Here is a 54854-nt window from a genome sequence, read left to right as displayed (position 1 = left end):
CCACGGTTGCGTCGTCCACTGGCGATGATGCGGACCACTACTGGGCCAGCCACTTGAAGGAGGATGCGAAATGAACGCCACGCCCGTGATCGAGCTCAAGGACGTCAAGGTCTACCACCACGCCCGGACCGGCGGACTCTTCCGTCCAAACATCGTCAAAGCCGTGGACGGTGTGGACTTCAGCATCAGCCGCGGCGAAACCGTGGGCATCGTTGGTGAGTCCGGCTGTGGCAAGTCCACCCTCGCTTCAGTGCTTGTGGGACTGCAACCGCCGACGTCGGGCCAGGTCTTGTTCCACGGAAAGCCAGCTATCAAGCGCAACGCTGGCATGCGCAAGCAGTTTGGCCGCTCGGTCTCCGTGGTCTTCCAGGACCCGGCTACGGCGCTCAACCCGCGTATGACCATTCAGGACATCCTCACCGATCCCCTGCAGATCCACGGCATCGGCAATGCGACAACGCGCGCCGCCAAGGTCAAGGAACTGTTGGCCCTGGTTGGTCTGCCGCAATCGGCGGCCGAGGTGACGCCGTCGCAGGTTTCCGGCGGCCAGCGCCAGCGTGTGGCGATCGCCCGCGCACTGGCCCTGGACCCGGACATCATCGTGGCGGACGAGCCGACGTCGGCCTTGGACGTTTCGGTCCGCGCGCAGGTCCTGAACCTGCTGTCGGACCTGAAGACCCAGCTGAACTTGGGCATGGTGTTCATTTCGCACGACATCCAAACCGTTCGCTACGTCTCGGACCGGATCTGCGTCATGTACTTCGGCAAGATCGTCGAACAAGGCACCGCCGCACAGGTCTTCGACAACCCGAGCAACGACTACACCAAGAAGCTGCTGGGCGCCGCGCCGAGCCTGCTTCACATCTAGTTTTTCCCTTCACAAGTTACAAACAACGGAGATTTCTGTGTCCACTCAGTTCCAGGGCGTCATTCCCCCGGTCATCACCCCCCGCCACGCCGACGGCAGCGTCGACACCGCGTCGCTGAAGAACGTCACCAAGCACCTGATCGACGGCGGTGTGTCCGGCCTTTTCGTCCTAGGCTCCTCCGGCGAAGTCCCCTACCTCACCAATGACGAGCGTGAACTGGTGGTCTCCACCATCGCGGACGCCAACGCAGGAGCGGTCCCGCTCATCGTGGGCGCCAACGAGCAGACCACCAACCGGGTGATCGAGGAAGCCCGAAAAGTGGTGGACCTGGGCGCTGACGCGATCGTGGTGACCTCCATGTACTACGCCATCGGCAACGCCGCAGAGACCGAAACGCATTTCCGCAGCATCCACGAGGCGATCGGCAAGCCGATCTTCGCTTACGACGTCCCCGTCCGCACCCACTTCAAGCTGCCCACGGACCTCTTGGTCCGGCTTGGCCGCGATGGCGTGATTGCCGGCGTCAAGGACTCCTCCGGCGACGACGTTTCCTTCCGCCAGCTGCTGCTCGCGGCCAAAGACATCCCCAACTTCGACATCTTCACCGGCCACGAAGTAGTGGTGGACGGCGCACTTCTCGGTGGCGCCCAAGGTGTCGTGCCGGGTCTTGGCAACGTTGATCCGGCCGGCTACCGCCGTCTGTTCGACGCCGCACAGGCTGGCGACTGGGCCCTGGCCGCGCTGGAACAGGACCGCCTGGCCGACGTGTTCGAAATCGTCTACACCCCCAGCGGCCGTGTCTCCGGGGGCGCTGCAGGCCTGGGCGCTTTCAAGACCGCCCTGCAGGTGATGGGCGTCATTGAGTCCAACACGATGAGCGAGCCCATGCTGTCCCTGAACTCCGAAGAGACGGCGCTGATCCGCGAAATCCTGGAGCGGAACGGGCTGGTCTAGTCTTCGATGACCGTTTCCCTGACCCATGTGATCGGCGTCGACCTTGGCGGCACCAAGACCGCCGCCGGGGTTGTTTCCTCTTCCGGCGAGGTAATGGTGTCGGAGACCATTCCGACGTTGAACCGGGCTGGTGGCGAGGCAATCCTTGATGCCACTGCAGCGCTGATCTCGGGCTTGGTGGAGCGCGCCGCCGACGCCGGAGTTACAGTTTCCGGCGTCGGCGTGGGCTCTGCGGGGGTCATCGACGCTGCTGCCGGGACCGTTGTTTCGGCGACGGATGCGATTCTGGGCTGGGCTGGAACGAACCTGGCCGCAGGGCTTTCCGCCCGTGTGGGTCTTCCCGTCCGGACCGTCAACGACGTCCACGCACACGCCATCGGCGAAGCGTGGCTCGGTGCTGCCGCGGGGTCCTCAGGTTCACTCATGGTTGCGTTTGGGACCGGCGTGGGCGGCAGCTTTGTCCTTGGCTGCGCTCCAGTTTTGGGGCACCGCTTTGTTGGCGGGCACGTGGGTCACTTCGCATCGCCATACGCCACATTTGAGGGAGTTCCGTTGCCCTGCGTCTGTGGTTCGGCCGGGCATGTTGAGGCGATTGCTTCCGGGCCCGCCATCCACGAGTCGTACCTGCGATTTGGTGGTTCGGCCGTGGATGCTGTGGACACGCGCGGCGTGTTTGCGCTCGCCTCTTCTTCCACTCCCGACGGCGGTGCTGCCGCCACTGCCAGCCGAGCCGCTGCCTTGCGTGCCATTGATCTCGGCGCGGGCGCCGCAGGTCAAGCCGTGGGCGGGCTCATCAACATTCTTGACCCTGAAACCGTAGTGATTTCAGGTGGACTAGCCGACGCCGGCGGGCTCTGGTGGGAGCCCATGGAAGCCGCCCTCCGCCAAGAACTGCTGGCGCCTCTCGCCCAGGTCCCCGTGGCGCGGGCAACCCTCGGCAACACCGCTGCCATTGTTGGTGCCGCGAAACTCGTCCTTTAAGAAGAGAGACATCATGATCGTCACCCCCGAAGGCCTCGAAGCCCTCCGTTCCCAGCTGATCGTCTCCTGCCAGGCCTACCCCGGCGAACCCATGCGCGATCCTCGCACCACAGCTCAGGTGGCGGCCTCGGCTGTCATCGGCGGTGCCGCGGCGATCCGCGTCCAAGGGTTAGCCGACATACAGTTCACGCGTGCCGCCGTCGAAGTTCCCGTCATCGGCCTCTGGAAGGACGGTCACGATGGCGTCTTCATCACACCCACGCTCCGGCACGCGCTTGCCGTGGCGAACGCAGGCGCACATGTGGTGGCGATTGACGGAACGCGTCGTCCACGGCCAGATGGTTTGTCGTTCGCGGAGACCGTGGCCGGAATCCACGCCGAATCGCACGCACTGGTCATGGCCGACTGTGGCTCCTTCGACGACGCTCTGGCAGCCGTTGATGCCGGAGCGGACCTGGTCGGAACCACTCTGTCCGGCTATACCGGCGAGCGCCACAAGACCGACGGCCCGGATCTGGAGCTTTTGGAGCAGATCGCTGCCGGCGGATTGGGTAAGCCACTGATCGCGGAGGGCCGCATCCATACCGCTGCCCAGGCCCGTCAAGCACTCGATGCAGGGGCATTTGCCGTAGTGGTCGGCACGGCTATCACCCACCCGGCGTCCATCACGAGCTGGTTCAAGGGTGCGATGCACGCCTAGCCCTAAGTTGCGGGGCCCACTCTGGGCCCCAAAACCCACGCCAACCATGCAGACCGGGCCTCACAACGCAGACGTAGCAGTTGTAGGCTTCTCCCATGAATGCCGAGAGCTCCCGTGAATTCGACGTAATCGTGATCGGCGCGGGTGCCGTCGGGGAAAACGTAGCGGACAGGGTGGTTCGTGGCGGACTGACGGCAGTGATCGTGGAAAGCGAACTGGTTGGCGGTGAATGCTCGTATTGGGCGTGCATTCCCTCTAAAGCACTCCTCCGGCCAGGCAGCGTGCTCCACGCGGCGCAGGGAATCCCCGGGGCTTCAGAAGCAGTCACCGGAGTCATTGACGCAGAATCGGCCCTGAAGCACCGGGACTGGTTCACGAACAATTGGCAGGACGGGGGGCAGGTCGAATGGCTGGACAGTGCCGGCATCGAGCTGATCCGTGGGCGGGGGCGCATCACAGGACCACGCGAGGTCCAGGTGGACGGGCTCGATGGCAACAGCTACGCGCTCAAAGCGCACCATGCCGTGGTTGTGGCCACAGGCTCTACTCCTACCATCCCGGATATTGAGGGCCTCAAGGACGTACCATTCTGGACTACCCGTGGCGCCACTGCGGCAAAAGTCATCCCACAGCGATTGGCCGTGCTCGGAGGTGGAGTGGCCGGCGTCGAATTGGCCCAGGCTTTTGCCCGCCTTGGTTCGGTGGTGACAATCATTGCTCGTGGTCGCCTTCTGAGCAGCTATCCCGAAGAGGCAGCCAATCTGGTCCTGTCCGGGCTGCGCGCCGATGGGGTGACGGTCCATCTCCACACGGATGTGGACAAAGCAGAAAAGAACGACGACGGCTCGGTGACAGTTACGTTCAACGGCCAGGCCGTCACGGCAGACACACTCCTGGTCGCGTCCGGCAGGCATCCAGCATTGGCCAATTTGGGCCTGGAGAATGTGGGCGTTGAGCCGCAGAACGGAAAACCCCTCCGGCTCACCACGGACGCCAGTGGCCTGGTGGAAGGCCCGGCAAGCGATGGCACCAGTGGACTGTGGCTGTACGCGGCAGGCGATGCCGCGGGCAAAGTATTGCTCACACACCAGGGAAAGTACGAAGCCCGTGCTACCGGCGATGCCATCGTTGCCCGGGCCAACGGTAAGCTCCAGGGCACGCCCCGGCCCTGGACCGCGTATGCTCACACGGCCAATGAGCACGCCATTCCAAGTGTCGTCTTCACGGACCCGGAAGTTGCCTCAGTGGGTCCCAGCTTGGAGCAGGCCCTTCTTCAAGGCAAGCACGTCACAGGCGTTGAGTTGCCCATCGATGTTTCCGGCTCCCAGCTCTATTCCCCCGACTACAAAGGGTGGGCGCAGATTGTGGTGGACGAGGACCGGAAAGTCATTCTTGGTGCTACGTTCGTCGGCCCCGGGGTAGCTGAACTGCTGCATTCGGCCACGATCGCGATCGTCGGGGAAGTCCCTTTGGACAGGCTGTGGCATGCCGTTCCGTCGTATCCCACCATCAGCGAGGTCTGGTTGCGCCTCTTGGAGAAGTACGGACTCTAAAACCCTATTTGAACTGACTGGTCAGTTCAGTTAGACTTTCAGCAGACACCATTTCTGCGAAAGGCTCATTGTGCTGTCCGTACAGCAACTCCAGATCAACGGCCGCCGGGACGATCTCCTTCCGGCAACGTCACTCCAGGCCCGTCGTGGCGAACTCTTGCTCGTGGCTGGCGAAGGCCAGGATCAGCGGACCGCCTTGGCCTTGGCACTCAGTGGCCGCATGAAACCCAGCAACGGCATCCTCAGTTGGGACAACAACAGCAAGACCAAGAAGATCCGGCTGGCGAGCGCCTTGGTGGATTCGCCCGGCGTCAATGAGCCTGAACAGCACCTAAGCGTTCGCGACCTCGTCACAGAGGACCTCTCCCTCATCCCCCGCCGTTACCGTGGTGCGCTGCTCAGCAAGCCGTGGCTGAAGATCAACAGCTTCGAGGACATCGCCGGCCTGTGGGTTGAACAGCTTCCCGCCGCCCGCCGGCTCGAGCTTCTGACCGCCCTCGCTTTGGCAGATCCAGCTACCGACCTCCTGGTGATCGATTCGCCCGATCGCCACAGTGCCGATCCCGCGGCGTGGTTGCCCCGGCTTGAGGCTTTGGCGTCCGACGCCGGGCGGCCGCTCGCCGTCGTCGCCGTCGTCGGTGCACTCCCGGACAACTGGGCTGGCCCCGCTGCGGTAATTGGCAACTCCGTCGCCCACCCCCCGGAACCGGAAACCGTTGAAGTGGCCGAGCCTGCACCGGCGACGGACGAGCAAGCGACAACGAGCCCAATGCCGGCCCGTGAGATTCCAGACGAAGCATCCGCACCTGAATTCCAAGACCTCCAAAGGACTGCAAAGTGACTGTTCTGCGGCTCGCCCGCTCCGAACTCAAGCGCATGACCGGCGGGCTCCTGCCCAAGCTGACCATCCTGGCCCTGACCATGGTGCCGCTGCTCTACGGCGCGGTATATCTCTACGCCAACTGGGATCCGTACGGCAACCTGAACCAGATCGACGCCGCACTGGTGGTTGAAGACACGGGGGCAACCTCCAAGGATGGCACCGAGCTCCAGGCCGGCAAGAAAGTTGCCGACAGCTTGGTGGATGGTCACGTCTTCAACTGGAAGCAGGTTTCCAGTCCGGAAGCTGCGGATGCCGGCGTCCGTTCAGGCGAATACGCCTTCGCGCTGCGCATCCCCAAGGATTTCTCCGCCAACCTGGTCTCCCCCGGCAGTTTCGATGCCGCCAATCAGGCAATGCTCCATGTCACTACGAACGACGCCAACAACTACCTCCTGAGCACCATCGTGGACAAGCTCACCACAGCCGTGCATTCAACGGTCGCAAAGGAGGTAGGCGAGGAAACGGCCAACCAGCTCCTCACCGGGTTCGGAACCATCCACGCCTCCATCGTGAAGGCTGCGGACGGCGCGTCCGAACTCGCCACGGGAGTGGGTCAGCTCAGTGATGGCGCTGCAACCCTGCATGACGGGACCAGGCAGCTGGTCACCGGCGCCGATCAGCTCGTCGCTGGGCAAACGCAACTCCGCGATGGAGCTGTGCAACTCAATGACGGCGCGGGCCAGCTGAGCTCGGGCCTCACTGAGCTGAAGAACAAAACTGCCACCTTGCCTGCCGATTCCAAGAAACTCGCCGACGGTGCGGCGCAAGTAGCCGCCGGGAACGCCGAGCTGAATGCGAAAGTCCAGGACGTCGTCGGGCAGCTGGATGCGGCAGACAAGGGCCTGCGCAATCGTGTTATCGAGTCCAATGCACGGCTGGTTAGCGCTGGCGTGCTCACCCAGGAGCAGGCTGACAAGGTACTGGCCGATTTCGACTCCACTGCAACCTCCGGCCCGGTTACCGACGCAAAGGCCAAGATCGCGGGCGACGCCGCCAAAATCCAGCAGCTTTCGGACGGCTCAGCTGCCGTGAGCGCAGGGGCATCGAAGCTTGCGGCAGCCACACCAACGTTGACCGACGCGATTTCGCAGGCAGCGGCCGGAGCGGGGCAGTTGAAAACCGGGGCGTCCGCGCTGGCCGCTGGCCAACAGAGCGCACTGGACGGTGCCATAAAGCTCGACGACGGCGCCCACCAACTCAACGACGGCGCCGGACAGCTCGCCACTGGCGCATCGAAGGCCTCCGATGGCTCACACACCCTGGCCACAGAACTTGCCAAGGGTGCCGGAGAAATCCCGAACCCGAACGATCAACAGAAGAGCAGCGTGTCCAAGGTGATCGCCGATCCCGTCGCGGTGGACAACGTATCGCAGGCCAAGGCAGGTTCTTATGGCGCCGGATTGGCGCCCTTCTTCCTGACGCTGGCCTTGTGGATCGGAGTATTCATGCTGGTGCAGGCGATGCGCCCCATCACCCAGCGCGCGCTGGCATCCAACGCACGCTCTTGGAAAATCGCCGTCGGTGGCTGGCTTCCGTTCTTCGTCGTCTCGGTCCTGCAGGCCACTATCCTGACCCTCGTGGTGAATCTGGGCCTCGGCTTGAACGCCGCCCACCCCGTGGGCATGTGGTTGTTCATGCTTGCCGCCGTGATGGCGTTCAGTGCGATCATCCAGGGCATCGTGGCGCTCATGGGGACGCCGGGCAAGTTCGTGGTGCTGATCCTGCTGGTCCTGCAGCTTGTGTCCTCGGGCGGTACCTTCCCTTGGCAGACCACTCCCATGCCACTTCATGTGGTGCACGAAGTCCTACCCATGGGCTACGTGGTTACGGGAATGCGGCACCTGATCTACGGCGGGGAACTCAGCATGATCTGGCCAACAGTTCTGGGCTTGCTTGGATACACTTTGCTGGGAGCGGCACTGTCCACTCTCGCCGTCCGCAAACACAAGATGTGGACACTCAAGACGCTGAAGCCGGAGATTGCCGTATGAGTACCACCCAGCCGGCGGCCCCTTCAGAGCCGGGGACCGCCGGAACCGCGGAAAAGAAGCTGCGTCCCGGGCGCACCAATGCCACCAAGCAGCGCCTCTTCGAAGCGTCGATGGAACTGATTGGCGAACGTGGCGCTGCCGGCGTCACCGTGGATGAGATCGCAGCCGCGGCTGGCGTGTCCAAGGGGACGGTCTACTACAACTTCGGCAGCAAATCGGACCTGATCGCGCAGCTGCTTCGGCACGGAGTGGACATCATGCTGGTCCGTCTGCAGGCAATCGAAGGCCAAACCAGCGATCCCCTCGAGTCCATGAAGAACATGGTGGGGCAAGCCATGGAATTCATGGACGAATACCCGTCCTTCGCCCGCCTTTGGGTGAGTGAAAACTGGCGGATGCCGGGCGAGTGGAGTGCCGTGTTCGCCGAACTCAGGGCAGAACTGCTCGCCGTCATCGGCTCTGCGGTGGAACGCGTGGCCGCCGGATACAAGGTGGACGAGTCCGTCGTCCGCGGCAGCCTGGAGGCGGCCATCTTCGGGGCCATCTTCGTGGTGGGTCTCGACCGGCAAACCTACAACCCGGAGCGCACCCGCGAACAAAGCGTCGCCGCGGTCATGACCATCATGCACGGATACGTCATCAAGTAGGTTCACCCTCACAACGGTATCCAACTGCAATCTACGACGGCGTGGCGTGGCCCGCTGGTCGGCGATGATTAGACTCATGCGTCACATGGGGAACAGCGGAAAGCTTGCGGTGGTAGCCGCCTTTATGTCCCTCGGGCTTTTGGTGCTCGCGGCCGTGGTCCTCGAAGAACTGGTCCTCTACCTGTTTCTGGGAGCGGTCCTGACCTGCTATTTGGCTTCGATAGTGCAGGTCTTCAACCGGCGTCGATACCTCGTGGTTCTCCTTGGTGCTGCCGGTACCAGCCTTTTCATCGGCTTCAGCATTGCATTCCTGCGCATGTGGGGCCTCGCGTTCAACCAGGACGCCAACGCCATGGGAAGTGCCGTGAGCACTGAGGACTCAGACATCTACTTCTACCTGGCCGCAGTTGCTGGCGTGGGGACGCTGGCTGTGCTGTTCCTCGGGGCGGTCTGGCCATCGTTTGGTTCCAGCTGGTCCAAGCAACCCACGCCGGCAGCCAAACGAAGCACAACAGCAACTAAGCGAGCTGCCAGCTCACGTCCAGCCGCGCCTGCCAAACGCCCAACTACATCGACGGCACGTCCTTCGGGCGCCGCCAAGGCCTCTCCGGCGAAGCGTCCCGCAGCACCCCGCACGCCAACAGCGGCAGCCAAACGTCCGGCGTCGGGCGTTTCCACACAGCGCAAACCCGCCTCCAAGCGCTAACGCCCCCAAAGCCCTGCTTGTGAGGCCCGCTCTGTGTGCTTCAGGCGCGATTAGAGGCGCACAGCGGGCCTCTCAACGGGAGTTTGCGTGCGTTTTCGCGAGGCGCCGAGCACAGCAGTCGCGACTCCGACCAGCAGGATCAGCCCTCCCATAATTTCGGGCGGCGTCGGGATTTCGTTCAGGACCAGCCAGGCAGCCGTCATACCCACCACCGGAACCAGCAGCGTGAAAGGCACGACGTCGGAACTCGGGTAGAGCGTCAGCAGGCGGTTCCAGATGCCATACCCAACAAGCGAGGCGAAAACCGCAGTGTAGATGGCGCTCAGGATGGTAGGCATTTGGAGGTCCGTGATGGTCGCCCACACGGTGCCCGGGCCGTCCACCACAAGTGACAATCCCGCCAAAGGGAGCGGCACCACGGCCCCGGACCACACCACCAGGCCAAGGCCCGACGCCGCTTTCGAGTGCCGCGCGACCACGTTTCCGATCGCCCAGGACAACGCCGCGGCCAGCACGATCATCAGAGGCAGGATAGGAGCCACGGCGCTGCGCCCCACAGCGACCACGCCAAGACCCGCGAGGCCGAGTCCAACCCCGAGCATCTGCCTGCGGCTGGGCCTCTCGCCAAGGAACCGCGCCGCAATCAGCACGGTGAATAGCACCTGCGCCTGCAAGACGAGGGAGGCCAGCCCCGCCGGCATCCCCAGAGCCATGCCCAAGTACAGCAGTCCAAACTGACCAGCGCTCATGAAAAGCCCGACGCCGATGATCGCCTTCCAGCTCACGTCGGGTTTGCGGATGAACAGAATGAACGGAAATACGACCAGCAGGAATCGGAAGGCGACGAAAAGCAACGGCGGGACATCGCGACCGTTGGCGTGCAGGCCAAGGTCTATGGCGACAAAGTTCACGCCCCAGAGGACAGCGACGAGGACGGCGAGCGCGGAGTGGCGGAGGTTCACAAGAATCACTCTGGCACTGGAATGGTTTAAGCACCAGCGTTGAATTCAGCATGAAACCAAGTAGATTTACTTCATGATCGACATTTCAGCCCTGCGTGCCCTGGTAGCCGTGGAACAGCACGGATCGGTGGTGGCCGCCTCGGACGTGATGGGTTACAGTCCGTCAGCGGTTTCCCAGCAGATCAAGAAGCTGGAGAAGCAAACCGGGGTGGCCGTCCTGGAGCGCAACGGCCGCGGTGTACTCCTTACGGAACGGGGCCTTGCCCTCGCTGGCTATGGGCGGCGAATCATGGGCGAACTCGAGGAACTGCAGGCAACACTCCTCGCCGATCCCGCGAAGCCTTCCGGGCTACTGCGGCTCGTGGCGTTCTCCACTGCCTGCCGCGGCCTGGTGGGGCCAATGCTGGGACGCATCGGCACCACCGATTCTGCACTTGAAATCAGCGTGCTGGCGGAGGACCCACGTGAAGCCGTCCAACGAGTCGCATCGGGCGAGGCTGAACTGGCCGTGGTGCACAACTGGAACTCCGTGCCGCTGGTCATTCCCGAGAACCTGGTGCATGAGGACCTTTGCCTGGACCAGGCCGACGTCCTGCTTAACAGCACCCACGCTCTTGCTGGACGGGCCGTCGTCGAGCGCGAAGACTTACTGGACGAAATCTGGGTCAGTACGCCGGCCGGCGCTATCTGCAACGAAGCCCTCCTGCAGATCTTCGCCGGGCTTGGGCGGGTCCCCGATATCCGGGTCTACGATCCCGATTTCTCCACCCATATCGCCATGGTGGAGCAGGCTGTGGCCGTAGCGCTCGTGCCGCGTTTGGGCAGGCCATCCCTGCCACCCGGCGTCGTTGCCGTGCCGGTCGTCAACCCCGTTCAGCAGCGAGACGTTGGAATCGTGTACCGAAAGACCATGACTGCCAGCCCCAATATCCGGCATGCCGTCCGGCTCCTGCGCGAGGTGGCGGCCGAGCATGAGCTACCTGTACGCCCTGAACCCAAGTAGCTAGCAATAGGGGTTGTTTTGAGCCCTCGAAACAACCACTAAATGCCAGTCAGTTGGACTAGGTGCGCGGCGACGGCGACGGAGCACCCCGCCTCCGCCGCCGCTCCATTCCAACAGGACTTATAGTGCCGCCAAGCTCTGGTTGTCCGCAGTTTGGCGGTGCCAATCCAGAATCTGCTCCCCGGTCATGAACACAGATCTGGCATCGGCCCGGATATGCGCCAGCGCCTGCTTGAAGTAGGTCAGGCGGTGCGGCGCGGCCATGATGTAGGGGTGGATGACCAGCGCCATAACCCTGGCCGACTCCGCCGAGTCCTCGGCAAGCTGGTCAAACTGGTCCTTTGCACGCTGGAGATATTCACGGGCGGGATGGTGCTGGATGAGCATCATTGCCACGTCATTGCACTCCTGCGTGTAGGGGATGCTGGTGATGGGCTTTGTCCGCGTGCGGAGTTCAACAGGCTGGTCATCCAATACCCAGTCACAGACGTACTCGTAGCCCTCCTCGACCAGAATGTCCGGCGTTTCCCAGGTTTCCGTCAGGCCCGGCCCCAGCCAGCCACGCGGGGCCTTGCCGGTGGCTTGGCGGATGGCGTTGGTGGTCAGCCGGATATCTTCGCGCTCGTCCGGCACTTTCTGCATGTTTTTCTGGCCATAGCCGTGGCCAATGAACTCCCAGCCGCGTTCCTTTGCAGCCGCAGTTATCGCCGGGTAGGACGCGACGGCCTTGCCATTGACGGCCAATGCCACCGGGATGCCGAACTCATCGAGGGCCTTCAAGAGCCTCCAGAAACCCACCCTGTTTCCATATTCATGCCAGCACCAGTTGGGCACGTCCGGTGTGGGGACGCCGCCGGCCGGAGGACTCAGGACAGTGCGCGGCATCGCCTCATCGTCATTCCACTCCTCAATGTTGACTATCACCCAGACCGCTACCTTCTTGCCGTCCGGCAGAAGTCGCACTGGACGATCAACAATCGCCTCATAGTCGATCCGTTCGCTGGGTTTCATGATTCCTCCTGTTCGGTCACTGCGATGCTTAGTTGGGGAAGGCCCGTAATCTCCACGGAGACCTGGTCGCCGGGAACAATGGCCGAAACGCCCGCTGGGGTACCCGTGTAAATCAAGTCACCCGGTTCCAGGGTGTACAGGGAACTAAGCCGGGAAAGGATTTCCGGAACGGACCAGATCATCAGGCCCAGGCTCGTTCGCTGACGCTCTTTTCCATTGACAGTGAGAACCAAGGTTGCGTTTTCCAGGTCCTGCACCGATGCCGCTGGAAGGATCGGGCCGCAGGGAGCCGAACTGTCAAATGATTTTCCTGGCTCCCAAGGACGCGCTTGGGACACTGAATTTCTTTGCAAGTCCCTGCGGGTCAGATCGATTCCGGCAGCGTAGCCAAACACAGCATCGGAAGTATCCTGTGGCTGGCTGTTGCGAAGCCGCTTGCCCACTGCCACTACGAGTTCACCCTCGAACTGGAAGTCATCGGTTGATTGCGGGTAGGCGATGGCCGCGCCGTCCAGTTCGACGCAATCACTTGGCTTCTGGAAGAAGAACGGATCGTCGCGTTCGTCGCCTTCACGCATCTCGCGAATGTGGTCCACATAGTTCCTCCCCACGCAGTAGATGCGGCGGACGGGGAATCCGTGCTCGGAACCGGCTACGGGAACAAGGGCTTGGGTTGTTTTCCAAAGTGTTTGCATTGGTTACTCCTGAGTGGTGGCTACGGGGTCCGGAACAGTGGCTGAAGGGGCCAGCCGACTGAAGTCGGCCGTTCGCAGGGCCAAAGCGAGCAGACCGGACGCCAAGGACAGGCCTGTGATCTGGACCAGGCCGGCGGTGCTCCAGTCGGTACTTCCGACAAGAAGGCTGAAGGCCAAACCGGCGAAACCGGCTGCCGTGTAGATGCACGTTGTGAAGAGTCCTGAAGCGCGGGATGAGTGGGATTCATTCATGCTTTTGACCAGGGAAGCGACGAGCCCAACGTAGAGCCCGGAGCTGGCCACCAAGCCAAAGAGGAACGACCATACGGCCTGCCACGCAACGGTTGCGGGTCCTGCGAACAATGCAGCACCACAAACGGCCTGCGCGACGCTCAACGATGTGATGGCAATTTTGGGAGTCAGGCGATCAACAAGCCAACCCCCCAGGGGAGAGGCGAAAGCCGCAAGTCCGGATAACCCGACGGCAAGAGCTGCATCAGCCTGTTTGAAATGCAGGTGCTCGATCAGGAAACTGGCATACATTCCTATGTAGCCAAAATCTATGAGACCGAACAGCAGCGTGATCACCGCCAGGATCAGGGGATTACGGCTGAAAAAGCTGGTTGCCCCGCCTACGTAATGGGTTGTCTCCTGGACGGAGCGCCGTTCCGTGAATGATGATCGGACGAACACCGCAACCAGAAGCGCGGCGACGATCCCGATGGCTCCGAAGGCAATCATCGGAGCACGCCAGGAATCAAACTCCTGGTGGAGGAAGACTCCGAGGTTTGGCCCCACCAGTGCGCCCGTGGCGAAGGCGACGTTTACTGAACCGATCGCGATGCCACGGTGCCTGGGAAAGGCATGCGTTGCCACAGTAAGGATGGCCACCAACTGCAAGGCTTCACCTACACCGCTGAGGACCCGCCACAGCAACATGTCCCAGAACCCGGCGCTCAACACCGTGAGTACCGTGGCGATGGAGAAGAGGACTGTACCCATGATCAGGACGTGTTTCCGGTTTACTCGGCGCAAGGCCATACCAGCCGGGATACCCGTAAGTCCCATTCCCAAGGCGAAGAGTGTGGATTGCAGCCCGGCCTCGGGAAGCCCAAACCCGTATTCTGTCCTGACCTCCGTCAGCAGGACCGGGAAAACCATGCGGTCCATTGCATTGACTGAGTAGGCCAGGAGGATAAGCAGGAACATGAACATGGCTCCGGAGGTGCCGAGCCGTTGGACACGCTCCGCTGACGCCGGAGGCCGTTCCTTGGGCACCGCCGTTGAGTCGTTTTGGCTTATCATCGTTGATTGCCTTCCTGATTGTTGCTGATTTATTTGTCCCAGGTTCCGGCTGCCGTTGCGCGCTGGACCAGGGCGTCGCGCCGCTCTGTGGCCGTATCAATGGCTTGGCGGGCCGTCTGTTGTACCAGTTCGCCATCACGAAGAAGAACGCGTCCATCGCTGATGACGGTGCGGATTGCCGCGGAAGTTCCGTGATAGACGAGGCTTTCGGCAGGATCCCCCGTTGGAAGAAGCGAGGTACTTGACCTGTCGAAGACGATCAGATCGGCCCGCTTGCCCTGTCTGATGGATCCTGTGATGCCATCGATGCCAAGATCCTTGGCGGCACGGATGGTAGCCATCTCGAGGGCAATTCGAGGAGTCAGTGTTGCCCGTTTGGTGCGTGCGTGCTCAACGGAGAGCAACGCCCGCAAGCTGGAAAGTACGTCTGCATTTGCCGGCATGGCGAGTGTGTCCACAGAAAGTGATGTCAAAACGCCCGCTTCGAGGAACTCCGTGACCACGGGAAAGCCCATGGTGCGCATTTCCGAAAGTGGGCTCACCGAAATCCTGGTTCCTGTCCGGGCAATGGCTTCAATGTCCTCCGCGCTGGCGTGCACGGCGTGAACCACCTGGACGTCCGGTCCGAGCAATCCCTCACGGTCCAGTCTGGTCAGGCCACACGACTGACAACCAGGTTCCCGCATGCAGCGGTCGCAATGCATGGTGATGGGAACGTTGCGTTCCCTGGCACAGCTCCATTCCCGCGCAGCAAGCTCCGTGGAAGTGCGATAGGGTCCCCGCAACGCCACCCCGAAATGGATCCGCCCGTCAAGGCGGTCGGAAGTCCATCTGTTGATGGCATCGTCCAGACCGTCGAAATCCATCACTTCGTCGGCACCCGAGGAATCCCTTGGCCCATAGGAGAATCGGCCCCTCAACCCCGAATCCAAATGCGCTTGGATGTTCGCATCTATATCCCCCGCACCGCGGACGTTGTGGTCCCAGTTATGGACGGTGGTGATTCCGTTCTGTACTGCTTCTGCCAGGGCGAACCTGGCGGACCAGTAGAAGTCATCGTCACTAAGGTGGGGGGCAAGGCCGCGCTTCACTGAGAAGTAGTCCCGTCCGGGCCCATCCCCCACTGTTCCCCGCAGAAGTGAATTCCACAGATGCCAGTGCGTGTCTACGAAACCAGGCGTCACCAGGTTTCCGGTGCCGTCTATCTGTTCCACCCCGTCGGGGAGGGCGAGGCCCTGCCCGAGTTTTTCGATAATGCCATCCCTGATCAGGATGTCCGTGGTCCCGTCGGGGACGTCCGGGTCAAGGGACAAAATAAAGGCATTTTGCAGTAGCAAGCTAGTGCGTTGAGGAAGCATGATCCATCCAAAGAACGACGAAAATGACAAGGCCAAAAATGACTACACACCGCCGCAGCAGGACATCCGGAATGCGTCGGCCCAGAACGGCACCGATCCATCCTCCGAGCAGTCCAGCGGCGGCCATCACAAATGCCGCGGGCCATGCGACAGTCGCGAAGATACCGAAGAAGACAAGGGAAACAGCGCTCGCGACGGCGGACAGCACACTTTTGAGTGCGTTGAGCCGGGGAAGCCGCTCATCGAGGGTAATGCCCAAAACACCGAGCATCATGATGCCCAGCCCGGCGTTGAAGTAGCCACCATAGGTAGCCACACCCAACTGACCGAGACCGCTGGCATGCAGTCGTTCAGCTCTCACGCTTGAATTCTGAACCCCACCCACGCGTGCGACTGCCCATTTGGTCAAGACGGGCTGCGCTGCCAGCAGCAGGGTCGATGCAAGCACCAGCCACGGAACCACAGCAACAAATGTCGATTCCGGTCCCAGCAGCAGGAGCGCTGATCCCATTGTGGCTCCAACCACGGTGGTGGTTCCCAGGATCGCGACCCTGCGGGCCTGTCCTTTGAGTTCCCTGCGATAGCCCCAAACGCCGCCCACATAACCCGGGAAGGCTGCCACCGTGTTGATGACGTTGGCCGCGACGGGCGGGTAGCCCAGCGCGAGCAGGGTTGGAAAGGTCACCAGCGACCCGCCACCTGCAACCGCATTTATTGCGCCGGCAGCTGTGCCGGCCAAAGCCATAAGGGCTACAGACCCAATGTCCATGACCACCTCCCACACTCAGCGTACGCATTGCATGCAATGAATGCAATAGGTGTTTTCGCATGCCTTGTATACTTAGGTCATGAGTTCAGACGCGGCAGGAACAGGATCAGCACGGTCAACCTACGACGTCCTGTGGGCCAGATTTCTCGACGGCACCTATACCGCCGGGGACCGCCTTCCGGAGGCAGCGATAGCAGAGGAATTGGGAGTCAGCCGCACACCCGTAAGGGAAGCACTGAGCCGCATGCTTGCCGAGGGCCTGCTCACGCCCGCAGCCCGCGGCGTAGTAGTTGCAGGTTTGGACCACGACGCCAAACGCCGCCTGTTTGATCTGCGACGCAATCTTGAAGGATTCGCAGCCGAACTGACAGCCGCGCGGGCCCGCGATGGACAGATCGCTCCTGTCTGGTTCGCGCGGCTGAACGACGCAGCAACGGGCTTCGCGAAAGCCATTGAAAGCGGTGACATACGGGAGTCAACGCGAATCAACAGGCAGTTCCACGACCTGATCGTCGAAGCCAGTGGTAACGAATTCCTGGCCGATGCGCATCGCCGGGCCATAGCCAGGCTTGCGGTTTCCACAGCAGCGAATCTCGGCAAGGATGACTGGGCGCACAAGGCCGCCGAACAACACGTAGAAATTGCCCGGGCAATTGCGGACGGAGACGTAGCGTCTGCCCGCTCACTTTCGGAAGCCCACATAAGTGACGCCCAAAAGGTGGCGGATCTGGCGGCCTAAGGTCGCCGGGGGATCATACAGCCTGGCGGGAAAGTCAGCGACGCGGCACTTTGAAGTGCGTCAGACGGGCGTCCTGCCCATCCAGCTCCGCCCATGGCTTCTCAGTCTCCAGGACCGTCAAGGCACTGGTTGGGTACCGTGTAGCAGCGTCCATATAGGCGTCATGGTCCGAGTCGCGCGAAGCAAGATGCATGGCCAGGTCCTGGACGCCGGGCATGTGCGAGATCACCATCAAGGTAGTGACGGTGTCTGGGACATGGTTGATCACGGTCAACATCCGGTTTGCCGAGGCGGCGTACAAGCCGTCCTCGAGCTTGGGCGTCGGGGCTTTGTCCCCCAACTCATCGCACACCCACGTGCAGGTTTGGCGGGTCCTCAGCGCAGACGAGCACAGAATGAAGTCTGGAACTACCCCATGCTTGAGCAACCATCGCCCAGCCAGCGGAGCCTCACGGTGTCCGCGTTCCTCGAGGGGACGTTCATGGTCCGGGACCCCCATGGGCCAATCCGCCTTGGCGTGGCGCATGATCACCAGGCGCCTGATGTGATGGTCACTCATGAACCAACCCTATAGCTGCAGACGCCCATCCGCTGCGGAGGCCAATCGGTATGGTGCGTGCGTGGAAGGTGGCCCGACAGGGTGTCCGGTTTCAATAACTCGGACACGCCTGTCGCTGCGGGTCGATGTTACAAAAGCACGGCCGGTCCCGAGTTTAGGGCGCGGTGTCGGATACTGAGGTTTCGATGGTCGTAAGTGTGATGGCGGTTCCGGCCGGCATAGTCCCTTGCGCCTGGGTTAGAACCTGGCGTTCTCCAATTAGCTGCCCGGTTTGAGGATCGATGATGATGTCCTGGCGAGTATGCGAGACTTCCTCGACGCGACCGATTGCGATGCCTTTGCGTCCATTCAGGGTTGCCTGGTCCTCGACGACGGTAACTCCTGGAATCAGCGCTGCAGCCTTGTACAGGGCGGCCCGGAGATCTCCCGGAACCATACCTGTGCGGAGCAAGTCGGCGATGAACACCAACGCCTCTCCATCGATGGACTGGCCTTGCCCTAAGGTCCTTTTGAAGATGTTGTTCAGGAGCATATGCGGATCCCTGGGGAACGAGGCCAGATATTCGGGCGAAGGAAATCCCGACTGATCAGGTGCCGAACCATAGAAGGCCCCATTTGCTCCTCGAAGTACATCGCCCTTCGGCTTGTCGTACTGGAGACTCTGCCCGTGTTCTTTTGATGCTTCATCAAAAAACACGGTCGGGATCCGGCCCGAACGTTCCCAAACCCATACGTCATTGCGGTTGGCAGGGATATACATAGTCATGTTTTCGGTATCGAGCCACTGAAACTCCTTGCCGCTTTCGTCGATGGAGAGGGAGCTCCACAGGTTGCTGCTCGAGATCTTCAGGTATTGGCCTGGGTTTACTACCGGGTCAGCCGTTTTGATGGTCGTCTGAGCGGCCTCATTGAGCACCTGTGCGGCCTGGGCTGTTGCCGCGCCGCGCCAGCCGGTGGGGCCGAGCACGTCGCCGGCCACGAGTGCAGCCACAATTGCTGCGGTGGCCAATGAGATTATTCCTGCCCTCCTGGCCTTCGTCCGATGACGCGTGGGCCGGGCGATTGGCGCGGAGGGGTCGATGCGGTTGAGGAGCTTGCGACGTCCCTCTTCTACTGCGGCATCAGTGGCGACAGGCGTCTTGTCACGCATTGCTTGCAGGAGTGTTAACTCGTTCATCTTCAGTCTCCTTGTCATCGAAATAGTGAAGGGCGGCAGCATCGCGAAGAATGCGCCGAGCCCTGTTGAGGCGGGACCTGACGGTGCTCACAGGTACACCAGTGGCAAGGGCAATCCCGTCATAGGTGAGGTCTGCCCACGCGTAGAGCAAGAGGCATTCCCTATCGGCGGGGGAAAGCTTGCGCATAGCCGCGGCAAGCTTGGCGGTGGCAGCTGCGGCGTCCAGACGTTCTGCTACTCGGTCTGTTCCGTCGCTGTAGCTGTCTCGGCCGGCGGCCCTGGCGAATGCCTTGAGCCTTCTGGCTTCGGTCCGGTGGTGACGACGAAGCAGATTTGTGGCTATGCCGAAGAGCCAGGGCCTGGCGTCTTCCCACTGATGGTCGAACGATGTCCGGTTTTCGAAGGCGACCAGAAAAGTTTGCGCCATAACGTCATCAGCGACGGATTCACCCGCCCTGGTCGCCGCATACCTGTGCACCAAACGGCAATATTTGTGGTACAGCACGGCGAAGGCCTGGGGATCATCGCGGGATCTATGTATTAATTCACTGTCAGTCGTCACAAGATGTATTGCCCCCATGAGAGAAAAGAGTTCACGGAAGCTTAGCTGGGCTCAGTCGGACCCCGGCGACGACGGAGATGCTTCAAAAATGGGAATTGTCACGGGCGGCGCCATGGAAGGATGCGGACCCCAGCGCGCAACGGGCATCCCGAAAGCGCCCTTGTCGCGCGAAGAATAAGCGCAGGCGCCAAGGGATCCTCCCGCGAAAGCGAAAGCGCCCGCCCCTTTACAGGACAGGCGCTTTCGGCTGCAGCACTAGCTAGATCGAGTACTCCGGAGCGGCCCAGACGATGACCTCAGGGTGCTCGTAGAAGCGGTAGCCCTGCCCACGTACGGTGCGTACCGTGTTGGCGAGGCGGCCCAGCTTGGAGCGGAGGCGGCGGATGTGGACGTCGATGGTGCGCTCGTTGGGCACTTCTTCGGCGTTGCGCCACAGGCCCTCAAGGAGTTCGTCGCGGCCTACTGTGCGGGTACCGTTCTCGACGAGGTAGTTGAGGAGCTCAAATTCCTTGAACGTCAGGTTCAGGGATTCGCCGTCGAGGTGGACTTCGCGGCGGGCGAGGTCGATCAGCACGCCGGAGGGGCGGGCTTCCTGTTGCGGTGCCGGGCGGGCAGCCTCGGTGCGCTGGCGTGCGGCGACCGTGGGGTCACCAAAAGTTGAACGTACGACGTCGAGCGCGGACCCGGGTGCCCCGGCCGGTGCGACGGCGACTGCAGCGTAGCTCTCAGCGCCGGTGACCAGCGACTGGGCGTAGGCCCGGATTTCCTGGGCGAGCTTGGCAATGGAGGTGCCGGCCGCTGCCGCTGTCTCTTCGTCAATACCCATGTAGAGCACGAAACCGCGGGCCACGTTGTCGTTGGCGACGGGGCGGAGGCGGTCAGACTGCGCAATGACGGGAGTAGGCGCCGTCATGGGTGCTGGCTCGTTGGTGGGAACTGCCCGCAACTGGCCATAGGAGTTGGGGTTGTAGCCCTGGGGCACATAGCCGGGAGCCTGCTGGCCGTTGCCCTGGGTGGTGGGGGCGTAGCCGGGGCGGTTGCCGAACCCGGGGCGGAGGCCTGCGTTTGAAGCGGCCTTGTTGGCGTTTCGGACGGAGATGTGGACGTAACCGGATGCAACTGACATGGAGTGATTACCTCAAAAGTGAATAGCCGTCATCGCGGCTTCGAATGCTGGTTGTCCCCGCAATGAGTTTGGGGAAGGGCGCCCAACGCTGGGCTAGGGGGCGAATGCCTGAAACTTCTTTGGGGTGGAAAGTTAGGCTTGCATTCGACAACAGCGGGTCTCGTCGCCAGCGGGTGTGCTGGACCAGATTGCTGCGGCTGCAGGTGCTGTTGAGTTCTTGTTCACATTGGAAGTGTGCAACGTAACAATGGCAACACGCAAGTAACAAAGCGCCAAAACGTCCACATTTTGAGACAAGAGGGTCTATTGTGCTGCAGATCACAATTCTTTCACCATGGAAAATGAACGTCATTTCATTCGGCGGCGATGAGAAATATTCGGCTTGGGGTGAATTTTCTTCGGCAGATAGTGCATGATGCCCTCCCTGATTCCCATCAGGCGCAAAACGACGGAATCTCAAGATCTGAAACACTTGCTGTCCAATCCCAAGCGACTCCAAGCTCGAATTTTTCCCCCAAAATCTGCTACAAGCCGTAGAAACGGCACCTGTTGGGGCGGGCGCGCTCGTGAACGCCTGCCGCCGAACTCCCACGTGGCTAGTGTTGACCTCACAGCGTCCTCACAGGAGCGGCAAAGCTTCGGCAAACCAGCAGAATGGAGAGTTGTCACATGGCATCCCCGCACTCCATGACGAACAACCTTCCCCAGCTTTCCCACCCGGACGGCTCCCCTATCCGAGCCTTGGTGGTGGACGACGAGCCGAGTCTGTCCGAGCTCATGAGCATGGGCCTTCGCATGGCCGGCTGGTCCGTCGCGGTGGCAGCCGACGGACCGGAAGCTGTAAAGCTCGCCAAGGACTTCCGCCCCGACGTGCTGGTGCTGGACGTGATGCTTCCAGGATTCGACGGCGTCGAGGTCCTCAACCGGATCCGCGCCTTCGCGCCGGAAGTGCCCGCACTGTTCCTCACGGCCAAGGACGCTGTCCAGGACCGCATCGTAGGCCTTGCCGCCGGCGGGGACGACTACGTCACCAAACCCTTCAGCATGGAGGAGGTTCTCCTGCGCCTGCACCGTCTTGTACAACGCTCGGGTGTTGCGGCCATGGATACAGCGGAACTGGTGGTGGGTGATCTCACCCTCAACGTGGACACACGGGAGGTTTCGCGCGCCGGCGAGGACATCCAGCTCACGGCAACGCAGTTTGAGCTGCTTCGCTACCTCATGGAGAACCCCAAGCGCGTGGTCAGCAAGGCACAGATCCTGGACCGGGTCTGGGACTATGACTTCGGCGGGCAGGCCAACATCGTGGAACTGTACATTTCCTACCTGCGCAAGAAAATCGAAGCCAACCACCCGCCAATGATCCACACCGTCCGTGGCGCTGGCTACGTCATCAAGCCTGCGGACTGAATCTTGTCCACCCCTTCAGGCGTAACCCGCAAGACCCAGCGGAACTGGCTCAATCCCTCCACCTGGCATTTGCGCACGAGGTTGGTCCTGGTGGCGATGGCCTTGCTGGTGGCTATTTGCAGCGCAGTGGGAGTGGTTAGTTACGCCTCCATGGACATGTACTTCAACAAACAACTGGACAAGCAGTTGGAGCAGGCCTCAAGCCGCGCGAATGAATTCGGCAGGCCGCCGTCGAGCTTTCCCTCAAGCGGTCGGCCAGATCCACTGGAGGCCCGTGGCCAAGGTGCCGGGACGCTCAACGCGCGGATCGATGGTTCCGCGGTCATCAACTCGGGCTTCCTGAACGCAAACGGTCGCCGCGTGGCACTCTCGGCAGAAGACAAGCAGGTCCTGCTCTCGCTCCCCCGCGACAAGGGGCCCGTTGACCGTTCATTGTCCAACGGCGACTACCGGTTGGTGGCAGTTGAGACCCCCTACGGCGACATTATTGTGACGGGCCTGCCGTTGGCTGACAAGCAAAACGCCGAGGCCTCGCTGGTATGGACCATGGTGCTTGTTTCCCTTGGCGGCCTGGTGCTGATCGGCCTCGCGGGCACTGTCATCATTCGCAGGACCATGCGGCCACTTGAGCAACTCTCGGAGGTCGCAACCAAGGTATCGCGCCTTCCCCTCGACGCCGGTGAAGTGGCGCTCGCGGTGCGCGTACCGCCGTCGGCCTCCCATCCAGGAACAGAAGTTGGCAGCGTTGGCCACGCTTTGAACCAAATGCTCAACAACGTTTCCAGGGCCCTGGAAGCCCGTCAGGAGAGCGAAACCAAGGTCCGGCAGTTCGTTGCCGATGCCTCCCACGAACTTCGGACGCCGCTGACCGCCATTCGTGGGTACACCGAGCTTCTTCGTATGACGGAGAACTTCACGGAGGACGGCAGGAAATCGCTGGCGCGGGTCCAGAGCCAGTCGGAACGGATGACCACGCTTGTGGAGGACCTGTTGCTGTTGGCGCGCCTGGACGAAGGCCAGGCGTTGAAAGTCACCGATGTGGACCTGACGCAGCTGGTGATCGAGACCGTCAGTGACGAAAAGGTGATGGCACCGGACCACATCTGGAAGCTCCAACTCCCTGACGAGCCCATTACAGTGCGCGGGGACGCAACCCAGCTGCATCAGGTGCTGGCCAATCTGCTGTCCAACGCCCGCAAACACACCGATCCAGGTACCACGGTGGTCACAGGCGTCATGCTCTCCGCGGATGGTAGTGCGGTGGTCACAGTCACCGACAACGGGCCTGGTATTCCCGCTGGGTTCCAGAGCCGTATCTTCTCGCGGTTTGCCCGGGCTGACGCGGCGAGATCGGGGTCGGAAGGAACCTCCGGACTGGGCTTGTCAATCGTCGAATCCATCGTCCAGGCGCATGGGGGAAGTGTGGAAGTGACGTCCCGGCCGGGACACACGGAATTCGCTCTTCGATTCCCCACGGCTTTGAACGAACGCATATAACGAATCGGGCAACATGACGCGCCGTGAACGTGATCTCTGTTACCCAAATGTGACTTAAGCCGAAACCTCCTGTACCTTCGAAAGGGTGGGTCGCCCCTAACTGGCCCGCACCCGGGATGCGCCGAGCTCTGCCACTTCCCGGAGTTCCGTTCTCATTCGAGGCAGAGACGGGGGACCCAGAGTCTCCGGGCACAGTACTTTCCTTGCCCTTGGGGTGAAGCCGCAGCTACGCGCGCGGCCGGATGACCTCATCCGAACCCGACAGCTAACTCCGCAGGCGCTGAGAGGTAATCACACATGTCTGAATTCAACGATCAGACGCGCCCTTCCGCGCGTCACCGTGACGAACACACTGCTCCCCTGACGAAGTCGCAAGCCGTTCTGAAGAACGCTGCACGGCGCGGCAAGACCGGGCAACGAATGTCAGTTGTTGCAGGAGTCGTTGCCGCAGCATTGGGCGTCGCATCGCTCGGTCAGGCCGCAAACGCCGCATTCAATCTCCCCGAAACGAGCCAGGCGTCCGAGACGCAGGCTACCGCCCAGGTCAGCAACAAATCAGCGGAAATTTCTGCGTCCTTGGATGCTGCTGCCAAGAAGGGCGCTGCAGACAGGGCTGCTGCAGACCAGGCGGCTGCGGCACAGGCCGCTGCCGAGAAGGCTGCCGCGGAGAAGGCTGCGGCCGAGAAAGCCGCTGCCGACCAGGCAGCTGCCGCCGAGAAGGCTGCCGCTGATGCAGCCGCCAAGCAGGCTGCGGATGCCGCCGCTGCTGCAGCCGCGGCCGCTGCTGCGGCTCCCAAGGCCGTGGACGATCCCGCTGCTGCCAAGGCATACGCCGCCAGCATCCTCGCCAACTACGGTTGGGGTCCGGGTGAAATGACCGCCCTGAACACACTGTGGGAGAAGGAATCCAACTGGCGGACCACCGCGACCAACACCTCCAGTGGCGCCTACGGAATCGTGCAGTCATTGCCAGCCTCCAAGATGGCAACTGCAGGCGATGACTGGCTGACCAACTACCAGACCCAGATCAAGTGGGGCCTGAACTACATCAAGGAACGCTACGGCTCCCCCTCCGCCGCCCTCGCCTTCCACTTGGCCAACAACTGGTACTAAGCCAACTCAATAAGCACGTTTGAGCCCACCCCAGCGGGCTCAAACGTTCAGGGCATGATTGCCGCCCCGTTTTCCGCCGTTCGCAGCAGGGATTACTGCAGCCAACGGCGGGACCGGGGCGGTTTTCGCGTTTAACCTGCCCTCCCAGGTTTAAGAAATCGGACGACGCCGGCTTGCACCTGACGTTACGTCAGGACTTAGCGTTGTGCTCATGACGGGAACAACGGGATCCGGACCGTGGAGCATCGGTGAGCTGGCCACAGCGTGTGGCGTCAGCGTGCGGACGCTTCACCATTACGACGAGATCGGGCTGCTGTCCGCAAGCCAAAGGACACCGTCCGGTCATCGCCGGTATTCGGAGCGCGACTTGCGCCGGCTATACCGGATCAGATCCCTTCAGATGCTGGGGCTTCCGCTCGCGGCCATCGGCAAGGCGCTGCAAACCCCCGAGGATGATCCTGAGTCCATTCGGGGCCTCCTCCAGCAGCAGCTGGCCCATGTGCAGGAGCACGCCCAGCAGCTCCAAGCGCTCCAAAACCGTTTGGGCGAGCTCTTGTCACGCATGGACGGACACGCCATGCCCACCCCTGAACAATTCATGTCAACGTTGGAGATGATCACCGTGCTCGAAAACAACTTCACAGCCGAACAACGCCAGCAACTCGCGGACAAGCGGGAAGAACTCGGCGCAGAAAAAGTCGAAGCCGCCAAGCAGCAGTGGGCTGCCCTGGTGGAAGAAGGACTGGCGCACGTCCAAGCCGAGAGGCCCGTCACGGATCCCTCCGTCCAGGAATGGGTGCGCTCATGGGACGGCATCGGTTCCATGTTCCACTCGAGTGAGGACACCAAAGCTGCAGCGCGTGCAGCCTGGCAGGAAAACAGCCAGGCCATCAGCGCGGGACTGCCGTGGAGCGCTGAGCAGTTGGCCGGGCTGATGGCTTACCTGGAAAAGGCGCGCTCGGCCTTGTAACAGGACGTCGCTATGCTTCCGGTTCGGCCTCTGCCGCACCTCGAACGGCTGCGATCGAGGCAGCGACGTCACCTGCGTCCGTGGACCAGTTACTCACCGAAATCCGGAGGATTTCGCGTCCGCGCCATGAGGAACCTGACATCCACACAATCCCTTCGGCCATGAGTCTCTGGGTGACGCGGTGAGTGCGGTCATCGCTGCCGAAGGCCACCGACACCTGCGTGAAAACGACGTCGTTCAGAATTTCCACGCCTGGGATACCGGCGAGGCCCTCCGCCAACGCGCGGGCGTTTCCTGCAAGCCTGTCCACCATGGCAATGACTCCGGACCGGCCCAACTGTCGGAGGGCAGCCCATACGGGGATGCCCCGGGCCCTACGGGACAGTTCCGGAACTTTGTCGAACGGATCACCCAGTCCGGTCTCCGTTGCGATGAGGTAACTCGTATGGACGCTGAAGGCGCGCCTCAGGGCTTCCGGCCGGGAGACGATGGCCAAGCCACAGTCGTACGGGACGTTCAATGTTTTGTGGGCGTCGGTGGCCCACGAATCGGCCTCCTCTACTCCAGCCAGCCGCCCGCGTAGATGTGGGCTGACCGCCGCCCACAACCCAAATGCGCCATCCACATGCACCCAAGCCTCGCGGTCATGGGCTACCGCAATGGCTTCGGACATCGGATCGAACGCTCCGGAATGCAGATTGCCGGCCTGCAGGCACACGAGGGAAGGTCCGGGTTGTTCATCCATGGCATCCGCGAGGGCGTCCGGCAGGATCCTGCCTTGACCGTCTGTGTCCACGGGAACGCATGCTCCCAGCCCCAGATACCGCAAGGCGAGGTCCACGGCGGCGTGCCGTTCGCGTCCGGCAAACGTAGTGATCCGCGGCGCCCCGGTGAGGCCAAGGTCCGCGAGGTCCCACCCTGCTTCGTCCATCAGGTATTGACGCCCGGCGGCGAGGCCCGCGAAGTTGGCCGTGGTAGCGCCAGTGGTGAACCCGACGTCGGATCCTCTCGGAAGATCCAATAGTTCCAGGAGCCAGGCCGCTGCGGATTCTTCGATCGCGGCGGCAGCTGGAGTCGCAAACCTGAGCCCGGCGTTTTGGTCCCATGCCGAGACAAGCCAATCTGCAGCCATGGCAGCCGGCAGCGTCCCGCCCATCACCCAGCCGTAGAAGCGTCCGGACTGGATGGCCATCAACCCCGGCTCAGCCAATGCGGCGAGCTCATCTACTACGTCCGCCGCATCCGTTGCTTCATCGGGAAGGCTTGAGAGGAGACTCGAGGCGACCTGATCGGCGTCGGACGCTGGACGCACAGAACGGCTGGGCACCGATGCAAGCCAATCCGTAGCGTGCGCCATGGCCCGCTCCAGTGCAGCACCATACGCCTCCGGCAACGCAGACATGCGCACAGCCTACTCCGGCTTCGCCGGTCGGAACAGCGGTGGCGAACAGGCTAGAGCGTGAGGGTGATGAGGTGACCGCCGTCGTCGTGTTTCACGGCCGTGACCGTCACGGCCGAGTAGTCCGGGATCCGCCACATACCCGGCTCAAGCTGCCCGCCGGCGTCGCCGACCACCACGGTTCGCATCCCGGCGGCGCGTGCGGCTGCGATACCTGCCGGAGCGTCCTCGAAAACCACGACGTCGGCTGGTTCCGCGCCCAGCAACGCTGCAGCTTTGAGGTAGCCCTCCGGGTGCGGCTTGCCCCGCGTAACACCTTCGGCGGTGACGGCGGTCGATGGCATGGAAAGTCCCGCAGCCTTCATCCGGATGTCGGCAAGGATGCGGTCCGCCGATGTGACGAGCGCGATGGCGTCCTCCGGCAGGGCAGCGAGCAACGCTTCGGCGCCCGGGAGGGCAATCACGCCGTCGGTTCGCGTGCGTTCCATCTGGCCAAGCTCGGCAGTCAAGGCTTCCAAATCGGCTCCTGCCGGAGCATAACGGCGCACGGTATCGCCCGCTTGCACGCCGTGGGACGTCCGCAGGATCTCGTTGTAATCGAGGCCGTATCGTTCAGCGAACTCCAGCCATACCTGCTCAACGATCGCCGTGGAGTCAACCAGTGTTCCGTCCATGTCGAACAGGACAGCACGGACAGTCAAGGTTGGCGATCGTTCGGCTTGCGCGGAAGGTGAAGTTGGCTCGGCAGGATGGCTCATAGTTCCATCCTGCCGCACCATGCAGGGGTGGGAGCGAAGTGTGACTAGCCGTTGGGCCGGTGCGGAATGTACTGCACAGCCCACTTATTGCCGTCGGGGTCCGCAAAATGGACGAAGTGTCCCCAGTCCTGGACATCGATATCGCTGACATCCACACCGTTTTCTTTCAGGTGGTCGTGGGCCTTTTGGATATCGCTGACCACGATTTGAAGCGACGGCGCCGTCCCCGGAGGGGCATCATTGAGGCCCTCCCCGATGGCAATGGAACAAGCCGAACCCGGCGGGGTCAACTGCACAAAGCGGAGGCCGTCCATGGGACGCTCATCGTAATCGGCGTTGAAACCAACTTTGTTGACGTAGAAGTCCTTCGCGCGATCGACGTCGGACACAGGGACAAACACCAGTTCAAGTTTCCAGTCCATGCGCCACAGGCTAACGGGACTCGCCGGAAAGCGGTAGGGGCGTGCGGATTAGCCGGCCACGCCGTAGAGGCGGTCGCCGGCGTCGCCCAATCCCGGAACGATGTACGACCTCTCATTGAGCTTCTCGTCAATCGAAGCGAGGACTACCTTCACGTTGGCGTCCTGCAGTTCCTCCTCCAACTTGGCGAGGCCTTCCGGAGCTGCCAGCAGGCAGATGCAGGTAACGTCCGAGGCGCCGCGCTTGAAGAGGAACTTGATGGCTTCGCGCAGGGTGCCGCCAGTGGCAAGCATGGGATCCAGCACAAAGATCTGGCGTCCGGTGAGGTCCTCGGGGAGGCGCTCGGCGTAGGTGATGATGTCCAGTGTTTCTTCGTCGCGGGCCATTCCCAGGAAGCCGACCTCGGCTGTGGGGACCAGTTTGGTCATGCCCTCGAGCATGCCAAGGCCTGCGCGCAGGATGGGAACCACCAACGGCGTCGGCTTGGTGAACGCCGTGCCGATGGTCTTGGTGACAGGGGTCTCGATCTCGACTGGCTGCGTCTTGACCTCACGGGTGGCTTCGTAGGCCAGGAGGGTGACGAGTTCTTCAGTGAGTTGCCGGAAGACCGGTGAAGGGGTGTTCTTATCCCGCAGAACGGTGAGCTTGTGAGCGACCAGCGGGTGGTCCACGACGAGTGTGCGCATGCGTTCAAAACTATCATTGAGACATGAGCGCCACCGAGCCGTATCACGCAGAACACATGGCTTGGATGGGCCTTGCCTTGGACGAGGCCCGGCTGGCGTTGGAAACGGACGACGTGCCGATTGGCGCGGTTGTCTTAGGGCCCGACGGCGGCGTCTTGGGTTCAGGACGTAACGAACGGGAAGCGCACGGGGACCCAACGGCCCACGCAGAGATCGTCGCCATCCGTGAAGCCGCGGCCGCCCTGCAACGCCACGCCCTCGAATTGGGCGAAGGCGGCGATGGATGGCGCCTCGAGGACTGCACCTTGGTGGTAACCCTCGAACCGTGTGCCATGTGCGCCGGGGCAATTGTCCTGGCACGGATTCCCCGCGTCGTGTTTGGCGCGTGGGATGAGAAAGCCGGGGCCGCAGGTTCCGTGTTCGACATCCTCCGCGAGCGCCGGCTCAACCACTGGGTGGAGGTGTACGCAGGCGTGCGTGAGGAAGAATGCGCAACGCTCCTCCGGGACTTCTTCGCTACACACCGGGTACCGGCAGCAGAGCACCGCTCATCCGCCTGAGCTCTATGCAAAGGAGCCAATCATGACAATCGCCTTCAACCACACCATCGTCTACGCCAAGGACAAGCACGCGTCCGCTGCGTTTCTGGCCCGCATCCTTGGGCTTCCCGCTCCACAGCCGATGTGGTCCTTTGTCACTGTTTCCTTGGAGAACGGCGTCACCCTGGATTTCCTTGAGTCTTCGGAAGACATAGCGCCCCAGCATTATGCCTTCCTGGTCAGTGAGAAGGAGTTCGATGCGATCTTCCTGCGGATCAGCGCCGAACACATCCCCTATTGGGCCGACCCCGCACGCTCCCGTGCGCAACAGATCAATCACAACGACGGCGGCCGCGGGATCTACTTCTGCGACCCGGACGGGCACTTCCTCGAAGCAATCACCCGGCCGTATGGTTCGGGCTAGTTGTCTCCTTGCAGTCCTAGCGCCCGGCAGCAGCGTCCAGGGCGTCGATCCGCAACTGGCGCGACGCGGATGAGTCCAGGCTGAAGGACCTGAAGTCCCCAAGTTCATCGCGGATCCATGCTTCAATTTCGGCGATGCGTTTGCTTACTGCGGCAGTGGGCTTGGCGAAGGTCCAGGCCGCGATGCGTTCCTTGCCGGGATCGTACTGCCACAGACCGACGATCCTGCCCCGGTCCAGAATCGGGTGGTCCGGGAGGTCGGCCTGGAGCGCAAGGGTGGTGTCCAGGACTTTCTTTCCTTTGTCTTCCTCAGCGAACATGTCAGCCGAGTTCCGCCTGTGGAGGACCAGTGAATCCGTGCCTGCAAGCAACTGGATCTGCTCGTCGCCGGGTACTTGGAAGTCGGCCAAGCGTTCGACGTCGTCCGGCAGCATCCACAGCACGTCACCGTTTGCTGTGGGCACCTCAACTGCCCCGACGCCGGCGAGCGCCGCTTTGGTCTGGGCTACGGTGAATGCGGTAAACCACTGGCTCTGCTTGAGAGTCGCTCCGCCAGTCCAGCCCAAGTACCGTTCGAGCAGGAGGCGGCGGGCGCCGTCGTCGTCGATTTTGCTGGGCGGAAGGCCCCATTTGGTGTAGGCGTAACGCTGCTGGTCGAGGCGGCCGTTGATGGGGACCCGGCGGATGCGGCCGTCGGCTTGGAGCAGGCCCAGGGCCGTGGGCAGGGTGGTGGCGGCGCCCTTCTTTTTGCCTTCCTCCCCGAGGCTTCGGATGGAATCGCCCAGTTGGTCCTTGAGCTGTTTGGGATCCAGGGGGTCGCTGGACTCCTGGAGGGCGTGCTCCACTTGGTCCTCGAGAAGGGTGATCTCGCTGCGTTCCACGCCGAGTCTGGCCAGTACCTTTAAGGGTGCGACGGCGGCGTCGCGGCCAATCTGCAGGCCCCAGGCGAAGTCGGCCCGGCCCAGTACGTAGGTGCAGCCACGGGCGGTGGGGAGTTCGTGGATTTTGAGTTCTTTGACGTCCTGGTCCACCTGTTCGCGGCTGATTCCTGCCCTCGCGAACAGGGTAAGGTACGGGTTGGCGCCGCCCACCGAGCGAGCCCACCCGGCGTGGTCCAGGACTTCCCCGGACGTCTTTCCTGAGAGTGACCCGTCGAGTCCCTGTTTGTGCCAGGCCCAGGCCCGGAGACGCTCCGGGGTGAGGGTTGTTGCGACAGGAATGGTCTGGACTTTGGGCGTCATGGCCCTATTCTGCACCTTCGTCGCTGCCGAGGGCTTTCAGAACCGTTGCTGCTGTGGTGTCCCACCCGGGAAGGTTGGACCGCGCCTGGAGTGCCGCAGTTCGCCACCTGTGTTGAAGCTCTTGGTCGGTGAGCCATCTGCGGAAAGTGCTGGCAAGGTTGTCGGGCTGTGTGAGGTCAAGCGCCGTCCCCGCTCCTGTGTTCCCAAGTGCTTCCACGGCGCCGGTCCCCTGCCGGACGACAACCGGGACGCCATGGGCCAAGGACTCCGTCACTACCAGCCCGAACGACTCGGACTTGGAGATGAGGATGCTGAGATCGGCTGCACGCCACTGATCCTCCAACGGTTTGCCGGTTAACTCCCCAGTCATCATGATGCGGTTTTGGAGTTTGTAACGTTCGACGGCGGCCCTCACCTCTGCCGCGTACGCGGGGTCAGGTTGGTCTGCTCCGATCAGGGCCGCCGTCCATGGCAGGTCTTTTAGGGTGGCGAGGGCTTCGACCAGTTCCGTTTGGCTCTTGTTGGGCAGCAGGGCGGCGAGGGCGATGATGTGCCGGGGTTCCGAGCCCTTTGCTGTTTCAGCCGCTTCAACTCCGGGCTGGGCAACCACGATGTTTTCGAGGCCATGCCTTTTTTCCAACGCGGCAGCAGCATGCTCGCTTGGGCAGATAACACCTGAGGCTGCGGCCAGGGACCTGGCTTCAAGGTCCGCGTGATCGGCCAGCGCCATGTGGGAAAGAATCCACATCCTGGTTCCTGCCCTTACCGCCCCCGCCACTTCATCCGGGGCCCCACTCGCGACCAAACCATCGGCAATCACTGTGGCGCCGCCGTCGAGCATTTCGGCAAACCGCTGCCGGTCCGCCGCGCTCCCAACCGGCCAGCCGCCGTCGACGATGACTGTCTCTATCCCCACGCCCAGGGCTGTCAGGTGCTCGGCGAGTTTGGCGTTGTACTTGTTCCCGCCGGAGCCGTGCCGGACGTTTCCCGGCACCAGGAAGCGGATGTGCACTTACTTGACCGGGAGCTCCAATGAATATCCTGCCCACGCATCCGGATTCTCGCGAAGGACGACGTCGATACCGTTGAGGGCCGCTCCATCCGGGGTGTCCGCGATGCGTGCGGCAACTGCGTCCGCGATGTGCTTGGCCAACGCCTCCGTGGTGGATAACTTGCCCTTGAAGTATGGGTGTTCGTCGAGGTTCTTGTAGTTCAGGTCTTCAAGAACCTCCTCGAGAATGCCGCCTGCAGCACCGATATCCAGGACGATGGCGTCCTCGTTGAGACCCGGGCGGCGGAAGGTCACCTCGGCGACGAACGTGGCACCGTGGAGGCCCTGCGCGGGGCCGAAGGCTTCCCGGGGAAGGCTGTGGGCAATCATGAAATGGCGTCGGACGGTCAGGCTGAACATGTCTTATTCCTCCGGCTTTGGATAGGCGACCACGTGGCAAAAGCCGCCGGGCTTTTCAAACAACTGAACGAGGCTGGTGGGCAGATTCTGAAATTGGCACTCGCTGCTGAGGAATGTGTCGAAGACCGGATCCTTCAGGGTTGCTGCCGCGAGTTGGAGGCGCTGGGCGTTGGTTCTTCTGTGCCTCCTGGGCAACGCCACGGCCCCCACTTGGCTGGAGCGGATGGTGAGCCTGCGCGCGTGGAAATCCTCGCCCAGCGGCAGGGTGACTTCCTTGTCAGCGAACCACGAAAGCTCGATCACGTCGGAATCGTCGCCGGCAAGTTGGAGGCTCAATTTGAGTCCCTCGTTGGATGCGGAGCAGTGGAAGACGACGTCGCAATCGTTCTCTGCTTCGTCCGGGAGTGCGAAGTTGATGTTGAGCTTCTCGGCGAGATTTCTCTTCTCCGCGTCTGCATCCACGAGTTGCAGGCGGCCCAGCGGATACTTCCGGAGGATGGTCGCCAGGACGCCGCCCACCAAGCCACCACCGACGACGGCGACGCGGTCTCCCAGCCTCGGCCCGGCTTCCCAAAGGGCATTGATTGCTACCTCCACGATGCCCGTGAGAACGGCACGGCGGGCAGGCACGTCCTCCGGTATGGCTGTGAGATGGTTCGTCGGGACCACATAGAAATCCTGGTGCGGGTGGAGGCTGAAGACTGTTTTGCCGATCCAGGTGTCCGGGCCTTGTTCCACGACGCCGACGGACAGGTAGCCGTATTTGACCGGGCCGGGAAAGTCGCCCTCCTGATGCGGGGCGTGCATCAAATCGGCCACGCGTTCCGGGACGCGCCCTTCATGGACTACGCGCTCCGTGCCGCGGCTGACGCCTGAGTACAGGGTCCTGACGAGGGCTTCCTGGGGGCCGGGTGTTGGTATGGCCTCCGGGCGCAACTCACCGTGGCCCGACTCAGTGACCCAATAGGCCTGGGCCTCGTGTTCTTGTTCGTGCGAGATAGTCATGATGCTTATGAATCTATCGCTGGGCGGGTGCGGGCGGAAGTTGAGTTCACTTGTCGGCGTTTCCCCGGTGGTTGGCTGGGGGCTCGCTTGCGGGCCGTTTTGGGGAACAGGCCCTAACTCCGGTACCCTATTTCAGTTGGTGACGTGTCCGAGCGGCCGAAGGTGCAACACTCGAAATGTTGTTTGGTGTAAAAGCCAACGTGGGTTCAAATCCCACCGTCACCGCGAATGAGAAAGGCCCTGCTTCCCTTTGTTTATGAGGGATGCGGGGCCTTTGCTTTGCCCGGAGGCATGCCAGCCGTCTGTGACGAACTCCGGGCGGCTCCTTTAAGGCAGCTGCAACAGGAGCGGATTGACCGGCTTGAACCGCAGCAATCGGATGGTTTGCGCGAGGATGGCGATGCGGAAAATCAAGCTGAGGACGTTGGGCATCTCCCCTGTGGTGGTTACGACGTCAACAACGTTGATGATGCCAAGGACGAGCTCAAGTCCCACCAAGACCAGCGCCGCGACCAAGGGAGCTTTGGAATTGCTGCGCCGGGTGGCAACGTTCCAGATTCCAACGGCCAGCAGGAAAGCCGTCAAAATTACGTTCTGAGCATCTGCCATTATCAGTTCGGCTCTCTCACCCTCGCTGAAAGCAGCGATTTCTGAGCCAGTTCCGCCATACGCCTGCCACAGCAGCAGCACCCACGCCAGGCCGATAAAAATCAAACCGAGGCCGACAACGGTCCGCCCATTGCGGGATCTCTTCGCTTCAAGGACGCCGGTTTCTGTCTTTGATGGAGCAGGAGACTGCGGAAACTGCATGCTCATATCGGACCCCTGAGGATTCCAGGGAGTACACGATGCGCCCCCATCGAGAACAATGTAGCAGCCTGCGTCTTCTGTCCACGGCCCGGACTGTCCAAAGGGGACCTAGGCTTGCCGCGAGACATGATGCATGGCTGATTAGCCGCGCTCATACGGGCGTTAGCTACACAAACTTCATAGCCGCGATGTGTTGTGCCACGTAGTTAAGGCCGTCATCCATCTTGGTTTGCCAACTCAATGTTGCCGATCGAAGGTCCCCTGAACTGATGGCTTCAAAAATCTCTGTATTCTGTTCCAGGATCTTCTCGGGTGAGAACGCGTAGCGCGCCCCGATGACGGCAAAGTGCATGAAGGCCTGCTTGGTGAGGGTCTCCAGCATGGCCGGTATCCGGTTCAGGCCTGAGGCCTCAAACACTGCGATCTGGAAATCCATGTCCAGGTAGTGCGCTTTGGTGATGTCATCGCGGCGAACGCACTGAGCCAAATCTTCCAATAGCTTTTCGATCCGTGAGCGGCTTTCGGGAGTCCACCGGCTTGCTGCCCGCACCGCGATCGCCCCCAGCGCCCGGCGGGCCATGTAAGTCTCCGATGCGTCCTCAAGGGACGGAATCCTCACAACTATTGAGTCGGACCTCGCAGCGGTTACCAAGCCGTCTTCAGTGAGTGCACGAACGGAGGCACGGACATCCCTGACCGGCACACCCAGGAGGCGGCTTAGCTTTCCCACGGTAATTTCGCTTTCACCGGAGAACGCTCCGTCCACCAGGCCCTGGCGGAGTGCCGCCAGAATGTCCTCGTCCAGGCCGCTTCCGGATTCCAGGAACATGATCTTGTCGCCGCTGGAACCTCTTGGAGCCGCTGGGGACTCCGGACGGTCAGCGGTCCAGATGAACTTATCCCCGGGACCCTGATGCCAGCGGCGAAGCCGCCACTCCAGATCGACGAGCAGCGGCCCGGTTGACGTTTCGGTCAGCAGATCCAGGGCCGCGACCAATCTCTGCCATTGCCAGGCGCTGGCGAAGCGCGCTGTGGGCCGCACACCATCGGGCACAGCAAAGCCACCACTTACCAGGATCATGGCTCCGGCAAGACTATGCCCCTTGGACTCCAGCGACGTCCACAAACCACTGCTGCTGACCGATTCCGGTTTCTGCTCGTCGTTCCGCAGCAGATCCGCGGCCAGCACCGCCCGCAGTCTTCGCCTGCTGCTGGCGGCCAGGCCGGCCGCGTGCTGGGCACGCGATGTACGGGACGGTTTCAAGACCAAGCAGGACCCACTGCGGCCAACGGCAAATCCAACCAATACCATCCGGCGTTCCGCCAGCTTGGCCCGAATCTCGTCGGTTGCCGCTTCAGGTGCCGAAAACTCCTGCCAGGTGCGGGCTACGAGCGATTGGCTCACGCCGACGGCCTCAGCGACGAGGCGGCTGGAACTCTTGGTTGACTGCATCCAGAGCGGGGCCGTCAATATAGCCCTTTTGAGCTCCTGACGATCCATGGCAGTTCCCATGCCAGCAAGTGTAGGTCGACACTGCCACTGACTCAAAGACTCATTTCTGAGCAGATTCTTCCTGAAGTGTTCCCACCATGCCCGGCCTGGCCAATCATTGTGACAACAGATCCGGGCACCAACGATAACCCGGGCCATGTACCAACCAATTCCCTAGGAGAGCACATGTACGATGTCGCCATCATTGGCGGAGGCCCAGCCGGGCTGGCCGCTGCTTACAATCTTGAGCGCGCAGGCCAAAGAGTTGTGCTCCTGGAGGAAACAGGACGGCTGGGAGGGCGCGCAAAAACCGTTGATATTGCCGGCGAACCGGTCAACGTGGGAGCGATGTTCGTCTACACCGGCACGGCCTCGCATGAGCTGGCCACTGAACTGGGCGTACCGCTGGTTCCTTTCGAACCCACCACTTTCGGAATCCATGTAGACGGCGAAACCGTGGTCTCGGGCGACAACCATCACCTGGTGGACCAACTTCCCCTCACAGAGGAATCCCGCAACGGACTGCGGTCATTCATTGAACGCGCAACCTCCGAATACTACGCCAACACTGCGGACGGGCAGCTTCGCCCGTCCACGCCCGGCTTTGGCGACCAATCTGCCCAGTCCCGCATCAACGACCTGCCCCTGGACGTCCAGGAAATCCTCACTGCAGCCATTCGGGGTGGATCGGTTGCTCATCCCGCCGAACTCAGCGCAACGTACGCCCTGCGATATTTCGCCAGTTACCTGGTCCGGGAAAAGAAGAACCGAATGGTCTCCTTGGGAGGCATGCAGGCCATTCCCGTGGCGCTCGCCCGCTCCCTGGAAAGCACCGAAGTGCGCATGCATCACCGTGTTGACTCCATTCACCAGAACGGCGACGGCATGTGGTCACTGGATGTCTTCACCAACGACGCAGCCGATGGTGGCTCCGGGGCAGAACACACGGCGAAACAGCAGTTGACCGCACGGCATGTTGTCCTGGCGGTTCCCGCTCCACGGATTGCCGGTATGGTCCAGTTGCCTGAGTGGAAAACGGAGGCCCTGGAGGCGGTGCAGACTCCCGGCTCAACGGAACTCGGCATTGTGGTGGACATCAGCGCACCCGAGCTTGCCGCCATTGACGACTGGGCATTCATCGCCACCGCCGGCCGCGTCTTCGATGTGGTGATCAACCCGAGGCCGGGCCGCAAGGATGGAACGGCCCAATTCGTCTGCTACGGAAATTCAGCCGGGTACATCGAGGAAGCCAATGACCACTCGTCCGGTGTGCTGGAGCAGTGGATCGAGGATTTCCTGACGGTGGCACCGCAGCTGCGCGGGCACATCCTGGGAGCCGAAATCCAGTCATGGGAGCATTGCTTCTCCCTGCTCACACCCACACGGGCCGCGGCACTCCCGGCACTCCAGGCCCCCGTTAACAACACCCTTCACTTTGCAGGCGACTACTCGTCGGAGACTGCAGGGACGCACGGGGCCTATACAGAGGCCAAGCGCGTGAGCCGCGCCATTCTCAGCACTGTTCCCGCCGACGTGTCTAGTCCTGACAAATCTTCGCGCATCCTATTGCCTTAATCATTCAATGATGTATTCTTTAGTTGTGAGCAGCGCCACACATATATGCGGCGCACCTCACACCCACCCCGATTGGGCGTCGGTGGGACCACGGATCAGGAACAGGCCAATTCGGCCTCCGCAGGGAGACGGAAGCGTCAGCGAACCCGTCTACGGCTCAAAGCGTCAGCAAATCGAAGGAACCAATAAAAATGAGCTTCAGTTTTGGCACAAAGGCTCCCCCGACCGCACTCTCGGGTGAGGTTGAGGTCTCCGGGCTCGGTAAGAGCTACGGCGTCATCAAGGTGTTGTCGGATGTAAATCTCTCCATGGCCGAGGGCGAAGTGGTCTCCATCATCGGCCCCTCCGGCGCCGGTAAGAGCACGTTCCTGCGCTGCTTGAACTACCTGGAAACACCATCCGAGGGCACCATCGCGATCGGCGGGGCCCGCGTTGTTGCCGGCGGGAAACTGCCGGACAAGACAAGCCTGGACCACCTCCGCCGCGTCACGGGCATGGTGTTCCAAAGCTTCAACCTCTTTCCCCACCTGACCGTAATGGAGAACATCACCTTGCCCCAACGCAAGGTCCTCGGCGCATCCAAGGAACAAGCCGAGGAAGTCGCAAACCGGCTCCTGCAGCGGGTCGGACTGCCGGAAAAGGCAAAGGCCTACCCGGCGAGGCTCTCGGGCGGGCAGCAACAACGCATCGCGATCGCCCGGGCCCTGGCCCTGTCCCCGAAAGTCATGCTCTTCGACGAACCTACGTCCGCCCTGGACCCCGAAATCGGCCTCGAAGTCCTCGCCGTTATGCGCGACCTCGCCGATGAGGGCATGACCATGCTGGTGGTGACCCACGAGATGCACTTCGCCAGGGATGTCTCGGACCGGATCATGGTCATGGGCAACGGCGGGGTCCTTGAAATCGGACCCAGCGAACAGGTCATGTCCCAACCTGAGAATGAACGCACCCGGCAGTTCCTCAAGGCTGTGCTGGACCGGTGAGGCAGCGATGATCATGCAACTGTTGTCCTCGATCGCCCAAGGCGTCGGACTCACCCTCTACGTCACCGGCGCCTCGTTGCTGTTCGGCGGCATCATCGGCCTGGTCCTGGTGGGCGCTGTTCGCTCACCGATCGCGATCATCCGCACCGTCGCCACGGTCTACGTCAACGTGGTGCGGGTCATCCCACCGATCACTTGGCTGTTCCTGATCTACTTCGGCCTGCCCCAATACGCTCTCAGGTTGTCCACCATCCAGGCGGCCATCATCGGTTTCTCCATCATCGCCTCGGCGTTCATGGCCGAAATCTACCGCTCCGGCCTGCTGAGCATCCCCGACGGCCAGCGCGAAGCCGCCCACGCCCTCGGGCTAAGCGCCGTCACCACCGTGGGGCACATCATCACCCCGCAGGCCTTCCGGGTAGCGCTGCCGGCCATCGCCACCTACGGCATCGGCCTGCTCAAGGACTCCGCCCTGGCCTCCACCATCGGCGTCCGGGAGATCACCTACTACGCCCAACAGTCAGCCAAGCAAACCCATGAAGGGCTGCTCTCGTTCGTCGTTGCCGGCGCGCTCTACATCATCATCAGCCTCATCGTCGCCCTCGTTGCCCGCCGGGTGGACCTGAAACTGCGCCGCAAGATCGGAGTCGTGTGATGGACATGATCACCCAATGGCTCGGCTGGTTGCCGAACCTCGCGCCGGGGCTTTCCGTCAGCCTCCAACTGACCGGGCTAGCCCTACTCATCGGCTTCCCGTTCGGCCTGCTTCTGGCCGTCATGGCCGAATCAAAAGTCGCACCCTTCCAATGGATCTCGTTCCTGTTCGTGGAGGTCGGGCGGGGCCTGCCGGCCCTGGTGCTGCTGTACCTGCTCTACTTCAGCCTCCCCGACGCCGGCATCACCCTGACCTCCCTAACCACAGCGATCATCGCCCTGTCCTGGAACACCGGAGCCTACGCCTCCGAATATTTCCGCGCCGGACTCGCCGCCGTGCCCCTAGGCCAAAAAGAAGCCGCCCTCACCTCCGGCCTGCGCGGCTGGACCGGGTTCCGCATCGTCATCCTCCCCCAAGCCCTCAGGATTTCCACCCCACCACTGGCAGGGCTCGCCGTGCTCGTCTTCCAAGGCAGCGCCCTCGCCTTCGTCATCGCCGTCCCCGAACTCATGTCCAAAGCCTTCGAAATCGGCTCCATCACCTTCGAATACCTCAGCGTCTACACCCTGACTGCCGTGATCTATGGAACCCTGACCCTCGTCTTCCTCGGCGCCGTCAAAATCCTCGAACTACGCCTCGGCCGCCACCTGCTCCGCAACTAACCCACCCCAAACCCCTGAACCCCAACACCCATCAAAGAAAGAGACACCATGTCGCGAACTCCCCTTCCCCTCGTGCGCGCACTGTCCGCCGGCACCGTCGCCGGCATGCTCGCACTGTCACTGGCCGCCTGCGGCGGATCCAACGCCGCCAGCAGCGGGTCCGACTGCACGCCCGCACACAAAGACCTCAAAACCATCACCGACGGCGAACTCACCGTCGCCAGCTACGACTACGCACCCGCCACCATCCTCGACGGTGACAACGTCACCGGAATGGAAGGCGACCTGATCAACCAGATCGCCAAGCTCGAATGCCTCAAAGTCACCGTCAGCACCTCCGGCGGAGCAGGCGCAGTCATCCCCTCCGTACAGTCAAAGCGCGTCGACATCGGATCCGGTAACTGGCTGCGCACCAAGGAACGGAAGAAGATCGTCTACCTGAGCACCCCACTCTGGAGCGACCCCCAAGCCATCGTGTCGAAAACGGGCCTCACCAGCGACCAGCTGGAAGGCAAGAAAATCGGCTCGGTCGCTGGCAACCTTTGGAATGACAGCATGCAGAAGTGGCTCGGAGACAACTTCAAGATCTACCAGGATGACGAATCCATCTACGGCGACCTCAAAGCCGGCCGCATCGACGCCCTGGTGGCCTCCTCCGCATCCGCCAAATACCGGTTCAAGGATGCCCCCATCGAAGGCGCCACGGTAGTGGACGTGAAGCCGAACGCCAACGTCCCTCAGTTCGCATCCGTCGGACAGGTCATGCTGCCGTCAGCCCTGGACAACGAAGCCCTCGGCAAGGCACTGGATGAGGACATCGAAAAGCTCCGTAAAGACGGCAGCATCAAGAAGATCCTGGAGAAGTACGGGATCGACCCCGCTGTTGGCGATCCTGGGGCGCCCAGCGAGCTCTGACAAGGACCCTTAAACAAAAAGACCAGAACGACGCCGGGTTCCATCCGGCGTCGTTCTGGCGTTTAAAGCCAGCGTTAGGCGCTGGCTATTTACTGGCGATCGCCACGGACTTCGCAGGCGCCCGCGGCACGGACTGCCAGCCGCGGATCAGCAGCCGCATCGACAATGGCGAGAGGTCCTGTGGCCTCAGGAACACCCGGAAGTTGACGGACGGTGCGCAGACGAAGAAGCGCTATGGCAGAAATCAGGAACCAGGCGATATTCGTGACGACGGAGGGCCAGGCTTCGTGGAACGCCCCATTGATGATGAATGCGCAAGCGCCAAGGAGGTTTGCGGTCTGAAAGACCCTGCCGGCCTTTAGCCAGCCCATGGAGACCGACAAATATGCAGCCAGTATCGCGAACGCCCCTGCCCAGCCGGACAACTCCAAGAGCAGTTCCATTTCGTTCCTCTCAAAGTGGCGACGCCGCCACCTGACTCGGGTGATTCATTTCTTGAGGGGTAGAAAGAGAACGTGCACCCCGGAGTGTTCCGGGATGCACGTTCTCTTTTCTGTCGGGTTGGGTTCTGCTCAGCCCCGGTTGTACATCACATGCTTGGTCCGGGAGAAGTCCTCCAGGGCGTAAATGGACAGATCCCGGCCGTAACCGGAGCCCTTAAAGCCACCCCAGGGAACCTCGTTGGCAATGATTAGATGGGAGTTAACCCAGACGGTTCCGAAGTCGAGCTGGCGCGGTACGGTCAGCGACCGTGATGCGCTGCTGGTCCACACCGATGCCGCGAGTCCGTAGACGGTCTCATTGGCGCGGGTGATGGCTTCCTCATCGGTGCTGAAGGTCTCCACGGACACGACGGGTCCGAAGATTTCCGTGTAGGTGATGGGTGCACCGGCAGGGACATTGGTCACCACAGTGGGTTCGATGAAATAGCCGGGTCCCTCGAGAGCGTTGCCGCCAACGGCGATGGTGTGGCCGTCCTTGCGGACGTCTTCCAGCGCTGCGAGGACGCGATCGTAGTGGGACTTGGAGATCATGGAGCCAATTTCAGCGTCGACTCCGGGTGCGCCAACGGTAATGGCGCTGATTTCCTTGACGAGCAGGTCGGTGAATTTCTCTGCGACGGATTCGTGCACCAGGACGCGGCAGGCAGATCCACATTCCTGCCCGCCGTTCCAGAATCCTGCGGAACGGACACCTTCGGCAGCTGCCTGCAGGTCGGCGTCGTCAAACACCACCACGGGTGCCTTGCCGCCGAGTTCCAGGTGGACGCGTTTGACCGTCGACGCGGCGTTGGCGGCCACCTTCTGGCCACTGCCAACGCTGCCGGTGATGGCAACAAGATCGACGTCGGGGTGCTCGGAGAGGCGGTTACCCACCACCCGCCCGGGGCCGGTAACAATATTTACGACGCCGGCAGGAACCTCGCCTGCGATCAGCTCAGCGAGCTTCAACGTAGTCAGCGGCGTCTGCTCCGAGGGCTTGAGCACCAGGGTGTTGCCCGCAGCAAGGATGGGCGCGATCTTCCAGACAGCCATCAGCAGCGGGTAGTTCCATGGTGTGATCACACCGACCACACCCACCGGCTCGCGGAACACCACGGAGGTGTGGTTTTCCGCGTAGTCGCCGGCACCCAAAGCAGTGAAGGCCCGGGCAGCGCCGGCGGAGAAACGGAAGGTGTCGATGGCACTGGAGATGTCATCTTCGGCCACGGCGGCTGGTTTGCCCGTGTTGGCGGCTTCCAGGTTTTCCAGGAGCGCGCGGTTTTCCTCGACGATGTCCGCGATCCGCAGCAGGATCGTCGAGCGATCCTTCGGCGTCTTCGCTGCCCACTCCGCCTTGGCCGCTACAGCAGCCGCCACTGCGGCGTCGACGTCTTCCAGGGAGCCGGCGGGCACCCGGGTGATGACTTCCTCGGTCGCCGGATTGACGACATCGACCGTTTCCTCTGACGTGGAAGCCACGAAGCTGCCGCCGATGAACTGGCCGAAGGGCGGAAGCGACGGAGCCGGGAAGGTACCCCCGCGACGGACGGTGAACTGGGATGTTTCTGTGGTGGTCATGGTGTGCTCAATTCATTTGCGTTGGGGCTACTTGACGGCGGCGGCAGACTTTTCGTTCTGGTGCTCCCAGAAGTCGGCTCCCTCGATGCCGAGCGCCTTCGGATCGAAGGTGGGATCCAGTCCGACCTTGCGTTGGCGTTCGTAGTCGAGGTAGATCTTGCGGACCAACGGGAAGAGGAACGCCAGGCAGATGAGGTTGACCCAGGCGATGAGGCCCAGCCCGATGTCGCCCGCGGCCCAGATGAGTTTTGCGTTGACGATCGAACCGATGAACACGATGGCCAGGGTTCCGATCTTCAGGATGTTCTTCCAACCGGTCCCGGTCCTGCCATCCAGCAGGTACAGGAGGTTGGAGTTGGCCACGTAGAAGTAGGCCAGGAGGCACGTGAAACCGAAGAGCAAAACTGCGACGGCGACGAAGCCGGCGCCCCAGCCCGGGAGCATCGTGTCGATGGCTTCCTGGACCCAGTTGGCTCCGGGAGGAACACCGGGAATGTTGTTCGCCAGGAAGCCGCCGGCGCCATCGGAGACGTTGTACTTGCCCGAAACCACCATCATCAGGCCCGTGGCCATGCAGATCAGCAGCACGTCGATGTAGATGCTGAAGGTCTGGACCAGGCCCTGCTTGCCGGGGTGGGACGTACGTGCCGCCGCAGCCGCGAACGTGGCCTCTCCGAGGCCGTTCGAGGAAGCGAATACCGCGCGGCGGACACCCCAGGCTACTGCCGCGCCGGCGATGCCACCCATGACGGGGTGGATGCCGACGGCCGACTGGAAGATCAGGACAACTGCTTCCGGGACCTTGTCCACGTTGATGGCGATGACCGCCAAGGCCAGGAGCAGGTAACCGATAGCCAGGACAGGGACCAGTCCCTGGGTGACCTTGACGACGCGGGTGGTGCCGCCGATGATCACGAGGCCGATCAGTACGGTGACGAGGATGGCCGGTGCCCAGGTGGGCAGGCTGAAGGCTTTCTCGGCGCTGGCGGCGATGGTGTTCACCTGCAGGCCGGGGAAAACGAAGCCGTACCCGATCACACCGAGGACCGCGACGATCGCGCCAACTTTCGGGAGCTTCAAACCGTACTTGATGTAGTAGGGCATGCCGCCGATGTCCTCGTTGGCCTTCTTCCGGTCCTCATCTAGGACCTGGCGCTTGAAGGCCTGGGACAGTGCGGCTTCCGCGTATCCCACGGTGCAGCCAACCAATCCGGTGACAGCCATCCACACCAGGGCGCCGGGGCCTCCGGCACTGACCGCAGTGGCCACACCGGCGATGCTGCCCACGCCAACACGGCTGGCCAAGGCAAGAACCAAGGCCTGGAACGAGGACAAGCCGCCATCGCCGTGTTCAGCTTCCTTAAGCTGGCGCAGCATGTCCGGAATCCTCCGGAACTGGATGCCCTTGGTAGCTACCGAGTATGCGATACCGAGCCCTAGGACCACGTAGGCCATGGGCGCCCAGATCGCGTCGGAAACGCTGGACAAGAACTCCGCAAAATCGAAGTCACCCATGCGTTATCCGATGTTCTGCTTGATGGAGGACAACTTCGCCAGAGCCTGCTCAACTTTGGCGAGCTGATCGGCGTCGAGCTCTGCCGTGGGCCGCTTCGGCGCTCCAGCGGGAAGGCCCTGGAGGGTGAGGCCTGCCTTGACGGCCGGGATGAACGGTGAGGTCAGCAGTGCGTCGATGACGGGGTACACGTTCTTCCACAGTTCGCGGGCACCGGCAAGGTCGCCGTCGTTGATCCGGCGGGTAACGGCCACGATCTCGTCAGGGACCACGTTGGCGGTACCGGCCATGACGCCTGCCGCGCCTTCCACGAGGGCGCTGTACAGGTACGCATCCCAGCCGATGAAGGTCCCGATGACGTCGCTGTGGTGGTGGATGAGTTGGAGTGCCTGCTCCCAGTTGGCGCTGGAGTCCTTGATGTAGCGGATGTTCTCCACTTCTTCGGCAAGGGCGCGGACCGTCGCGGGGTCCAGGTTGACACCTGTGACTGGCGGGATGTTGTAGAGCATCACGGGGATGCTGACCGAGCGGGCCACGTCCTTGATGTAGGTGACGGTCTCTTCCAGTGTCAGCGGCTCGTAATAGGGGGTGATGAGCATCAGCACGTCGGCACCCAACTGCTCAGCTGCCTTGGACAGGCGGATTGCTTCCGCGGTGGACGTGGCACCGGTGTTCGCAATGACGGGGACACGGCCGTTGGCCTGCTCGATGACCGTCTTGATGAGCAGGAGGCGTTCCTCAGAGGACAGTGCACCAACCTCACCGGTGGAGCCTGCTGCGACGACGCCGTTGACACCTGCGTCGATGGAGCGGTCAACGATCTTGCGCAGGGTGTCGACGTCGATCGTCTCGTCGTGGTTGAACGGGGTGGAGAGGGCGGTGAGTACGCCGCGGAGTTCGCTGGACATGGGGTGTTTCCTCTTTCAGTACGTGGGTTGGTGGTTTAGGAAGTCGCCGCTCAGGCGACGATTGAGAGCCCGGACTTCGGCGGTGCCTGACGGTGCGTGGCCAGGACGCTGGCTGCTTCCTGCGCCGCCGAGAAGCCGGTGGTGATGGAGCTTTCGGTGTAGAGGGTTCCCAGGTAGTCGCCGGCCAGGAAGACGCGGTTGGTGCCGCGCATCAGCGTGGACTGGATCTTTGCCCGGCCCGGGAAGCAGTACGGGGAGGCGACCTTCCAACGGTCGGTCTGGGCTTCCACCACGCTGTCGGCGAAGCCGTGCCCGAGTACCTGGTCAAGGTCTGCGAGGTGGGTCTGGATGACTTCCTCATCGCTCTTGTCCAGAAGAGCCTTGCCGAGGCTGGCCGGTGAGAAGGTCATGAAGCTGCCACCGGGCTTGCGGACGGATTCGGTGCCGCGGACGATGCTGGCCTGGTTCAGGGCAATCGCGAAGGAACGCTTGGGGGCAGCAATGGCGTAAATGTCGTCCCAGGGCCGGGCCGAAGTTTCGTTGGTCAGGAAGGCGGTGCTGACGTGCGGACCGTATTTGATCTGGCCGAGTGCGCCGCGGAGTTCTTCGGGAAGGTCAACGCCGATCTTGTTGGACACATCCGCGGTGGTTGCGAGCACCACCGTGCGGGCTTCCACCTCGCGGTCCACGCCACCCTGGGTGTAACGAACCACAACGGAGTCCTGCTTGTGCACTACCTCGTTGACCGTGGCATCCAACTGGACGCGGTCCCCCAGCGCAGCTGCGATCGATTCGGTCAGGGTGGACGGTCCGCCAACGATGCCTTGGCTCAGGCCCTGTCCGATCCCGAGTACCAGGCTGAAGTAGCCAATGCCGGCACCGGCCGAGATCTGGTCCATGTCGCCAGCTGAACGCGTAACCGTAGTCTTGAACAGCGCCGCTGCGTCCTCGGACAAATCTCCAACGAAGTCCTGGAACGAGGTGTTGTTCTCGAAATCGTAGATGCGTTGCTGACGCATTGCACCGGATTCACCGGCACGCTTACGGACGACTCCGGTGTATTTCGCGACTCCGCTGACAACCTTCATCCCCGCGCGCAAGGTGTCGATGCGCGAGGACAGGGACATCGGGATGCGGAACGGGTAGGTGGCAATGTGTCCCTTGCGGATGAACTTGCCATTCATGGACAACGCCTGCAGGGAGCCGGGGATCTGGACAGCGCTGACGCCAACCTCGTTGAGGAGGGAGTCCGTGGAGGAACCTGCGCCGGCGAAGACGTGCCCGCCCCAGTTCAACCAGTAATTCCCACGGCGCTCCGAACGAATACGCCCACCCACCCGGTGTTCGGACTCGAGTACCAAGGTGTCCCAGTGCCGCAAGCGCCACGCTGCCGAGAGACCAGCCAGACCGCCACCGACAATTACTACGTCTTTCATGAGTTTGAACTTTCCTTAGTTTGAGGGACCACATGCTGTCTTCCTTGGCAGCTGCAGAAAGGCTTTGCCACTTTCTGGAGTGGCTTCCATGAGCTGCGTCCCAGACCGTGTGCGCCTAGTCACATATAAAAGATACATCATTGTATGATTAATGCAATAGGTCTTTTGGGCAAAGAAATGCCCGCCGGCAGGATCTGCCGGCGGGCAAGCGGTTCGGGAAGTGTCTACTTCCGCAAACTAACGAGCTTCCAAGGGAGTCTGGCTGGACTTCGCGAAGAGACCTCAACAGAGTGGTCCACTCGCTGCATGTCCTCCTTCAGGAACAACGTGCCCGAAGCAATCCGGGCGTCATTGGAAGCAATGACGCGCCCATTCGGACCCAGGAGGACCACGGAGGGATCCTGGAGTTGCAACGCCCGGAGGAAGACGCCTTCAAGCTTGGCCAAGGTCAGGTCGCCCCCCAGGACGTGCGTGCCCTGGGGCGTGGGAGCCGGAACGCACAGGGTGATGATGTTGACGTTGATGCCACCGATGTCCACGTAGGGCCCCACTGCGACAGGACTGCCACTGGCCGAAGGGGCCGTAAACCACTCACGAGTTGTGTAGTCGTAATAATTCAACGAATCGGGATTGAGGTCGTGCGTGACAAAACGGGGACCTCCTGCAGCCTGCGCACCCCTCCACCATTCCAGCCACAAAGGAGCCTCGGGCAGGCTTCCGGGGGCGTACGCTATGCCCGCCCCAACAATCAACGCCGAGTGCCGGCTAATGAACTCGGCCAGATCCTTCTTGAGGAAAGCGTAAGCACTTCGCCCTGGCACTCCCTGCCCCGCACGTGCAACGCCGGACACGCTCGCGCCGATCTTCTCAAGGTCTTCGAAAACGCTGCCGACACTTGACGAAATTGCCAGGGCTGTCCGCCGAAGAGTTTCATTCACTGCTGCCGCGTTATGCACTTTCGCCGGGCTCCATCGTCAATTTAAGGTGCTGTGCTATCAAGTACTCGGTCTCGGTGCGGGAATGCAGCTCCGCGGCGGCCGCAGCCGCATCGGCGTCCCGCTCCCGGATCGCCTCAAGAATGGCCGCATGTTGCTTCTCGAGTGCACCCTGATTGTCAGCCTGCCCAGGATGGCCCCACCAGAGCGTCATCAACTCGGCCTCAAGCTGCAGGGCGGCCGAAGTCAGGCGGCTCGATTGGGCCGCCACGCTCACCGCCACATGAAACCGACTATCCACACGTCGGCGCGCGCGCTCGTCTTTCGTGGCCCTATGACGCTGGACCAGCTCCTCAAGGTGCGCAACATTCTGGGCATCGGCCCGACTAGCTGCAAGGCGCGCGGACATTGAGGAAATGGCAGCGCCAAGGTCACCGAGATCACGAAGCGATTCCGTACTGGCATCCCTGAGTTTCCGTTGGAGCTGGCTGTCCGTCAGGTCAATCTGACCCCGGATGACACTCCCTCCGCTGCGACCCCGGCTGGTTTCGATCAAGCCCTTTGTGCGGAGGGCGGCCAGGGACTGGCGGAGAGTGATGGGGGAAATGCCGAGTTCTGCCGCCAGGACCGATTCCGTCGGGAGCCTGTCCCCCTCAGTGAGGATACCCATCAGTATCGCGGTCTCAATCTGGTAGGACACCTGGTCCGCCCGGCCCAAACCTTCGGGCTCACTTCCGCGAAGCAGGAGCAGCAGATCCAGTGCGCGGGTTGAGAGTGCCGTACTCTCCATCGACGGACCCTCCTGATGGGCGGTAGGCAGCGGGTCGGGAGACCCTTTGGCTATTTCCTTGAATCTTTACACATTTATGCCCTTTTCAGAAGCCTGCGGCGATCAGGCTCAACCTCTCCGGGATATCGAAGAGCCCGTCGGCGGCCGGATGCCGCCCACGACTGACCCCCTTTCCCGAAACTACCGGCGACCCCCTGGGCCTTGCGCCTGGGTGTACTGTCCAGCCGTCACGGTTCCCATGGATTCGGCGCCATCGATGGATCCCGTAGTCAGCCCCGCCTTGGCGTCGGCGCTGCCTCCCGTGTAGACGGTGTAGGTCTGTCCGTCGATGATCGCGGTAGACGAGTACACCAAGGAAGCGATGGTCTTGGTGGTGACGAAGGTGGCCACCACCTTGCCGGAGGAGTCGACAATGTGGATCGGCGTGCCGGCGGCAACGGACGAGTCGAATGTCAGCTGCACGCCGGACTGTGTGGACGTGGCCCCTGGTGTGACGGCCATGCCCGCACTGCCGGCCGCAGCCACGGTGCCGCCCGCGACTGTCAGGTCGCCGTTCACATCCAACGCCCCATTCCCGTCATTCGTTGGCCCGTTCACCACGATGGTTCCGCCAGAGATCGTTGCGCTGCCGTTGGAGTCCAGACCGTCGCCTTCGGAGTTGATGGTCAGTGTTCCGCCGGAGACATCCACGGTGTAATCGCCGACCTCCTGGGAGCCCCCGCCCATGCCGCCACCCGGTCCGCCCATGCCCGTATCAGCGGACGTGGAGGACGAACCGCCCGCTGCGTTCACGCCGTCGTCGTTGGACGTGATGGTGGTATCGCCGCCGGAGATCACGATGTGTTGGGCTTCGAGGCCTTCCCCGGACTTGGCCACGGTCACGGATCCGCCGGACACGGTGAGTGTGTTGTACGCTTTGACTCCATCATCACCGGCATTGACCGTCAACGATCCGCCGCTCACCAGGAGCCAGCCCCGGCCTTCGTCGGTGTCGTTGTCCGATTTCACGCCGTCATCGCCGGAAGTGACCGTGTAGGTGCCGTCCAGCAGAGCCGTGTAGTCCTTGCCCCGGATTCCATCGTCAGCAGCGTCCACGGTGACGTTGCCTGAGGCCAGGACCAGCCCGTCCTTGGAGGCGATGCCGTCCTTGTACTTTCCGTTGACGGTCAGAGACCCGGGGCCGGCGATGGTGAGATCGGCCATGGAGTAGATGGCAGCATTGGGTGCGTCGTCGGCCTGGTCGGTGTACGTGGAGGCGTCCGTTACCGTGTTGGTGCTGCCTTCCTGCAGGTACACGATCGCTTCGTCGGCACTCTGCACCACGAAGGGCGAACCGGTGGAGTTGCCCAGTTGCACGCCGTCGAGGATGATCCGCACGGTGTCCGAATCACCGGCGGCAACCACGATCTTGCCGTCGGTCAGCGAGCCGCTCAACCGGTAGGTTCCAGCGGCGCTAATGGTTACGGTGTTGCCGTCCACCGTTACGCCCGTGGAGGCTTTGCTGCCACCGTCGGACAAGGTGACCGCCACCTCAGAGGCTGCGTCCCAGGTCAGGTCGTCGCTGTCGAAGTGGGTGTCTTCGGAGATGGTGGAGGCGCTGACCACTTGCTGCGTGGATGAGACGGCGGCGCTGCTGGTGGACGTCGACGACATCGCAGCGGTTGAGCACCCTGCCAGCGAAACGGCAAGGGCGACGGCGGCAACGGACAGGGAGGTGCGGAGAGGGCGCATGGCGTGTTCCTAAGTGTGGGAGGTCTGAGTTCAGTTGGCGGGGGTCAGTTGGCAGGCCGCAGGGGCAGCCGGCGCCGAAGGGTCTGGTTCCAGCGGTTGGCCGGGAGTTCGGGGTGGAGGGCGGCCATGCCGGTGGCGAATTTGGAAATCCGGCAGGGACGAACGCCGTGGGCCCACAGGTGCCTGTCCAGAGGACCGGGGGTCGAGCCGGACTTCGTTTCCACCACCACGGCGTTGTCCAAAACCCAAGGGTCACCGTCGGGCCGTTGCCACGTAACGTCTGAATCGATGGTGGCGCGGCTTCCGGATTCCGGCAGGTACAGCGTCGTGCGGTGGTAGGCGGTGGACAGTACAGGTTCCATGGGGCCGAACTCCGCGTCCCCGATTGCTGCGGCCAGTGTCTCGTTCACGTAGGCCAGGCCTTCGTCGGTGAGCCGGTCCCGATCGCAGGGTTCGTAAGGGATGCGTTCCTTCACGGTGGCTTCGCGGGCTCCTTCAGTTTTGACTTCCAGGAAGCTCACGGCGCTGTCCACGTAGGTGCGGGTCCGGACCTTGAACCGTCGGCGCCTGCCGTGCGCGGCCATCATGTAGCTGTCCAGGGTGGTCGTGTCGAAGTAGACCGAGTCGTATGCGAAGGTCCGGCTGCCGTCCATCTCCAGCACACGGGCCTCGCTGGTGAAGTTGGCGAAGATCCTGCGCGCACCGGCGGAGGGGACCAGGTACTTCCGGTCCACCCGCGTCAGCAACGCGGCTTCGGTGGTCAGTTCTTCAAGCCCGACGGCGGGAAGCTGGCCCAGGTGCGGAATGACGGGGAATGCGTCCCGGCTCATGCCACACCTGCTGAGGTGTGCTGCTGCGGTACTGCTTGCTCCGGGGTCTCTGGAGTGCGGGCCGGGAGTTCGGAGCCTGGGAGCTCTCTCGGAGCCGGAGCCACGGCACCGGCCGGCCTGTCGAAGCCGAGCTGCGCATTTGCGCCTACGGAACGTCGTGCCCGGACGGCATAGCGGACATCCACGATCGTCTTGTCGTTGACCAGGTCCAGCTCCTGGATGGTGGCCGAGTGGACCGTGCCGTTGAGGACTTCCTGCAGCCGGGCGGTGAGCTGGTTCTCGTCGCTGATCGCCCGGTCCAAAACCACGGTCTGGTGGCGGTAAGCAGGGAGGACGGCAGGGTTGTCGCCGATGAACATCACCAGCAGCACCAGGCCCATGAGGGACAACGTGAGCCACAGCGGCTCCACGCCGATGCCGGCGATCAAACCCAAGGCAAGCGCTGAGAAGTAGTACGCCACCTCGTGCTGCGCCAGTTCCGTGGACCGGAGGCGGATGATCGAGAGGACACCGAACAGGCCCAAGCCGAGCCCAACGCCGGCCGCTGATCCCGAGAGTGCCGTGGCCACTGCGAGGACTCCCACGTTCATGCCGAGGTACGAAACCACCAGGTCACGGCGGCGGTGCCTGCGGAGGTAGAGGGCCAGGGTGAGGATGGTGATGGCAACGAGGTCGGCTGCCATAAGGATGATGGTATTCATCGGATACTCCGGAATCTGTTGGTGGGCTGGTTACCACGATTCCCGGTGGTGCTGTGCTGGAACTGTGCCGGGGCCAAGGCCGGGATATGACTTTCGACGGCGGTCGGCCGCGAGAGCTGCCCGGCGTGGGGCCTGCGGGCGAAGAGGAGGCGCTGCTGGAAGGCGTAGCTCACCCCGAGCAGCGTCAACTCCGTGGCCAGCTTCGCGGGCAGGTCAGGCACGGCCAATGACGTTAGCGACCACATGATGGCGTAATTGGCCGTGAGCAGCACAAGCACCACGGCCACGTAGCCGGCCACCGCCGCACGAAGTGTCTTCTCCTTGCCGTGTTCAAACACCATGCTGCGGTTCACCATGAAATTCACCGCGGCGCTGACTGCCCTGGCACCGACCACAGCCGCCAAAAGGGAATCGGTGAGCGCCGTCAGGAGCAGGAACATCACCGTGTCCACCAGGAACGCCGAGAACGACGAGCCCAGGAATTTCAGCAACGGTGCATAGATCCTGACCGAGTCCGCCACGGGCCGGAAGTGCGAACCTGAGTTGTGATCCAGGTACACGGTGGCGATCTCAACCGTGTCCACGCCATAGCCCGCCTGCTTGGCTTCGAGCAGCAGGTTGAGTTCGTACTCGTAGCGCTGGCCGCGAACCGTCAGCAGCCAAGGGATCATGTCCGCCCGGTAGCCCCTGAGGCCTGTTTGGGTGTCCTGGACGCTTTGCCCCGTGGCGAGCCTGAACAACCACCGCGTCACGGTGTTGCCGAACTTGCTCCGCGCCGGAACATCGCCGCTGAATGAACGGCAGCCCAGGACCATCGAGGCCGTCACGCTCCGCACCCTGTCTGCCACAGCCAGGATATCCGCCACTCCGTGTTGCCCGTCGCTGTCCGCGCACACCACGTCATGGCCGGGGAACCGCTCAGCGATGAAGGCGAAGCCATTCTTGAGGGCGTGCCCCTTTCCGCCGTTCGTCGCGTAACTGAGCACATGGCACCCAAGCCGGGTGACGCCGTCGAACACGTCCTGGAAGGCGGGGCCGGAACCGTCGTCAACCACGACGATCGTGACCCACGGGTCTGCTCCCCGGAGCTGGGAGACAAGGGAGATGAGCTGTTTGTCCGGCTCATACGCCGGTATGAGGATAATCATGGCTACTGGGCGATGTAGAGAATGTCCGAGGTGCCGCGCTCTTTGTTCTGGCCGAGCGGGTTGTTCACCAAGGAGCCGTTGAAGTACATGGTGGAGGATCCGCCGCCGTCGATGTTGTACGCCGTGGTGGCGCCAAGGTCCTTCATGATCTGTGCCAGACCCGTCATGGTGACGCCGGTGGAATAGCCCGGGCTGCGGCCATCCACCACCACGAACACCAAGTGGTTCTCGTCGATGACTCCCACGGCCGTGCGGGGTTGCTCGCCCTGGATGGAGTGGTTGCCGAAGTTGGTGTCCACCTCCACGTCCTCGATGCCCGAGGAAATCTCCCCATTATCCAGGAGCGAAGGACCGAAGGACAGCGTGTTCCAGACGCCGTCAGCCACGAGTTGCTCGGCGGTGGTGGTGGTCTCGTCGTACACCTTGACGGTGCCGTCCTTGTAGAACGCAAGGCCCTGCCGCGCGCCCTCGTCCCGGTACACCACGCCGTTCCGGATCACTATGCCCGTGTCCCTGAAGCCGTAGTAGTCGCCGTTGATCGCGAAAATCGCGCTATTGTCCGCGGCGATGTCCGAAGTGTTCTCGGTGATGTTCTCACCGAACGTGTCCTGCGCGAACGCCGACTTCAGCGTGGTGGCGTCGCTGAGTACGACGTCGGCAACGTAGTAGGTCACGGTGCTGTCGCCGCTGCCGGTGGTCACCTTGGAAATGGAGACGCCGGTGCCGCCCGACGTGTAGCTCGTGTCCGTGACCACGGCATCCGCAGACGTCGTGTCTGGGGTGGTGGTCTCTGCCCGGCTGGCCTCGTACGCGGAGACGTTAGTGATCTGTGCGTGGGGGATAACGAAGCGGTCCAGCGCCCAGGCTGCGGCGCCCCCGGCAGAGAGAGTAATCGCCAAGACGGCAGAAACAACGGCGCGCCGGGTTCGGCCGCCCTTACGGTTTTCGGTCTGTTGAGGAGTCATGCCTCCTTTCTACGGAGGCAAGCTGCGCCGGAGGTTTGCCGGGCATATGCGTGGGCTGTGAAGCTCGACCTTCGAGAATTACGCGGCATATGTGCACCTATCGGCTCTTCTGTGGTTGTCAACGAGGCGATGGTTCAGTCAAGATCCGGCGGCTGATGCGGAAGCTTCTTTCCTGTACCGGCGGACAGCTTCGGTATTGCCGCACTGGGCGCTGCAGTAGGTGCGGCGTCCGTTCTTGCTGGTGTCCAGAAACACCCTCCCACATTCGCTCCGGGCGCAGGTGCCCATCCGTTCCCCGCCGCTTTCGACGGCGAAGATAACCAGACCGCCGGTGGTGGCCGCCAGGACGCGTTGGATAAGTCCTGATTCGAGCCCGGCGAAATGCAGATGGGGTGGCAGGTCGTCGTGCAGGGCAAGGTGAACGCGCTGCACCGCGCCGGCAAGCAGTCCATTGATCCGCTTGCACCGTTCGGGAATCCCGTCGGCGCCGAAAATGCTCCCGAGCTGGTCCGCTACCCTTGCGACGCCGCACAGGGTCTCTTCGTCGAGGTGATCGAACCGCACCAGTCCCCGGGCGAGGGCGGCTTCGACAGTGGTCACGGACCACGCATCGGTGCGGCGGAGGTTCACGAGCTCAACAGCCAGTTGGGCCCCGATCATGTTGTCATGGTTGAACGGCACTGACCAATGACACCATACTTGCGGCAACGCACCCAATCAGCCGTGACGATCCTCCACGTCCGCTGACCTACCCGTTAGAGATACGCCTGTGAAAACCACCCCCGATGCACCTGCCCGGTCAAGGACCGATGAACGAGCCGCCGTCCAGCGCCGCACGCTGGCCGTTGTGGTCGCCACACAGGTTCTGGGCGGTGCCGGGCTTGCCGCCGGCGTCACCGTGGGGGCGCTCCTGGCACAGGACATGTTCAACGACGACAGCGTCTCGGGCCTTCCCACCGCGGTCCTTACGCTCGGTTCGGCTGGCGCGGCGTACTTGATCGGACGCATCACCCAACGGTACGGGCGGCGCCCGGGCCTGGGCGGCGGCTTCCTGATCGGCGCCGCCGGGGCAGCAGGTGTCACCGCAGCGGCTGTGTGGGCATCCCCGGTATTGCTGTTCGCGTCGTTCCTTCTGTACGGGTTCGGGACCGCGACCAACCTGCAGGCCCGGTACGCCGGAACGGACTTGGCAGAACCGCGTCGCCGCGGCACGGCCGTCAGCATCGCGATGGTCTCCACGACCTTGGGAGCCGTGGCAGGGCCAAACCTCATCACCCCGATGGGGCACCTCGCGGCCGCTTGGGGCGTCCCGGCACTGGCCGG

At 62.4% G+C, this 54854-nt stretch carries 57 protein-coding genes, 1 tRNA gene and 1 riboswitch (2 of these 59 only partly in view); of the genes, 25 read left to right on the top strand and 33 right to left on the bottom strand.

Translation table 11 applies throughout. The annotated features are described in order from the left end of the window. The 10 genes from ACFX4T_RS11845 to ACFX4T_RS11800 form a co-directional block, all read left to right on the top strand. Window positions 1–74 carry the end of a dipeptide/oligopeptide/nickel ABC transporter permease/ATP-binding protein gene (locus ACFX4T_RS11845; RefSeq protein ID WP_377652024.1) on the top strand. Its footprint begins 2038 nt before the window's first position, so only the last 74 of its 2112 coding nucleotides appear in the window; its start codon lies off the left edge, out of view; it ends in the stop codon at window positions 72–74. Then, a complete protein-coding gene (locus ACFX4T_RS11840) occupies window positions 71–868 on the top strand; it encodes an ATP-binding cassette domain-containing protein (protein WP_223947974.1) in 798 nt (265 codons plus the stop codon). The genes ACFX4T_RS11845 and ACFX4T_RS11840 overlap by 4 nt, the downstream gene beginning before the upstream one ends. Before the next feature lie 37 nt (window positions 869–905). Next, window positions 906–1823 (top strand): dihydrodipicolinate synthase family protein, encoded by a 918-nt coding sequence (locus ACFX4T_RS11835; protein WP_377652021.1) that lies wholly within the window; start codon window positions 906–908, stop codon window positions 1821–1823. A gap of 18 nt (window positions 1824–1841) precedes the next feature. Next, complete coding sequence (locus ACFX4T_RS11830; RefSeq protein WP_377652052.1) at window positions 1842–2804, top strand: ROK family protein; 963 nt, start codon at window positions 1842–1844, stop codon at window positions 2802–2804. A 13-nt stretch (window positions 2805–2817) separates the two neighbouring features. Further along, entirely contained in the window at window positions 2818–3504 is a 687-nt protein-coding gene (locus ACFX4T_RS11825) for an N-acetylmannosamine-6-phosphate 2-epimerase (RefSeq protein WP_377652018.1), read from the top strand. Window positions 3505–3599: 95 nt separating this feature from the next. Then, window positions 3600–5057 carry an NAD(P)/FAD-dependent oxidoreductase gene (locus tag ACFX4T_RS11820; RefSeq protein WP_216921363.1) on the top strand — a complete coding sequence of 486 codons (1458 nt, stop codon included), beginning with the start codon at window positions 3600–3602 and terminating at the stop codon, window positions 5055–5057. A 70-nt stretch (window positions 5058–5127) separates the two neighbouring features. Continuing rightward, complete coding sequence (locus tag ACFX4T_RS11815) at window positions 5128–5898, top strand: ABC transporter ATP-binding protein (protein WP_377652016.1); 771 nt, start codon at window positions 5128–5130, stop codon at window positions 5896–5898. Then, a complete protein-coding gene (locus ACFX4T_RS11810; protein WP_377652014.1) occupies window positions 5895–7931 on the top strand; it encodes a YhgE/Pip family protein in 2037 nt (678 codons plus the stop codon). Before ACFX4T_RS11815 ends, ACFX4T_RS11810 begins: the two co-directional genes overlap by 4 nt. Then, a complete protein-coding gene (locus ACFX4T_RS11805) occupies window positions 7928–8578 on the top strand; it encodes a TetR/AcrR family transcriptional regulator (RefSeq protein WP_377652012.1) in 651 nt (216 codons plus the stop codon). The genes ACFX4T_RS11810 and ACFX4T_RS11805 overlap by 4 nt, the downstream gene beginning before the upstream one ends. 85 nt (window positions 8579–8663) lie before the next feature. Next, window positions 8664–9284 carry a hypothetical protein gene (locus ACFX4T_RS11800; RefSeq protein WP_377652010.1) on the top strand — a complete coding sequence of 207 codons (621 nt, stop codon included), beginning with the start codon at window positions 8664–8666 and terminating at the stop codon, window positions 9282–9284. Between the two features lie 50 nt (window positions 9285–9334). Here ACFX4T_RS11800 and ACFX4T_RS11795 read toward each other — a convergent pair whose 3' ends face one another. Beyond that, complete coding sequence (locus ACFX4T_RS11795; protein ID WP_377652050.1) at window positions 9335–10246, bottom strand: EamA family transporter; 912 nt, start codon at window positions 10244–10246, stop codon at window positions 9335–9337. A gap of 73 nt (window positions 10247–10319) precedes the next feature. Here ACFX4T_RS11795 and ACFX4T_RS11790 point away from each other — a divergent pair, with 73 nt between their 5' ends. Continuing rightward, window positions 10320–11249, top strand: a complete 930-nt coding sequence (locus ACFX4T_RS11790) for a LysR family transcriptional regulator (RefSeq protein WP_377652008.1) — start codon at window positions 10320–10322, stop codon at window positions 11247–11249. 120 nt (window positions 11250–11369) lie between these two features. Here the strand turns inward: ACFX4T_RS11790 and ACFX4T_RS11785 are convergent, their stop codons facing one another. From ACFX4T_RS11785 to ACFX4T_RS11765, 5 genes are read right to left on the bottom strand one after another with little or no spacing between them, the layout of a single operon-like run. Beyond that, window positions 11370–12260 (bottom strand): polysaccharide deacetylase family protein, encoded by an 891-nt coding sequence (locus tag ACFX4T_RS11785; protein ID WP_377652006.1) that lies wholly within the window; start codon window positions 12258–12260, stop codon window positions 11370–11372. Next, entirely contained in the window at window positions 12257–12955 is a 699-nt protein-coding gene (locus ACFX4T_RS11780; RefSeq protein WP_216921382.1) for a fumarylacetoacetate hydrolase family protein, read from the bottom strand. Before ACFX4T_RS11780 ends, ACFX4T_RS11785 begins: the two co-directional genes overlap by 4 nt. Before the next feature lie 3 nt (window positions 12956–12958). Then, a complete protein-coding gene (locus tag ACFX4T_RS11775; RefSeq protein ID WP_223947962.1) occupies window positions 12959–14260 on the bottom strand; it encodes an MFS transporter in 1302 nt (433 codons plus the stop codon). A gap of 29 nt (window positions 14261–14289) precedes the next feature. Next, window positions 14290–15573 (bottom strand): amidohydrolase family protein, encoded by a 1284-nt coding sequence (locus ACFX4T_RS11770; RefSeq protein ID WP_377652004.1) that lies wholly within the window; start codon window positions 15571–15573, stop codon window positions 14290–14292. 25 nt (window positions 15574–15598) lie between these two features. After that, a complete protein-coding gene (locus ACFX4T_RS11765; protein ID WP_377652002.1) occupies window positions 15599–16387 on the bottom strand; it encodes a sulfite exporter TauE/SafE family protein in 789 nt (262 codons plus the stop codon). Between the two features lie 79 nt (window positions 16388–16466). Between ACFX4T_RS11765 and ACFX4T_RS11760 the strand changes: the two genes are divergently transcribed. Further along, window positions 16467–17126: a GntR family transcriptional regulator gene (locus tag ACFX4T_RS11760; protein ID WP_223947959.1), complete on the top strand. Its 660-nt coding sequence runs from the start codon at window positions 16467–16469 to the stop codon at window positions 17124–17126. A gap of 34 nt (window positions 17127–17160) precedes the next feature. Here ACFX4T_RS11760 and ACFX4T_RS11755 read toward each other — a convergent pair whose 3' ends face one another. From ACFX4T_RS11755 to ACFX4T_RS11740, 4 genes are all read right to left on the bottom strand, one after another. After that, entirely contained in the window at window positions 17161–17685 is a 525-nt protein-coding gene (locus tag ACFX4T_RS11755; protein WP_377652001.1) for a SixA phosphatase family protein, read from the bottom strand. A 154-nt stretch (window positions 17686–17839) separates the two neighbouring features. After that, window positions 17840–18862, bottom strand: a complete 1023-nt coding sequence (locus tag ACFX4T_RS11750; RefSeq protein ID WP_377651999.1) for a CU044_5270 family protein — start codon at window positions 18860–18862, stop codon at window positions 17840–17842. Continuing rightward, the gene (locus ACFX4T_RS11745; protein WP_377652048.1) at window positions 18828–19367 is read right to left on the bottom strand and encodes an RNA polymerase sigma factor; all 540 of its coding nucleotides are present in this window, start codon (window positions 19365–19367) and stop codon (window positions 18828–18830) included. The genes ACFX4T_RS11750 and ACFX4T_RS11745 overlap by 35 nt, the downstream gene beginning before the upstream one ends. 316 nt (window positions 19368–19683) lie before the next feature. Continuing rightward, window positions 19684–20550: a winged helix-turn-helix domain-containing protein gene (locus tag ACFX4T_RS11740; protein WP_216921402.1), complete on the bottom strand. Its 867-nt coding sequence runs from the start codon at window positions 20548–20550 to the stop codon at window positions 19684–19686. A gap of 669 nt (window positions 20551–21219) precedes the next feature. Here ACFX4T_RS11740 and ACFX4T_RS11735 point away from each other — a divergent pair. The 4 genes from ACFX4T_RS11735 (at window position 21220) to ACFX4T_RS11720 (ending at window position 25540) form a co-directional block, all read left to right on the top strand. Then, window positions 21220–21960 carry a response regulator transcription factor gene (locus tag ACFX4T_RS11735; RefSeq protein WP_216921404.1) on the top strand — a complete coding sequence of 247 codons (741 nt, stop codon included), beginning with the start codon at window positions 21220–21222 and terminating at the stop codon, window positions 21958–21960. 3 nt (window positions 21961–21963) lie between these two features. Then, window positions 21964–23457 (top strand): sensor histidine kinase, encoded by a 1494-nt coding sequence (locus ACFX4T_RS11730; protein WP_377651997.1) that lies wholly within the window; start codon window positions 21964–21966, stop codon window positions 23455–23457. 109 nt (window positions 23458–23566) lie between these two features. Then, window positions 23567–23751: riboswitch (cyclic di-AMP (ydaO/yuaA leader) on the top strand. Window positions 23752–23754: 3 nt separating this feature from the next. Then, entirely contained in the window at window positions 23755–24570 is an 816-nt protein-coding gene (locus tag ACFX4T_RS11725) for a hypothetical protein (protein WP_216921411.1), read from the top strand. A gap of 211 nt (window positions 24571–24781) precedes the next feature. Then, window positions 24782–25540, top strand: coding sequence for a MerR family transcriptional regulator (locus tag ACFX4T_RS11720; protein ID WP_377651995.1), 759 nt, complete (start codon window positions 24782–24784; stop codon window positions 25538–25540). A 10-nt stretch (window positions 25541–25550) separates the two neighbouring features. Here ACFX4T_RS11720 and ACFX4T_RS11715 read toward each other — a convergent pair whose 3' ends face one another. Genes ACFX4T_RS11715 through upp form a run of 4 tightly spaced genes read right to left on the bottom strand, consistent with a single transcriptional unit; the run spans window position 25551 to window position 28803 of the window. Continuing rightward, window positions 25551–26942 (bottom strand): pyridoxal phosphate-dependent decarboxylase family protein, encoded by a 1392-nt coding sequence (locus tag ACFX4T_RS11715; RefSeq protein ID WP_377651993.1) that lies wholly within the window; start codon window positions 26940–26942, stop codon window positions 25551–25553. A 50-nt stretch (window positions 26943–26992) separates the two neighbouring features. Then, entirely contained in the window at window positions 26993–27697 is a 705-nt protein-coding gene (locus ACFX4T_RS11710) for an HAD-IA family hydrolase (protein ID WP_377651991.1), read from the bottom strand. Window positions 27698–27741: 44 nt separating this feature from the next. Further along, window positions 27742–28119, bottom strand: coding sequence for a VOC family protein (locus ACFX4T_RS11705; RefSeq protein WP_216921423.1), 378 nt, complete (start codon window positions 28117–28119; stop codon window positions 27742–27744). Between the two features lie 48 nt (window positions 28120–28167). Beyond that, the gene (upp, locus tag ACFX4T_RS11700) at window positions 28168–28803 is read right to left on the bottom strand and encodes a uracil phosphoribosyltransferase (protein WP_216921426.1); all 636 of its coding nucleotides are present in this window, start codon (window positions 28801–28803) and stop codon (window positions 28168–28170) included. Window positions 28804–28826: 23 nt separating this feature from the next. Between upp and ACFX4T_RS11695 the strand changes: the two genes are divergently transcribed. After that, the gene (locus tag ACFX4T_RS11695) at window positions 28827–29363 is read left to right on the top strand and encodes a nucleoside deaminase (RefSeq protein ID WP_216921429.1); all 537 of its coding nucleotides are present in this window, start codon (window positions 28827–28829) and stop codon (window positions 29361–29363) included. 22 nt (window positions 29364–29385) lie between these two features. Then, a complete protein-coding gene (locus ACFX4T_RS11690; RefSeq protein ID WP_377651989.1) occupies window positions 29386–29766 on the top strand; it encodes a VOC family protein in 381 nt (126 codons plus the stop codon). 16 nt (window positions 29767–29782) lie between these two features. Here ACFX4T_RS11690 and ACFX4T_RS11685 read toward each other — a convergent pair whose 3' ends face one another. The 4 genes from ACFX4T_RS11685 to ACFX4T_RS11670 are packed head-to-tail and all read right to left on the bottom strand — an operon-like array spanning window position 29783 to window position 33422. After that, the gene (locus ACFX4T_RS11685) at window positions 29783–31006 is read right to left on the bottom strand and encodes a DNA glycosylase AlkZ-like family protein (RefSeq protein WP_377651988.1); all 1224 of its coding nucleotides are present in this window, start codon (window positions 31004–31006) and stop codon (window positions 29783–29785) included. Between the two features lie 4 nt (window positions 31007–31010). Beyond that, entirely contained in the window at window positions 31011–32018 is a 1008-nt protein-coding gene (locus ACFX4T_RS11680; RefSeq protein WP_377651986.1) for a glycosyltransferase family 4 protein, read from the bottom strand. Continuing rightward, window positions 32019–32417, bottom strand: coding sequence for a 6-pyruvoyl tetrahydropterin synthase family protein (locus ACFX4T_RS11675; protein ID WP_377651985.1), 399 nt, complete (start codon window positions 32415–32417; stop codon window positions 32019–32021). It lies immediately after the preceding gene. A gap of 3 nt (window positions 32418–32420) precedes the next feature. Next, window positions 32421–33422 carry a zinc-binding alcohol dehydrogenase gene (locus tag ACFX4T_RS11670; protein ID WP_377651984.1) on the bottom strand — a complete coding sequence of 334 codons (1002 nt, stop codon included), beginning with the start codon at window positions 33420–33422 and terminating at the stop codon, window positions 32421–32423. Window positions 33423–33560: 138 nt separating this feature from the next. Here ACFX4T_RS11670 and ACFX4T_RS11665 point away from each other — a divergent pair. Beyond that, window positions 33561–33647, top strand: a tRNA-Ser gene (locus ACFX4T_RS11665). Between the two features lie 102 nt (window positions 33648–33749). Here the strand turns inward: ACFX4T_RS11665 and ACFX4T_RS11660 are convergent. Both ACFX4T_RS11660 and ACFX4T_RS11655 read right to left on the bottom strand, forming a co-directional pair. Continuing rightward, window positions 33750–34238 carry a hypothetical protein gene (locus tag ACFX4T_RS11660; RefSeq protein ID WP_223947948.1) on the bottom strand — a complete coding sequence of 163 codons (489 nt, stop codon included), beginning with the start codon at window positions 34236–34238 and terminating at the stop codon, window positions 33750–33752. A gap of 160 nt (window positions 34239–34398) precedes the next feature. Further along, a complete protein-coding gene (locus tag ACFX4T_RS11655; RefSeq protein WP_377651983.1) occupies window positions 34399–35745 on the bottom strand; it encodes a GntR family transcriptional regulator in 1347 nt (448 codons plus the stop codon). Window positions 35746–35910: 165 nt separating this feature from the next. Between ACFX4T_RS11655 and ACFX4T_RS11650 the strand changes: the two genes are divergently transcribed. From ACFX4T_RS11650 to ACFX4T_RS11630, 5 genes are all read left to right on the top strand, one after another. Next, window positions 35911–37299: a flavin monoamine oxidase family protein gene (locus ACFX4T_RS11650; RefSeq protein ID WP_377651982.1), complete on the top strand. Its 1389-nt coding sequence runs from the start codon at window positions 35911–35913 to the stop codon at window positions 37297–37299. Between the two features lie 191 nt (window positions 37300–37490). Further along, the gene (locus tag ACFX4T_RS11645) at window positions 37491–38282 is read left to right on the top strand and encodes an amino acid ABC transporter ATP-binding protein (RefSeq protein WP_377651980.1); all 792 of its coding nucleotides are present in this window, start codon (window positions 37491–37493) and stop codon (window positions 38280–38282) included. A gap of 7 nt (window positions 38283–38289) precedes the next feature. Further along, complete coding sequence (locus tag ACFX4T_RS11640) at window positions 38290–38937, top strand: amino acid ABC transporter permease (protein ID WP_377651978.1); 648 nt, start codon at window positions 38290–38292, stop codon at window positions 38935–38937. Beyond that, entirely contained in the window at window positions 38937–39599 is a 663-nt protein-coding gene (locus ACFX4T_RS11635; protein ID WP_377651976.1) for an amino acid ABC transporter permease, read from the top strand. The genes ACFX4T_RS11640 and ACFX4T_RS11635 overlap by 1 nt, the downstream gene beginning before the upstream one ends. Before the next feature lie 48 nt (window positions 39600–39647). Next, window positions 39648–40514 carry a substrate-binding periplasmic protein gene (locus ACFX4T_RS11630; protein WP_377651974.1) on the top strand — a complete coding sequence of 289 codons (867 nt, stop codon included), beginning with the start codon at window positions 39648–39650 and terminating at the stop codon, window positions 40512–40514. Window positions 40515–40603: 89 nt separating this feature from the next. Here the strand turns inward: ACFX4T_RS11630 and ACFX4T_RS11625 are convergent, their stop codons facing one another. The 13 genes from ACFX4T_RS11625 to ACFX4T_RS11565 form a co-directional block, all read right to left on the bottom strand. Further along, entirely contained in the window at window positions 40604–40957 is a 354-nt protein-coding gene (locus tag ACFX4T_RS11625) for a hypothetical protein (protein ID WP_377651972.1), read from the bottom strand. A 129-nt stretch (window positions 40958–41086) separates the two neighbouring features. Continuing rightward, entirely contained in the window at window positions 41087–42574 is a 1488-nt protein-coding gene (locus tag ACFX4T_RS11620; protein WP_377651970.1) for an aldehyde dehydrogenase family protein, read from the bottom strand. 27 nt (window positions 42575–42601) lie between these two features. Then, window positions 42602–44089 (bottom strand): alanine/glycine:cation symporter family protein, encoded by a 1488-nt coding sequence (locus ACFX4T_RS11615; RefSeq protein WP_377651968.1) that lies wholly within the window; start codon window positions 44087–44089, stop codon window positions 42602–42604. A 3-nt stretch (window positions 44090–44092) separates the two neighbouring features. Continuing rightward, window positions 44093–44995: a 4-hydroxy-tetrahydrodipicolinate synthase gene (gene dapA / locus ACFX4T_RS11610; protein ID WP_377651966.1), complete on the bottom strand. Its 903-nt coding sequence runs from the start codon at window positions 44993–44995 to the stop codon at window positions 44093–44095. A 50-nt stretch (window positions 44996–45045) separates the two neighbouring features. After that, window positions 45046–46431: a protoporphyrinogen/coproporphyrinogen oxidase gene (locus tag ACFX4T_RS11605; RefSeq protein ID WP_377651964.1), complete on the bottom strand. Its 1386-nt coding sequence runs from the start codon at window positions 46429–46431 to the stop codon at window positions 45046–45048. A 224-nt stretch (window positions 46432–46655) separates the two neighbouring features. Then, window positions 46656–47369 carry a hypothetical protein gene (locus ACFX4T_RS11600; protein WP_377651963.1) on the bottom strand — a complete coding sequence of 238 codons (714 nt, stop codon included), beginning with the start codon at window positions 47367–47369 and terminating at the stop codon, window positions 46656–46658. 10 nt (window positions 47370–47379) lie between these two features. Next, window positions 47380–48156 (bottom strand): FadR/GntR family transcriptional regulator, encoded by a 777-nt coding sequence (locus tag ACFX4T_RS11595; RefSeq protein WP_377651961.1) that lies wholly within the window; start codon window positions 48154–48156, stop codon window positions 47380–47382. Window positions 48157–48336: 180 nt separating this feature from the next. After that, window positions 48337–49887, bottom strand: a complete 1551-nt coding sequence (locus ACFX4T_RS11590) for a carbohydrate-binding domain-containing protein (RefSeq protein WP_377651959.1) — start codon at window positions 49885–49887, stop codon at window positions 48337–48339. A 44-nt stretch (window positions 49888–49931) separates the two neighbouring features. Continuing rightward, on the bottom strand, window positions 49932–50717 hold the full coding sequence (locus ACFX4T_RS11585) for a polyphosphate polymerase domain-containing protein (protein WP_377651958.1): 786 nt from the start codon (window positions 50715–50717) through the stop codon (window positions 49932–49934). After that, a complete protein-coding gene (locus ACFX4T_RS11580) occupies window positions 50714–51418 on the bottom strand; it encodes a DUF4956 domain-containing protein (RefSeq protein WP_377651956.1) in 705 nt (234 codons plus the stop codon). Before ACFX4T_RS11580 ends, ACFX4T_RS11585 begins: the two co-directional genes overlap by 4 nt. Then, window positions 51415–52566 (bottom strand): GtrA family protein, encoded by a 1152-nt coding sequence (locus tag ACFX4T_RS11575; RefSeq protein ID WP_377651955.1) that lies wholly within the window; start codon window positions 52564–52566, stop codon window positions 51415–51417. The genes ACFX4T_RS11580 and ACFX4T_RS11575 overlap by 4 nt, the downstream gene beginning before the upstream one ends. 2 nt (window positions 52567–52568) lie before the next feature. Then, window positions 52569–53531 (bottom strand): phosphodiester glycosidase family protein, encoded by a 963-nt coding sequence (locus ACFX4T_RS11570; RefSeq protein ID WP_377651953.1) that lies wholly within the window; start codon window positions 53529–53531, stop codon window positions 52569–52571. A gap of 138 nt (window positions 53532–53669) precedes the next feature. Continuing rightward, window positions 53670–54191, bottom strand: a complete 522-nt coding sequence (locus ACFX4T_RS11565; RefSeq protein WP_377651952.1) for a CGNR zinc finger domain-containing protein — start codon at window positions 54189–54191, stop codon at window positions 53670–53672. 109 nt (window positions 54192–54300) lie between these two features. Between ACFX4T_RS11565 and ACFX4T_RS11560 the strand changes: the two genes are divergently transcribed. Further along, window positions 54301–54854 carry the 5' portion of an MFS transporter gene (locus ACFX4T_RS11560; RefSeq protein ID WP_377651950.1) on the top strand. 736 nt of this gene lie beyond the right edge of the window, so only the first 554 of its 1290 coding nucleotides appear in the window; the start codon lies at window positions 54301–54303; its stop codon lies beyond the right edge, outside the window.

Source organism: Paenarthrobacter sp. YIM B13468, from assembly GCF_042788025.1.
Taxonomy (GTDB): Bacteria; Actinomycetota; Actinomycetes; order Actinomycetales; family Micrococcaceae; genus Arthrobacter; species Arthrobacter aromaticivorans.
The sequence above is the reverse complement of the archived record's forward strand: the minus strand, read 5'-3'. Positions and strand labels throughout refer to the sequence as shown.

What these genes read in the sequence shown, in the direction of transcription:
- ACFX4T_RS11840 (WP_223947974.1), top strand. Translation starts at nt 71, where the DNA reads ATGAACGCCACGCCCGTGATCGAGCTCAAGGACGTCAAGGTCTACCAC.
- ACFX4T_RS11825 (WP_377652018.1), top strand. Translation starts at nt 2,818, where the DNA reads ATGATCGTCACCCCCGAAGGCCTCGAAGCCCTCCGTTCCCAGCTGATC.
- ACFX4T_RS11820 (WP_216921363.1), top strand. Translation starts at nt 3,600, where the DNA reads ATGAATGCCGAGAGCTCCCGTGAATTCGACGTAATCGTGATCGGCGCG.
- ACFX4T_RS11805 (WP_377652012.1), top strand. Translation starts at nt 7,928, where the DNA reads ATGAGTACCACCCAGCCGGCGGCCCCTTCAGAGCCGGGGACCGCCGGA.
- ACFX4T_RS11800 (WP_377652010.1), top strand. Translation starts at nt 8,664, where the DNA reads ATGGGGAACAGCGGAAAGCTTGCGGTGGTAGCCGCCTTTATGTCCCTC.
- ACFX4T_RS11790 (WP_377652008.1), top strand. Translation starts at nt 10,320, where the DNA reads ATGATCGACATTTCAGCCCTGCGTGCCCTGGTAGCCGTGGAACAGCAC.
- ACFX4T_RS11785 (WP_377652006.1), bottom strand. Translation starts at nt 12,260, where the DNA reads ATGAAACCCAGCGAACGGATCGACTATGAGGCGATTGTTGATCGTCCA.
- ACFX4T_RS11780 (WP_216921382.1), bottom strand. Translation starts at nt 12,955, where the DNA reads ATGCAAACACTTTGGAAAACAACCCAAGCCCTTGTTCCCGTAGCCGGT.
- ACFX4T_RS11775 (WP_223947962.1), bottom strand. Translation starts at nt 14,260, where the DNA reads ATGATAAGCCAAAACGACTCAACGGCGGTGCCCAAGGAACGGCCTCCG.
- ACFX4T_RS11765 (WP_377652002.1), bottom strand. Translation starts at nt 16,387, where the DNA reads ATGGACATTGGGTCTGTAGCCCTTATGGCTTTGGCCGGCACAGCTGCC.
- ACFX4T_RS11760 (WP_223947959.1), top strand. Translation starts at nt 16,467, where the DNA reads ATGAGTTCAGACGCGGCAGGAACAGGATCAGCACGGTCAACCTACGAC.
- ACFX4T_RS11755 (WP_377652001.1), bottom strand. Translation starts at nt 17,685, where the DNA reads ATGAGTGACCATCACATCAGGCGCCTGGTGATCATGCGCCACGCCAAG.
- ACFX4T_RS11750 (WP_377651999.1), bottom strand. Translation starts at nt 18,862, where the DNA reads ATGAACGAGTTAACACTCCTGCAAGCAATGCGTGACAAGACGCCTGTC.
- ACFX4T_RS11740 (WP_216921402.1), bottom strand. Translation starts at nt 20,550, where the DNA reads ATGTCAGTTGCATCCGGTTACGTCCACATCTCCGTCCGAAACGCCAAC.
- ACFX4T_RS11735 (WP_216921404.1), top strand. Translation starts at nt 21,220, where the DNA reads ATGGCATCCCCGCACTCCATGACGAACAACCTTCCCCAGCTTTCCCAC.
- ACFX4T_RS11725 (WP_216921411.1), top strand. Translation starts at nt 23,755, where the DNA reads ATGTCTGAATTCAACGATCAGACGCGCCCTTCCGCGCGTCACCGTGAC.
- ACFX4T_RS11720 (WP_377651995.1), top strand. Translation starts at nt 24,782, where the DNA reads ATGACGGGAACAACGGGATCCGGACCGTGGAGCATCGGTGAGCTGGCC.
- ACFX4T_RS11715 (WP_377651993.1), bottom strand. Translation starts at nt 26,942, where the DNA reads ATGTCTGCGTTGCCGGAGGCGTATGGTGCTGCACTGGAGCGGGCCATG.
- ACFX4T_RS11710 (WP_377651991.1), bottom strand. Translation starts at nt 27,697, where the DNA reads ATGAGCCATCCTGCCGAGCCAACTTCACCTTCCGCGCAAGCCGAACGA.
- ACFX4T_RS11705 (WP_216921423.1), bottom strand. Translation starts at nt 28,119, where the DNA reads ATGGACTGGAAACTTGAACTGGTGTTTGTCCCTGTGTCCGACGTCGAT.
- upp (WP_216921426.1), bottom strand. Translation starts at nt 28,803, where the DNA reads ATGCGCACACTCGTCGTGGACCACCCGCTGGTCGCTCACAAGCTCACC.
- ACFX4T_RS11695 (WP_216921429.1), top strand. Translation starts at nt 28,827, where the DNA reads ATGAGCGCCACCGAGCCGTATCACGCAGAACACATGGCTTGGATGGGC.
- ACFX4T_RS11690 (WP_377651989.1), top strand. Translation starts at nt 29,386, where the DNA reads ATGACAATCGCCTTCAACCACACCATCGTCTACGCCAAGGACAAGCAC.
- ACFX4T_RS11685 (WP_377651988.1), bottom strand. Translation starts at nt 31,006, where the DNA reads ATGACGCCCAAAGTCCAGACCATTCCTGTCGCAACAACCCTCACCCCG.
- ACFX4T_RS11675 (WP_377651985.1), bottom strand. Translation starts at nt 32,417, where the DNA reads ATGTTCAGCCTGACCGTCCGACGCCATTTCATGATTGCCCACAGCCTT.
- ACFX4T_RS11670 (WP_377651984.1), bottom strand. Translation starts at nt 33,422, where the DNA reads ATGACTATCTCGCACGAACAAGAACACGAGGCCCAGGCCTATTGGGTC.
- ACFX4T_RS11660 (WP_223947948.1), bottom strand. Translation starts at nt 34,238, where the DNA reads ATGAGCATGCAGTTTCCGCAGTCTCCTGCTCCATCAAAGACAGAAACC.
- ACFX4T_RS11655 (WP_377651983.1), bottom strand. Translation starts at nt 35,745, where the DNA reads ATGGGAACTGCCATGGATCGTCAGGAGCTCAAAAGGGCTATATTGACG.
- ACFX4T_RS11650 (WP_377651982.1), top strand. Translation starts at nt 35,911, where the DNA reads ATGTACGATGTCGCCATCATTGGCGGAGGCCCAGCCGGGCTGGCCGCT.
- ACFX4T_RS11645 (WP_377651980.1), top strand. Translation starts at nt 37,491, where the DNA reads ATGAGCTTCAGTTTTGGCACAAAGGCTCCCCCGACCGCACTCTCGGGT.
- ACFX4T_RS11640 (WP_377651978.1), top strand. Translation starts at nt 38,290, where the DNA reads ATGATCATGCAACTGTTGTCCTCGATCGCCCAAGGCGTCGGACTCACC.
- ACFX4T_RS11635 (WP_377651976.1), top strand. Translation starts at nt 38,937, where the DNA reads ATGGACATGATCACCCAATGGCTCGGCTGGTTGCCGAACCTCGCGCCG.
- ACFX4T_RS11630 (WP_377651974.1), top strand. Translation starts at nt 39,648, where the DNA reads ATGTCGCGAACTCCCCTTCCCCTCGTGCGCGCACTGTCCGCCGGCACC.
- ACFX4T_RS11625 (WP_377651972.1), bottom strand. Translation starts at nt 40,957, where the DNA reads ATGGAACTGCTCTTGGAGTTGTCCGGCTGGGCAGGGGCGTTCGCGATA.
- ACFX4T_RS11620 (WP_377651970.1), bottom strand. Translation starts at nt 42,574, where the DNA reads ATGACCACCACAGAAACATCCCAGTTCACCGTCCGTCGCGGGGGTACC.
- ACFX4T_RS11615 (WP_377651968.1), bottom strand. Translation starts at nt 44,089, where the DNA reads ATGGGTGACTTCGATTTTGCGGAGTTCTTGTCCAGCGTTTCCGACGCG.
- dapA (WP_377651966.1), bottom strand. Translation starts at nt 44,995, where the DNA reads ATGTCCAGCGAACTCCGCGGCGTACTCACCGCCCTCTCCACCCCGTTC.
- ACFX4T_RS11605 (WP_377651964.1), bottom strand. Translation starts at nt 46,431, where the DNA reads ATGAAAGACGTAGTAATTGTCGGTGGCGGTCTGGCTGGTCTCTCGGCA.
- ACFX4T_RS11595 (WP_377651961.1), bottom strand. Translation starts at nt 48,156, where the DNA reads ATGGAGAGTACGGCACTCTCAACCCGCGCACTGGATCTGCTGCTCCTG.
- ACFX4T_RS11590 (WP_377651959.1), bottom strand. Translation starts at nt 49,887, where the DNA reads ATGCGCCCTCTCCGCACCTCCCTGTCCGTTGCCGCCGTCGCCCTTGCC.
- ACFX4T_RS11585 (WP_377651958.1), bottom strand. Translation starts at nt 50,717, where the DNA reads ATGAGCCGGGACGCATTCCCCGTCATTCCGCACCTGGGCCAGCTTCCC.
- ACFX4T_RS11580 (WP_377651956.1), bottom strand. Translation starts at nt 51,418, where the DNA reads ATGAATACCATCATCCTTATGGCAGCCGACCTCGTTGCCATCACCATC.
- ACFX4T_RS11575 (WP_377651955.1), bottom strand. Translation starts at nt 52,566, where the DNA reads ATGATTATCCTCATACCGGCGTATGAGCCGGACAAACAGCTCATCTCC.
- ACFX4T_RS11570 (WP_377651953.1), bottom strand. Translation starts at nt 53,531, where the DNA reads ATGACTCCTCAACAGACCGAAAACCGTAAGGGCGGCCGAACCCGGCGC.
- ACFX4T_RS11565 (WP_377651952.1), bottom strand. Translation starts at nt 54,191, where the DNA reads ATGATCGGGGCCCAACTGGCTGTTGAGCTCGTGAACCTCCGCCGCACC.